The sequence below is a fragment of the Micromonospora sp. WMMA1947 genome (genome assembly GCF_027497355.1).
GTDB lineage: Bacteria > Actinomycetota > Actinomycetes > Mycobacteriales > Micromonosporaceae > Micromonospora.
Window position 1 is genome coordinate 2097854 of the sequence record NZ_CP114909.1, and the last position, 55771, is coordinate 2153624.

General features: G+C 72.2%; 54 protein-coding genes and 3 tRNA genes (2 of these 57 cut by a window edge). 29 read left to right on the forward strand and 28 right to left on the reverse strand.

Annotated features, from left to right (window positions below):
- From O7604_RS10145 to O7604_RS10155, 3 genes are all read right to left on the reverse strand, one after another.
- On the reverse strand, positions 1–716 hold the 5' portion of the coding sequence (locus O7604_RS10145; protein WP_269703473.1) for an iron-containing alcohol dehydrogenase family protein. 352 nt of this gene lie to the left of the window's left edge; only the first 716 of its 1068 coding nucleotides appear in the window; it begins with the start codon at positions 714–716; the stop codon falls past the left edge of the window.
- Positions 704–1435 (reverse strand): phosphocholine cytidylyltransferase family protein, encoded by a 732-nt coding sequence (locus tag O7604_RS10150; protein WP_269706965.1) that lies wholly within the window; start codon positions 1433–1435, stop codon positions 704–706. The genes O7604_RS10145 and O7604_RS10150 overlap by 13 nt, the downstream gene beginning before the upstream one ends.
- Positions 1436–1505: 70 nt before the next feature.
- Entirely contained in the window at positions 1506–1961 is a 456-nt protein-coding gene (locus O7604_RS10155) for an NUDIX domain-containing protein (RefSeq protein WP_269703476.1), read from the reverse strand.
- Between the two features lie 112 nt (positions 1962–2073).
- Here O7604_RS10155 and O7604_RS10160 point away from each other — a divergent pair, with 112 nt between their 5' ends.
- Positions 2074–2466 (forward strand): CBS domain-containing protein, encoded by a 393-nt coding sequence (locus O7604_RS10160; protein ID WP_269703478.1) that lies wholly within the window; start codon positions 2074–2076, stop codon positions 2464–2466.
- Positions 2467–2560: 94 nt separating this feature from the next.
- Here the strand turns inward: O7604_RS10160 and O7604_RS10165 are convergent, their stop codons facing one another.
- From O7604_RS10165 to O7604_RS10205, 9 genes are all read right to left on the reverse strand, one after another.
- The gene (locus O7604_RS10165) at positions 2561–5617 is read right to left on the reverse strand and encodes a malectin domain-containing carbohydrate-binding protein (protein ID WP_269703481.1); all 3057 of its coding nucleotides are present in this window, start codon (positions 5615–5617) and stop codon (positions 2561–2563) included.
- A gap of 218 nt (positions 5618–5835) precedes the next feature.
- Positions 5836–6879 (reverse strand): glycosyl hydrolase, encoded by a 1044-nt coding sequence (locus O7604_RS10170; protein WP_269703482.1) that lies wholly within the window; start codon positions 6877–6879, stop codon positions 5836–5838.
- Between the two features lie 141 nt (positions 6880–7020).
- On the reverse strand, positions 7021–7953 hold the full coding sequence (locus O7604_RS10175; protein WP_269703485.1) for a sulfotransferase: 933 nt from the start codon (positions 7951–7953) through the stop codon (positions 7021–7023).
- Between the two features lie 28 nt (positions 7954–7981).
- A complete protein-coding gene (locus tag O7604_RS10180) occupies positions 7982–9595 on the reverse strand; it encodes a polysaccharide biosynthesis C-terminal domain-containing protein (RefSeq protein ID WP_269703486.1) in 1614 nt (537 codons plus the stop codon).
- Complete coding sequence (locus O7604_RS10185; RefSeq protein WP_269703488.1) at positions 9562–10425, reverse strand: sulfotransferase domain-containing protein; 864 nt, start codon at positions 10423–10425, stop codon at positions 9562–9564. Before O7604_RS10185 ends, O7604_RS10180 begins: the two co-directional genes overlap by 34 nt.
- A gap of 16 nt (positions 10426–10441) precedes the next feature.
- A complete protein-coding gene (locus O7604_RS10190; protein ID WP_269703490.1) occupies positions 10442–11647 on the reverse strand; it encodes a hypothetical protein in 1206 nt (401 codons plus the stop codon).
- Positions 11647–13131 carry an O-antigen ligase family protein gene (locus tag O7604_RS10195; protein WP_269703492.1) on the reverse strand — a complete coding sequence of 495 codons (1485 nt, stop codon included), beginning with the start codon at positions 13129–13131 and terminating at the stop codon, positions 11647–11649. Before O7604_RS10195 ends, O7604_RS10190 begins: the two co-directional genes overlap by 1 nt.
- Entirely contained in the window at positions 13128–14135 is a 1008-nt protein-coding gene (locus O7604_RS10200; RefSeq protein WP_269703493.1) for a DUF3048 domain-containing protein, read from the reverse strand. The genes O7604_RS10195 and O7604_RS10200 overlap by 4 nt, the downstream gene beginning before the upstream one ends.
- On the reverse strand, positions 14132–15964 hold the full coding sequence (locus tag O7604_RS10205; RefSeq protein WP_269703494.1) for a Wzz/FepE/Etk N-terminal domain-containing protein: 1833 nt from the start codon (positions 15962–15964) through the stop codon (positions 14132–14134). The genes O7604_RS10200 and O7604_RS10205 overlap by 4 nt, the downstream gene beginning before the upstream one ends.
- Before the next feature lie 497 nt (positions 15965–16461).
- Here O7604_RS10205 and O7604_RS10210 point away from each other — a divergent pair, with 497 nt between their 5' ends.
- From O7604_RS10210 to O7604_RS10225, 4 genes are read left to right on the forward strand one after another with little or no spacing between them, the layout of a single operon-like run.
- A complete protein-coding gene (locus tag O7604_RS10210; protein WP_013289269.1) occupies positions 16462–16938 on the forward strand; it encodes a polysaccharide biosynthesis protein in 477 nt (158 codons plus the stop codon).
- The gene (locus tag O7604_RS10215; RefSeq protein ID WP_269703495.1) at positions 16938–17519 is read left to right on the forward strand and encodes a glycosyltransferase; all 582 of its coding nucleotides are present in this window, start codon (positions 16938–16940) and stop codon (positions 17517–17519) included. The genes O7604_RS10210 and O7604_RS10215 overlap by 1 nt, the downstream gene beginning before the upstream one ends.
- The gene (locus tag O7604_RS10220) at positions 17516–18517 is read left to right on the forward strand and encodes a sulfotransferase (RefSeq protein WP_269703496.1); all 1002 of its coding nucleotides are present in this window, start codon (positions 17516–17518) and stop codon (positions 18515–18517) included. The genes O7604_RS10215 and O7604_RS10220 overlap by 4 nt, the downstream gene beginning before the upstream one ends.
- The gene (locus O7604_RS10225) at positions 18514–19428 is read left to right on the forward strand and encodes a glycosyltransferase family 2 protein (RefSeq protein ID WP_013289266.1); all 915 of its coding nucleotides are present in this window, start codon (positions 18514–18516) and stop codon (positions 19426–19428) included. Before O7604_RS10220 ends, O7604_RS10225 begins: the two co-directional genes overlap by 4 nt.
- Positions 19429–19486: 58 nt before the next feature.
- Here O7604_RS10225 and O7604_RS10230 read toward each other — a convergent pair whose 3' ends face one another.
- A complete protein-coding gene (locus O7604_RS10230; protein ID WP_281579494.1) occupies positions 19487–20941 on the reverse strand; it encodes a hypothetical protein in 1455 nt (484 codons plus the stop codon).
- 101 nt (positions 20942–21042) lie between these two features.
- On the reverse strand, positions 21043–21921 hold the full coding sequence (locus tag O7604_RS10235) for a 3'(2'),5'-bisphosphate nucleotidase CysQ (protein WP_269703500.1): 879 nt from the start codon (positions 21919–21921) through the stop codon (positions 21043–21045).
- 199 nt (positions 21922–22120) lie between these two features.
- Between O7604_RS10235 and O7604_RS10240 the strand changes: the two genes are divergently transcribed.
- Both O7604_RS10240 and corA read left to right on the forward strand, forming a co-directional pair.
- A complete protein-coding gene (locus O7604_RS10240; RefSeq protein ID WP_269703502.1) occupies positions 22121–23215 on the forward strand; it encodes a PLP-dependent aminotransferase family protein in 1095 nt (364 codons plus the stop codon).
- 342 nt (positions 23216–23557) lie between these two features.
- Positions 23558–24706 (forward strand): magnesium/cobalt transporter CorA, encoded by a 1149-nt coding sequence (corA, locus tag O7604_RS10245; protein ID WP_269703503.1) that lies wholly within the window; start codon positions 23558–23560, stop codon positions 24704–24706.
- 91 nt (positions 24707–24797) lie between these two features.
- On the opposite strand, the gene O7604_RS10250 is transcribed toward corA, so the two are convergent.
- Positions 24798–25637: a hypothetical protein gene (locus tag O7604_RS10250; RefSeq protein ID WP_269703504.1), complete on the reverse strand. Its 840-nt coding sequence runs from the start codon at positions 25635–25637 to the stop codon at positions 24798–24800.
- Between the two features lie 84 nt (positions 25638–25721).
- On the opposite strand from O7604_RS10250, the gene O7604_RS10255 reads away from it, so the two are divergent.
- Together O7604_RS10255 and O7604_RS10260 are read left to right on the forward strand one after the other, a co-directional pair.
- On the forward strand, positions 25722–26252 hold the full coding sequence (locus tag O7604_RS10255) for a peptidylprolyl isomerase (protein ID WP_194800379.1): 531 nt from the start codon (positions 25722–25724) through the stop codon (positions 26250–26252).
- A 25-nt stretch (positions 26253–26277) separates the two neighbouring features.
- Positions 26278–27219, forward strand: coding sequence for a rhomboid family intramembrane serine protease (locus O7604_RS10260; protein ID WP_281579495.1), 942 nt, complete (start codon positions 26278–26280; stop codon positions 27217–27219).
- 6 nt (positions 27220–27225) lie between these two features.
- Here O7604_RS10260 and O7604_RS10265 read toward each other — a convergent pair whose 3' ends face one another.
- The gene (locus tag O7604_RS10265; protein ID WP_281579496.1) at positions 27226–27660 is read right to left on the reverse strand and encodes a PH domain-containing protein; all 435 of its coding nucleotides are present in this window, start codon (positions 27658–27660) and stop codon (positions 27226–27228) included.
- A 99-nt stretch (positions 27661–27759) separates the two neighbouring features.
- Between O7604_RS10265 and O7604_RS10270 the strand changes: the two genes are divergently transcribed.
- The 6 genes from O7604_RS10270 (at position 27760) to O7604_RS10295 (ending at position 33155) form a co-directional block, all read left to right on the forward strand.
- A complete protein-coding gene (locus O7604_RS10270) occupies positions 27760–28932 on the forward strand; it encodes an acetyl-CoA C-acyltransferase (protein ID WP_262013003.1) in 1173 nt (390 codons plus the stop codon).
- Between the two features lie 108 nt (positions 28933–29040).
- Positions 29041–29553, forward strand: a complete 513-nt coding sequence (locus tag O7604_RS10275) for a hypothetical protein (protein ID WP_013289256.1) — start codon at positions 29041–29043, stop codon at positions 29551–29553.
- Between the two features lie 68 nt (positions 29554–29621).
- A complete protein-coding gene (locus tag O7604_RS10280) occupies positions 29622–30305 on the forward strand; it encodes a response regulator transcription factor (RefSeq protein WP_281579497.1) in 684 nt (227 codons plus the stop codon).
- Entirely contained in the window at positions 30298–31719 is a 1422-nt protein-coding gene (locus O7604_RS10285; protein ID WP_281579498.1) for a HAMP domain-containing sensor histidine kinase, read from the forward strand. The genes O7604_RS10280 and O7604_RS10285 overlap by 8 nt, the downstream gene beginning before the upstream one ends.
- Positions 31720–31777: 58 nt before the next feature.
- Positions 31778–32365 carry a hypothetical protein gene (locus O7604_RS10290; RefSeq protein ID WP_269703508.1) on the forward strand — a complete coding sequence of 196 codons (588 nt, stop codon included), beginning with the start codon at positions 31778–31780 and terminating at the stop codon, positions 32363–32365.
- Between the two features lie 79 nt (positions 32366–32444).
- Complete coding sequence (locus O7604_RS10295; protein WP_135242490.1) at positions 32445–33155, forward strand: glycosyltransferase family 2 protein; 711 nt, start codon at positions 32445–32447, stop codon at positions 33153–33155.
- 70 nt (positions 33156–33225) lie between these two features.
- Here the strand turns inward: O7604_RS10295 and O7604_RS10300 are convergent, their stop codons facing one another.
- A complete protein-coding gene (locus O7604_RS10300; protein WP_269706967.1) occupies positions 33226–34101 on the reverse strand; it encodes a transketolase in 876 nt (291 codons plus the stop codon).
- A gap of 14 nt (positions 34102–34115) precedes the next feature.
- Entirely contained in the window at positions 34116–34799 is a 684-nt protein-coding gene (locus O7604_RS10305; protein ID WP_281579499.1) for a transketolase, read from the reverse strand.
- 46 nt (positions 34800–34845) lie between these two features.
- On the opposite strand from O7604_RS10305, the gene soxR reads away from it, so the two are divergent.
- Positions 34846–35298 carry a redox-sensitive transcriptional activator SoxR gene (gene soxR, locus O7604_RS10310; RefSeq protein ID WP_281579500.1) on the forward strand — a complete coding sequence of 151 codons (453 nt, stop codon included), beginning with the start codon at positions 34846–34848 and terminating at the stop codon, positions 35296–35298.
- Between the two features lie 3 nt (positions 35299–35301).
- Here the strand turns inward: soxR and O7604_RS10315 are convergent, their stop codons facing one another.
- Positions 35302–36276: an NAD(P)H-quinone oxidoreductase gene (locus tag O7604_RS10315; RefSeq protein ID WP_281579501.1), complete on the reverse strand. Its 975-nt coding sequence runs from the start codon at positions 36274–36276 to the stop codon at positions 35302–35304.
- A 232-nt stretch (positions 36277–36508) separates the two neighbouring features.
- Between O7604_RS10315 and O7604_RS10320 the strand changes: the two genes are divergently transcribed.
- The 3 genes from O7604_RS10320 (at position 36509) to O7604_RS10330 (ending at position 38138) form a co-directional block, all read left to right on the forward strand.
- A tRNA-Ser gene (locus O7604_RS10320) sits at positions 36509–36595 on the forward strand.
- Positions 36596–36868: 273 nt separating this feature from the next.
- Entirely contained in the window at positions 36869–37564 is a 696-nt protein-coding gene (locus O7604_RS10325) for a DNA alkylation repair protein (protein ID WP_281579502.1), read from the forward strand.
- Positions 37565–37604: 40 nt separating this feature from the next.
- Entirely contained in the window at positions 37605–38138 is a 534-nt protein-coding gene (locus tag O7604_RS10330; RefSeq protein WP_269703513.1) for a YbhB/YbcL family Raf kinase inhibitor-like protein, read from the forward strand.
- 33 nt (positions 38139–38171) lie between these two features.
- Here the strand turns inward: O7604_RS10330 and O7604_RS10335 are convergent, their stop codons facing one another.
- The gene (locus tag O7604_RS10335) at positions 38172–38882 is read right to left on the reverse strand and encodes a class I SAM-dependent methyltransferase (protein WP_194800391.1); all 711 of its coding nucleotides are present in this window, start codon (positions 38880–38882) and stop codon (positions 38172–38174) included.
- Between the two features lie 209 nt (positions 38883–39091).
- Here O7604_RS10335 and O7604_RS10340 point away from each other — a divergent pair, with 209 nt between their 5' ends.
- Positions 39092–40870: a hypothetical protein gene (locus O7604_RS10340; RefSeq protein WP_281579503.1), complete on the forward strand. Its 1779-nt coding sequence runs from the start codon at positions 39092–39094 to the stop codon at positions 40868–40870.
- Between the two features lie 4 nt (positions 40871–40874).
- Here the strand turns inward: O7604_RS10340 and O7604_RS10345 are convergent, their stop codons facing one another.
- Entirely contained in the window at positions 40875–41657 is a 783-nt protein-coding gene (locus tag O7604_RS10345) for a hypothetical protein (RefSeq protein WP_269706969.1), read from the reverse strand.
- A 321-nt stretch (positions 41658–41978) separates the two neighbouring features.
- Here O7604_RS10345 and O7604_RS10350 point away from each other — a divergent pair, with 321 nt between their 5' ends.
- Entirely contained in the window at positions 41979–43511 is a 1533-nt protein-coding gene (locus tag O7604_RS10350) for a peptide deformylase (RefSeq protein ID WP_281579504.1), read from the forward strand.
- A 68-nt stretch (positions 43512–43579) separates the two neighbouring features.
- Here the strand turns inward: O7604_RS10350 and O7604_RS10355 are convergent, their stop codons facing one another.
- Positions 43580–44701, reverse strand: a complete 1122-nt coding sequence (locus O7604_RS10355) for a globin domain-containing protein (protein WP_269703516.1) — start codon at positions 44699–44701, stop codon at positions 43580–43582.
- Between the two features lie 121 nt (positions 44702–44822).
- On the opposite strand from O7604_RS10355, the gene O7604_RS10360 reads away from it, so the two are divergent.
- Positions 44823–45596, forward strand: a complete 774-nt coding sequence (locus tag O7604_RS10360) for a CPBP family intramembrane glutamic endopeptidase (RefSeq protein ID WP_269703517.1) — start codon at positions 44823–44825, stop codon at positions 45594–45596.
- A 61-nt stretch (positions 45597–45657) separates the two neighbouring features.
- Here the strand turns inward: O7604_RS10360 and O7604_RS10365 are convergent, their stop codons facing one another.
- Positions 45658–46269 carry a hypothetical protein gene (locus O7604_RS10365; protein WP_269703518.1) on the reverse strand — a complete coding sequence of 204 codons (612 nt, stop codon included), beginning with the start codon at positions 46267–46269 and terminating at the stop codon, positions 45658–45660.
- Between the two features lie 989 nt (positions 46270–47258).
- On the opposite strand from O7604_RS10365, the gene O7604_RS10370 reads away from it, so the two are divergent.
- A tRNA-Ser gene (locus O7604_RS10370) sits at positions 47259–47349 on the forward strand.
- A 36-nt stretch (positions 47350–47385) separates the two neighbouring features.
- A tRNA-Arg gene (locus tag O7604_RS10375) sits at positions 47386–47458 on the forward strand.
- Between the two features lie 49 nt (positions 47459–47507).
- On the opposite strand, the gene O7604_RS10380 is transcribed toward O7604_RS10375, so the two are convergent.
- Both O7604_RS10380 and O7604_RS10385 read right to left on the reverse strand, forming a co-directional pair.
- On the reverse strand, positions 47508–48635 hold the full coding sequence (locus O7604_RS10380) for a Gfo/Idh/MocA family oxidoreductase (RefSeq protein ID WP_269703519.1): 1128 nt from the start codon (positions 48633–48635) through the stop codon (positions 47508–47510).
- 43 nt (positions 48636–48678) lie between these two features.
- The gene (locus O7604_RS10385; RefSeq protein ID WP_269703520.1) at positions 48679–49284 is read right to left on the reverse strand and encodes a TetR/AcrR family transcriptional regulator; all 606 of its coding nucleotides are present in this window, start codon (positions 49282–49284) and stop codon (positions 48679–48681) included.
- 165 nt (positions 49285–49449) lie between these two features.
- On the opposite strand from O7604_RS10385, the gene O7604_RS10390 reads away from it, so the two are divergent.
- From O7604_RS10390 to O7604_RS10405, 4 genes are all read left to right on the forward strand, one after another.
- Positions 49450–50421 (forward strand): aldo/keto reductase, encoded by a 972-nt coding sequence (locus tag O7604_RS10390; RefSeq protein ID WP_269703521.1) that lies wholly within the window; start codon positions 49450–49452, stop codon positions 50419–50421.
- A gap of 57 nt (positions 50422–50478) precedes the next feature.
- A complete protein-coding gene (locus O7604_RS10395) occupies positions 50479–50703 on the forward strand; it encodes a hypothetical protein (RefSeq protein ID WP_281579505.1) in 225 nt (74 codons plus the stop codon).
- Positions 50704–50926: 223 nt separating this feature from the next.
- Complete coding sequence (locus O7604_RS10400) at positions 50927–51928, forward strand: alpha/beta hydrolase (RefSeq protein ID WP_281579506.1); 1002 nt, start codon at positions 50927–50929, stop codon at positions 51926–51928.
- Positions 51929–52151: 223 nt separating this feature from the next.
- Positions 52152–53219, forward strand: a complete 1068-nt coding sequence (locus O7604_RS10405; RefSeq protein WP_269703524.1) for a polysaccharide deacetylase family protein — start codon at positions 52152–52154, stop codon at positions 53217–53219.
- A 144-nt stretch (positions 53220–53363) separates the two neighbouring features.
- On the opposite strand, the gene O7604_RS10410 is transcribed toward O7604_RS10405, so the two are convergent.
- Positions 53364–53774 carry a Rid family hydrolase gene (locus O7604_RS10410; protein ID WP_281579507.1) on the reverse strand — a complete coding sequence of 137 codons (411 nt, stop codon included), beginning with the start codon at positions 53772–53774 and terminating at the stop codon, positions 53364–53366.
- 78 nt (positions 53775–53852) lie between these two features.
- On the opposite strand from O7604_RS10410, the gene O7604_RS10415 reads away from it, so the two are divergent.
- On the forward strand, positions 53853–54230 hold the full coding sequence (locus O7604_RS10415; RefSeq protein ID WP_269703526.1) for a helix-turn-helix domain-containing protein: 378 nt from the start codon (positions 53853–53855) through the stop codon (positions 54228–54230).
- Positions 54231–54267: 37 nt separating this feature from the next.
- On the opposite strand, the gene O7604_RS10420 is transcribed toward O7604_RS10415, so the two are convergent.
- Together O7604_RS10420 and O7604_RS10425 are read right to left on the reverse strand one after the other, a co-directional pair.
- On the reverse strand, positions 54268–54969 hold the full coding sequence (locus O7604_RS10420) for an excalibur calcium-binding domain-containing protein (protein WP_281579508.1): 702 nt from the start codon (positions 54967–54969) through the stop codon (positions 54268–54270).
- A 188-nt stretch (positions 54970–55157) separates the two neighbouring features.
- Positions 55158–55771: the 3' portion of an EcsC family protein gene (locus O7604_RS10425; RefSeq protein ID WP_269703528.1), read on the reverse strand. Its footprint extends 130 nt past the window's final position; only the last 614 of its 744 coding nucleotides appear in the window; its start codon lies off the right edge, out of view — the gene reads right to left on this strand; it ends in the stop codon at positions 55158–55160.

The following is a 55771-nucleotide window of genomic DNA, read 5'->3' on the forward strand; positions in this document are numbered from 1 at the left end:
GTGCCCTCGATCGCCATCGCCAGGCCACTGGAGATCAGTGCCTCGGCCAGCACCGTCACGAACGCGTCGTCGCTCATGTCACCCGGATGGTTCAGCACCGCCTCCGCGCCGGCCCGGGCCAGCGAGGCGGCCAGCCCGTCGACGCGCTCGCCGCGTACCTGGCGGGCGAGATCCCAGTCCGCCAGGGCGCTGATGTTGCTCACCACGTCGCCGATGCCGGCCCGGTTGTGCCGTTCCGGCCCGGCCTCCACGAAGTCTAGATCCACGATCACCGCGATCGGGATATGCACGCCGTAGGAGCCCTTCAGGCCCTCGGTGATCAGGCTCGCCACCGGGGAGGCGATGCCGTCGTTCGCCAGCGCGGTCGCCACCGAGACCATCGGCAGACCGCGCCGGGTCGCGGCGTACTTGGCCACGTCGATGGTCTTGCCGCCGCCGATGCCGACGACCGCGTCGTACGACCGGGCGCGCAGCTTCGCCCCCAGGTCGTCGGCGGCGTCGAGCGTGCCCCCGGCCACCGTGAACACGTCGGCCGAGCGCAGCGACGGCCGGATCAGTTCGGCGATCCGTTCGCCCTGCCCCGGCCCGACCACCACGGCGACGTCGCCACCGGCGGAGATCCGCCCGTCGGAGAGGATCGACGCCAGGTCGGCCACCGCGCCCCGCCGCACGTCGATGTGCAGCGGGGTGAGGACGCTGCGGGCTAGTAGCGGCACGCGATCTCCCGCGCCCGGGCCAGATCGGCGTGGTTGTCGACCTCGACCCAGGACACGTCACCGATCGGGGCCGCCCGCACCTCGCCGCCGCGCTCGGCGAACTCCTGGTAGCCGTCCTCGTAGTAGAGGTTCGGGTCGCGTCGCCAGGTCGCCTCCAGGGCGTCCGCGAGCGGCACCGCCACCTGCGGCTCGATCAGCGTCGCGCCGATGTACTCGCCGTACGCCTCGCCCGGGTCCATCAGCTTGGTGATGCGGGTGAGCTGGCCGGCCGCGTCGAAGGTGGTCTTCATCTCCTCCTCGGCCAGCGGCTTGAGGGTGTCCACTGCGAGCAGGATGCCGGGGCCGCGCTCGGCCAGCAGCGTCTTCTCCACGCTCACCGGGTGCACGGTGTCGCCGTTGACGAGCAGCACGCCCCGGGAGAAGTGCTCCCGCGCCAGCCAGAGCGAGTACGCGTTGTTCCACTCCTCGGCCTTGTCGTTGTGGACCAGGGTGAGCGTGACGCCGTACTTCTCCTCCAGGGCGGTCTGGCGCTCCCGCACCGCGTCGGCCGCGTAGCCGACCACGATCACTACTTCGTTCAGCCCCACCTCGGCGAGGTTGCGCAGCGCGATGTCGAGGATGGTGGTCTCCCCGTCGACCGGCACCAGGGCCTTGGGCAGGGTGTCGGTGTACGGCCGCAGCCGGCGCCCCGCTCCCGCGGCGAGCACCATCCCGATCATGCCGACACGCTCCTCTTCTCGACCCGATTCCACCCGGCGAGGATATCGCCGGACGCGGACCCGCCGTGGTTCAGCCCGTCAGCCCGATCGAGCGCAGCGCGGCGAAGCCGTCCTCCGCGATCCGCCGGATCAGCCCGTCGTTGACGTCGCGGTGCTCGTCGAGCAGCGCGATCTCCGACTCGGCCAGCCAGCGGAACTCGGTGTGCTTGCCGGCCTCCAGCCGGGGGCGGCTGAGGTCGCCGTCCACCCGGACCAGGAAGTCGGTCTCGATCCGGGTCAGTCCGTCGTCGGCGGTGTAGCGGTATTCGCCGACCAGGCCGAGCACGTGCGACACGGCCCAGCCGGTCTCCTCGGTGACCTCCCGGCGCAGCGCGTCGTCGATCTCCTCGCCCGGTTCGAGGTGGCCGCCGACGATGTCCCAGCAGTTCGGGAAGAGGCGCCGATCGGGGGACCGGCGTTGGATGAAGATGCGGCCGTCGTCGTCGACGATCAGCGCGCCGGTGCAGCGGAGGGGCTCGGTGGGCACCCTCCGACAGTAGCCATCCGGGCCGTATCCGGCGATGCCCGTTCTTGTCCCGGTACGCATCGAGGGCCCACCATGTCCGTACTCAGTCGCCGTCCCACAGGGGTGATGTGTGATGCAGGTACGGGAAGCGATGTCCAACGAGGTACTCGTGGTCGGGCCGGAGCACACGCTCCGGCAGGCGGCCCGGATGATGTCGGCCCGCGGTGTCGGGTCGGCGGTCGTGATCGACCCGGACTCCGAGGGGGTCGGGATCATGACCGAACGAGATGTGCTGAAGGCGATCGGCGCCGGGCTCGACCCGGATGTCGAGCGCACCGGAGCACACCTGACCTGGGACGTCGTCTACGCCGGCCCGGACTGGACGGTCGAGGAGGCAGCCGCGGCGATGGCCCGGGGCGGGTTCCGTCACCTGGTCGTGCTCGACGGCCGGGAGGTGGCGGGAGTGATCTCGGTACGGGACCTGATGCGGGTCTGGGCGGGACAGCACGCGCCGACCCGTACCTGATGTTCTCCGGCGCGACCGGCGCCGGAGAAAGGGCGATGGCCCGGCCGATATCGGCCGGGCCATCGTCGTATCTGTTCTCGGTCGTGCCCGCCCGTCAGGGGCCGACGAAGACCGAGGTGCCGCGCCAGTCCACGTCATCGACGCCCGGACCGCTGCGCACCGTGGCGGAGCCGGTCGGCACGCCGTCCGACCACGCCATCGTGGACAGGTTGCCGGTGCTCCGGGAGACGACGTAGAGCGTGTCGGCGTCCAGGAACAGGCCGCCCGCGTCGGCGAAGGCGGTGGTGCCGGTGACCGTGTTGCGCTCGGCGCCGACGGTGCCGGTGTCCGGCGCGAAGCCGCGCCAGAACAGCGTGCTCTGACCGGCCAGCGAGTAGTAGATGCGTCCGCTCTTGTAGAACATCGCGGTCACGTTCGGCAGCTCCGCGGAGAAGTTGCCGGTCATGCCGGCGTACGTGGAGCCCTCCGGCGCGGAGCCGGTGACCACCAGGTCCCACTTCGCGTCGTGGTACGGGTCCAGCTTCTTCGGGGTGCCGAACTCGCTGCCGTCGAACGAGCGCTTGTAGAGGTCGCCGCCGACGCCGTAGAACAGGTCACCGCCGACCCAGAACGCGCCCTTGATGGTCGACCAGCCGGTGTTGTCGCCGTTCGGCACCGACATCGCGTTGCCGACCGAGGTCGCGCCGTCGTACGTCCGCTTGGTGATGCTGTCGACGGTGGTGGCCGGCGGCACCGGGGGCAGCTTGACGATCTCGATGCCCTGCACCAGCGGGTTCTCCAGGACGCGACCGAAGTCGATGTCGATGTTGCCGTCACTGGTGATCGGGAACGCCCGCATGGTGCCCCGGTTGGTGGCGCCGATCGCGGCGATCGGGTCGAAGTTGCTCAGCTTGACCACACCGTCGATCGACACGTTGAACTTGCGCTTGCCGGCGGTGGCGGTGCCGGACCAGCGGTTCGCCAGGTAGAGACGCACCTGCACCGGCGTCCCGGCCGGGACCGGGAAGTCCCACTGCATGTCCGGCGCGGGCGACTCGTCCCACCGCTCCGCGTTGAACAGCTCCACCGGCGTACCCGACGGCACCGTCCCGTCGAGCGTGGCGTTGGTGGTGTAGCTGGTCACCTGGTTGCCGGCGTTGTGGTAGGTGCTCGGCGCGGCGGCGGTGTCCGCGGCCCAGGCCGGGCCGCTCGGCGCGGCGAGCTGGTCGCCGCCCGCGTTGACCCGGTAGAGCACGTCCGAGGCGTCCGGGGTGGGCGCGGTCTTGACGATCTCGATGCCGTGCAGCAGCGGGTTCTGCAGCACCCGGCCGAAGTCGATGTCGACCACGCCGTCGCTGACCACCGAGATGGACTGCATGGTCCCGCGGTCGGTTCCGCCGGCGGTGGCGACCGGGTCGAAGTCGTTCAGCTTGAGCACGCCGTCGATGCTGACGTCGAACTTGCGGGCGCCCGGCTTGCTCGTGCCGGACCAGCGGTTGGCCATGTAGATCCGGACGTCGACCCGGGTGCCGGCCGCGACCGGGATGTCCCACTGCATGTCCGGGGCGGTCGACTCGTCCCACCGCTCGGTGTTGAACAGCGTGGCCGGCGTGCTCGCCGGCACGGTCGGGTCGAACGTCGCGTTCGTGGTGTAGCTGGTGACCTGGTTGCCGGTGTTGTGGTACGGGCTCGGCTCGGTGGCGCTGTCGGCGGCCCAGTCCGGTCCGCCGTCGGTCGCCGGGATGGCCGGACCACCGGCGTTGACCCGGTAGAGCACCTCGGTCTGCGCCGCGCGGCCGGCCTGGTAGACGTTACCCGGCAGGCCCTTCGTGCTGGTCGAGTGCGGCGTGCTGCCGCCGTCCAGCGGGAAGAAGGCGATGCGCTTGCGCTGGTAGTCGAAGTTGCCGATGTACTCCTGGTCGCTGCCGAGCCAGAGGCCCTCCTGGGTCACCAGCATCTCGGTGACGCCGTAGCCGCGCGGGTGGCGGCCCGGGTTCCAGGACAGCGGCAGGCCGCTCACCGGGTCGAGCGCGGCGATGCTGGCCCGCGGCACCGCGCCCGGTCCGGCCTTGTCGCGGGCGAGCGGGTTGTTCGACCAGCGGAAGTGGCCGCCGACGTAGATGGCCTTCTCGCTGATGCCGACGGAGAGGAAGGTGTCGCCGCCGCTGAAGTTCGTCCAGGTCGGCTTCTGGTCGGGGCCGGTGGCGGCGGTCTCCCAGCGGGCCGCGGAGTCGCAGAGCGTGCCCGGGTACGACGCGCCGGTGGTGACCACCACGAAGTACTTGCTGTCCGGGGAGAACTGGACGTCGCGCACCCACGAGTCGAACGCGGTGTACTTGCAGGCCGCGGAGTAGCCGTCGGTGTTCCAGTCGGAGACGGTCGCCGAGCTCTCGCCGAGGTTGATCCGCACGATCTGGTCGTGCACGACGCCGTCGGCCTTCTTGAAGTTGCCGATCACCACGAGGTGCTTGCCGTCCGGCGAGACGGTGAACTTCTCCACGCCGACACCGGCGGAGGCGCCGTTGTTGGTCGGGGTCCAGTTGTGGTTCTCGGTCAGCGACACGGTGAGGTAGTCGTCCACCGCGCCGGTGGTCGGGTTCAGCGAGGCCAGCCCGTTGCGGGTGGTCGTCGCGGTCACCGTGGTGAAGATGCCGCCGACCAGCAGGTGGCCGTCGATGAGCGCGATGTCGTTCACGGTGCCGTTGAACGCCGGGCCCTTGAACCCGTCGACGGGGGTGCCGTCGGCGACGTTCAGCAGGGCCAGCTTGCGGAAGTTCTTGTCACCGACCTTGTTGAACTTGCCGGCGACGTAGACCGTGCCGGGGGTCGGGCCGGCGATGATGGCGGTGACGTCGTTGTCCAGCACCGGCGCGAACGCGTTGTCGATCTTGCCGGTCGCCTTGTCGAAGGCGAGCAGACCGCGGCGGTCGACCGGGGTGGGTGAGGAACCCCGGTTCTGCGCGTTGGTGAACGAGCCGCCGACGATCACCTTGCTGCCGGCGTCGTGGATGGCCAGGACGTTGCCGTCGTTGATGTTCGGCGTCTTGTCCGAGGGCACCTCGCCGACCGTCGTGCTGTGGTCGGGCGCGGGCGCCGTGGCCGGCGCGGCGAGCGCCGGCACCGGTGTGAACAAGGTGGCGATGCCGAGCACGGCAGCGCCGAATGCGGACACCGAGCGGTGTCTCAGGATCGAGGAAGCCACAGGCTACTCCGGGGGGAAACGTCGGAGGCGCTGCGATCGTGGTCGGTGCCGACATGAGGCGGGGCGTCACTCGACCGACCGCAGACGTGAGAGCAATACCTTCTCGCATTCGGCCGTCGCCCGTCCACCCGGGTTCGGCCTTTTTGACCGAGGAAACGCCCCCGGTCACACGAAAAGACGAGCGACGATCACTCGTCGGACACGGAGGGTGTTGCTGAGGAAACGCTCAGGTCGGGCATCGGCGGCTGGAAGTACGGATCGGCCGCCATCTCCCGGAAGACCTGCTCGCTCTCCGGGTCGTTGCCGAACGTGCTGTCGTAGATCGGCTTCTCCGTCTGCCGGGCCGCGAAGTAGACCGCCGCCTTGATCTGCGGGTGCTTCTTCAGGTACGGCCCGACCTCGCGCATCCATTCGGCCCGCTGGCCCGGCCGCCCCTCCTGGGTCAGGCCGTACTCGCCGATGATGACCGGCCGCGGATGCTTCTTGGCGAACGCCATGAAGTGGTCCATCCGGTTGGAGAAGCTGTTCCACTCCGGACTGGGATAGACGTCCGCGCAGAGCCAGTCGACCTGGTCGTCGCCGGGATAGTAGGCGGCGGCCCGGCGCTGCGGCTCGGCGAACCCGTCGGCGTGCGGGCACCACACCCAGCCCGCGTTGGTCACGCCCATCTCGGTGAAGATGCCGCGCACGTGCTTCCAGGCGGCGACGTAGTCCTCCGGCGAGTGCATGCTCGCGGCCAGGTTCGGCCGGTCCATCTCCCACCGGTAGCGCAGCAGCACCGGGACGCCGAACTCCTTGATGTCCTTCGCGCGTTGCCGGATCAGCGAGTCGTAGACGCCGCTGACGGTGGACCGGGTGTCGGTGCCCTGCCACGAGATCATCTGGAGTTTGCCCCGGCCCTGGTACAACTTCTCGGTGGCGCTCGGGAACGGCTCGTTCCACTCGTGGAACATGTGCGCGATGGCGAGCTTGCCGCCGGCCGCCCGGTTGAAATCGTCGAACGCGGCGACCCGCCCGCTGGCGTTGTGGAACTGCGGCTTGACCCAGGTGCCGAGCCAGGCCCCCTTCTCCGGCGGCTCCGGCCCGAGCCCTGTCGTGCGGACCGGTGCGGTCCGCGGTGTCACAGTCGGTGGGGGCGGCGCGGCCTTCGTCGTCTCGCCGGACCCCTCGGAGCCGATGTCACAGGCCGCCACGGCCGGGGCCAGGAAGGCCAGGCCCAGCACGGCAGCCATCGTCAGTCGTAACCGTCGTACCACCGCAACCTCTCCCCAGGACGGTCGCCGGCCACGGTAGGGCCCTGACGGATCCGCGGGGGCGGAGAGGCACGCCGGGCCGGGCGGGCGACCCCTGGCACTCTACCTGTGACGCGGCCCTCAGGCGGGGTAGCCGAGTTGTGCCAGCAGCGGCCCCGCCTGAGCCATCACATCGGCCAGATCCTTTTCGGTCAGTCGCTGCCGCCAGCGTCCCACCGAGCCCGGCCGGGCCTTGGCGAAGCGGGCGTGCAGCGCCTCCCGTCCGGCCGGGTCGCGGACCTCCAGGAAGTCGGCCACGGTCTCGGCCGCCTCGGCCGGGCGGGTGACGACGTCCTCGTACCGCAGGTGCCGTACCCGCTCCGCGGGCAGCTCGGCGAGCTGGGTGAGCGCGCTGCTGGTGAACCGCCGCCACATCCAGGCCGACCGGCCCAGGTCGGAGACCTGGGTGAACTCCTCACGCCGCTCCGGCTCCACCCAGAACCGGGGCGCGGCGCCCCACGGCGTACCGCCCCGGCCGCTGCGGCCACTGCCGGTGGACGCGGCGTTCAGCCAGGGCTGCTCGGCGTGCGACACCGCCACGTCCCGCCCGTCCCGGTAGACGTGCAGGAAGACCGCGTCCGGGAAGACCTCGGTCAGGAACGGCACGATGAAGCAGTTCTCCGGGTCCTTCTCGGCGAAGCGCAGCCCGCCGTGCCCGGACGCGGCGAGCAGCGCGCCGTAGTAGCCGCGGAAGTAGCGGGCCGCCCGCTGCGGCGTCCAGCTTCCCTCGTAGACACAGCGGGCGACCGCCTTGGTCAGGCGCGGTTCGAAGTGGTACGACACGTCCGGCAGCGCGCCCACGCAACTGCCGAGGAACGTGGTGCCGGAGCGCGGGGCGCCCAGGATGAAGATCGGCCGCTCCACCTTCAGGGTGAGCCGGCGGCCGCCCCCCTCCACCGGCCGTTCCAGCTCGCGGCGTTCCTTGCGGTCCGCCAGCAGGCCGACCGCGGCGAGCTTCGCGGCCTTGACGGTGGACAGGCCGGAGTGCGGGGCGTGGGGGGAGTCGCTGGTCATCGAAGGTCCCATCGGTGCGCAGGATCGGTCAGGACTGGGCGGCCGGGTCCGCCCCGGCCCGGTTGCGGCCACGGCGCAGGGCACGCAGCGCGTCGAGGTTCAGCGTGCGCCGCCAGCGCCAGACACCCGCCGCGTACGCGGCCAGCCCGGCGAGGGCCACCAGCGCGAGCATCGGCGTACCGGCGCCGAGCACTGTCGCCGCGCCGAGCGGCAGGCCCAGCGTGACCACCGCGAGCGCCATCGCGGCCCGGGTGCCGGCACCGAACGGGTGCAGCCGCATCGACCACCAGAGCTGGGTCAGCGGCACCAGATTGGTGACCAGGATGGAGACGGTCCAGGCCAGCGCGGCGCCGAGGATGCCGTACCGCGGGATGAACACCAGGTTCCCGACCACGTTGAGCACGGTGCCGGTCATCGCGTTGTAGAACGTCCACGCGGTGCGCCCGGCCATGTTGAGCACCATGTCGACCATGCCGCACCCGGTGGCCAGCAGCATGGTCAGCGCCAGCAGCACCACTACCGCGCGGCCGTCGGCGTAGTCGCCTCCGAACAGCGCCAGCATCGGCGTGGCGAAGGCCGCGAAGATCAGGTACGCGGGCCAGGAGAGGATCACCAGCCAGCCGGTGGCGACCTGGTAGAGCTGACCCGCCTCGGCCCGGTCGTCACGGGCGAACGCGGCGGCCAGCCGGTGCTGCACCGAGCTGGACAGCGCGACGCTGGAGAGCTGACCCAGCGCCAGGAACCGGGTCGCCGCCGTGTAGATCGCCGCGTCCGCCGGCCCGCGCAACGCGCTGAGCAGCACGATGTCCAGCCGTTGCACCACGATCGCGGCCAGGCTGCTGATCGCGCGAGGGCCGGTGAACCGCCAGAACGGCCCGGCCAGCTCGCGCGCCGACACCGGCCGCGTCACCTGCCGACCGGCCCGGCCGACCAGCCGGCTCAGCCAGAGCAGTGCGACCGCCGCGGCGATCAGGTACGGCACCGCCCAGGCCAGCGGCAGCCCGACGGTGGCGGACAGGCCGAGCCAGGCGGCCACCGCCACGCCCAGGAACTGCACGAGTGTGCGACCGAGCCGCTCCACTGTCAGCAGTGGGCGCATCTGGCCGAAGCCGCGGCAGGCGGCGAGCGCGTAGTCGTTCAGCGCGGCCAGCGGCACGAACGCCAGCAGGATGCGCAGCGCGGTGACCGCCTCCGGCCCGGCCTCCGGCATGGTGGCCCGGGCCAGCGCCGGTGCGGCCAGCCAGCCGGCCAGCCCGAGCAGCGTGCCGACCACGAGCACCGGCAGCAACCCGACCAGGATCGTGCCCCGGATCTGGTCGCGGCGGTCGAGGGTGCGCTGGCGGCTGACGAAGTAGACGGTGCCGACGTCGGTGCCGAGCCGGGCCGCCGACGCCGCGATCATGAACGCGCTGGTAGCGGCGAAGAACATGCCCGCCTCGCGGACCGACCAGCCCCGGGCGATGACGATGTTCAGGCCGAACCCGGCCACCGCGGCCAGCCCGACCCCGACCAGGTTGGCGAAGCCCTGCCGGGCCGCGCCGCCCAGCCCCGCGCCCGGTCCGGGGGGCGGTGCGGTGAGCGTCGGGGTGCCGCCGGCGTCGGGCCGGGTCACCGCCGCCACGACGGCACGCGTCCCCACCACGTCGCCAGCCGCTCGTCGTACGGCGCGAAGTGGTCCTCCAGCCGGGCCCGCAGCTCCGCCGACATGGGCGAACGGGAGCGCGAGTTGTGCTTGCCGAACGCGATGTCGGCCCAGCGGGGCAGCTCGAGAAAGTCGCAGACCGCGTCGAAGGAGGGGCGCGGGTCGGCGAAGAAGTCGTCGCTGTCGATGACGTGCATGCGGTCCCGGCCGACGAGCGCCTCCAGGCGCTCCAGCTGCTCGATGTAGCGGCCCCGGGCCAGGTACGCGTTGTGCTGGAGGTGCTCGCTGGCGTACGACGCGGAGCTGATCATCCGCTCCCGCTCGCCGGCCGTACGCGACTCCTCCAGCGCGAGCGCCCGCTCGAAGTCCGCCTCGGTCTCGTAGCCGCGGGCCAGCTCGTGCGAGTGCGCGGAGTAGGCCCGCTCCACCGGGTCGCGCAGGAGCACCAGCAGCTTCACCGAGGGCAGGTCACGGGCGATGCGCTGCCCGGCCAGCGGGTGGAACATGTAGTACGGGCTGGACTCGCCGGTGATCCCGCGTACCCCGATCTGGGCCTTCACCGCCTCGGCCTTGCCGGTGGTGGGGAAGTGCCCGAGATACCAGCTCATCCCCCGGTGGTAGTCCATGTCGAAGTAGTGCACGCCCTTGTGGTACGCGGGCGGCAGCACACCGGGATGCTGCGAGAGCGTCTTGAACAGCGAGGTGGTGCCGCAGCGCTGCGCCCCCACGATCAGGAATCCCGGCACCATCCGCGAACCGGCGGTCAAGCGGCCGACCGTCCGGCTCACCGACTTCACCGCGCGGAGCGCCTGCTCCTTGGCCAGCGTCACGTCCCCACTCCTCAACTCAGCCGGCCCGGCGGGCCAGGTGTTCCTCAACCGCGGGCAGCAGCCAGGTGTCGACGTGCCCCAGCCGCGCACCCGCCTCCGCCTGCCGGTCACGCAGATAGCGCGCCGCCAGCTCCACCAGGTAGAGCACGGCGACCAGATCGGCGCCCCCACCGGTCTGGTCGAACGGCGCCAGGGTGGCCCCGGCGCCGGCGATCAGCGCGCGGGCCGCCTCGACGGGTTCCACCCCGTCGTGGCTCATCGCGCCCTGCACCGCCAGGTGCAGCGCGTCGTAGCCGGCCGGCACGTCGGCCTCGAACCGTTCCCAGTCCCAGACCAGCACCCGGCCGTCGGCGAGCACCGCGCTGTTGCCGCCGTTCCAGTCCCCGTGCCAGGCGCCGAACGCCACCATCGGGTCGGCGTCCGCGACGGACTTCAGCGCCGCACGCAGCCGTCCGGCCTCCGGCCGGGGCCCGAGCGCGTCCACCGCCGCGGTGAGCCGGGCGGCGTGCCCGCTGCCCGCCCAGGACTGCCGGCGTACGCCGAGACAGCCGGCGACCGCCACCATGGCCGCGCGTTCGGCGGCCTGGGCGGCGGCCGGGGTGGCCCGGGGCAGTCGTACCGGCAGCGCCTCCTGCACCAGCAGCGCGTGGCCGTGCCAGTCGCCGTGATGGCGTACCCCGGCCAGCACCACCGGCCCGAGCGGCACCTCGGCGAGGCGGCGCAGCGCGTCCGCCTCCGCGTGCACCAGCGCGCGGGTCAGCGGGTCGACGCCGAGCTTGGCGTACCCGAGGGCCCGGCCGTCCGGGGCGAGCAGTTGCAGCACCGGCTTGCGGTTCGCCCGGGCGGGCCCGATGTGCAGGCTGACCAGGGCCGGTTCGCCGAGCACCTCGGTCAGGTACGCGTCCAGCCCGCCGCCGTCGACCACCAGCCGGTCGCGGAACACCATCGGGCCCAGCCCGAGCCGGAACGCGGTGGACAGCCCCTGCCGGACCAGCTTGGCCTTGCGGCCGACCGCCTCGGTGGAGTGCCGGACCGCGCTCGCCGCCGCCCGGCCGGAGCCGGTCGGCACCAGCAGCCGGGGGCGGGACGCGGACGGCACCACCACCCAGCCGGCGCCGCCGCGGCGCAGGCCGGGCTCGGCCGGCGCGGGCCAGATCAGCCCGGCCAGTTCACCGAGGTACGCGGCACGGCCGTCGCCGTCCGGGGGTACGCGGAACACCATCAGCGGTCACCGGTCGTTTCCAGTCGGGCCCGTAGCCCGGCGATCGTGCCCTGGGGTGGCTCCGGCGCCAGCGACCGGCGGATCCGGTCGTTGCGGGCCAGCAGGGCGACTGTGATCAGGGCGTAGGCGAGTGTCGCTTCCATCGCACCGTAGGTGAACTGGAAGAAGAGCATGAGGATGAGCACGAGCGTGCCGGCGATCCCGATGGCGCTGTGGTCGCGCCGGTAGCGCCAGATGCAGTAGAGGAAGAACGCGTTGTAGCAGATGGCGCCGACCCAGCCCTGCCCGACGAGCAGCGCCCAGACCTGGCCGTTGCTGCCCAGCTCCCGGTTGCCGCACTGCTTGCAGTCCTCGGACTTGCCGATGGCGATGGACCGGTTGCTGCCGATCAGCGCCCGGTTGCCGCCGTACCCGAGGACCGGCGACTGGTTGGCCGCGGTGACCGCGCCCTGGGACAGGGTGGTCCGGATGTCGTCGCTGTGGCCGTTCTGGAGGCGTTCGTCGAAGGTGCGGCCGAGCGGTGTGGCGACGATCAGCACCCCGATCAGCCCGACCGCCAGGGCGAGCCCGCCGAGCACCACCATCCGGCCGCGCAGCGCGAGCCGCAGCGCGACGTACGCGGCGGCGATGCCGAGACCGATCCACAGGCCCCGGTTCAGCGAGTAGACGATCGGGAAGATCGCGGCCAGCGCGATCGCCACGCCAGCGGTACGGCGCAGCGGCTTGCCCAGCACGACCCAGCCGACGATCAGCCAGACCAGCAGGATCGCGGTGTTCTGACCCCACGAGTTCGTGTAGGTGAACGGCGCGGACGGGCGGGGCGAGCTGGCCTCCCCCTCGATCACCTGCTGCACCTGCGCGAACTTGATCTCCATGAGCGAGGTGACGTACGGGTGCCCGGCGATCGACTGGGGCAGGACGAAGCGCAGCGGCGCGACGAACTTGAGGTTCGGGAACAGCGAGCCGATCCAGCCGCCGAGCACCACGACCACGCCCATGAACCCGAACAGCCGGACCATCCGCCGCTGGGACAGCTCCCGCTCCCGCAGGTTGTAGACGTAGAGCATCGTCACGGTCATGGCGACGTAGTTGGCGAGCCGGATGCCCCAGCCGATGTACTTGCCGCTGCCGCCGGGCGGCAGCGTGTTCGGCGCGGTCAGGTCGAGGGTGAGCACCGACAGGAACACCCAGAGCAGCAGGACCATCCAGATCCCGAAGCCGGGTGGCACCCGGATCGGGCCCCGCTTGCGCATCTGCGCCACCATCGGCACCGCGAAGATGACGAAGACGAAACTCGACACGCCGAGCACCCACCACAGCGGGTACAGCAGGAAGACCGAGATCAGCGGCCATGCCGTCGGCAGCCGCCACGACCAGCTCTCCGGCCGCGCCGTCACCGGCCGGAGGCGGTTCCCGTCCGGCGGTGAGACCGCCCCGACCGGGACCGTCCCGCGCGCGGTGCGGGGCGGGGTGGCGGTGCTCATTTCACGGAGACCTTGGCGGTGGTCGGCGCGTAGATGACCCACGCGTTGCCGGGCTGGGGGTGCAGGAGGTCACCGCCGGTGTCGGCGAGCGTGCAGATCATGCCCAGGCCGGGCTTGCGCCACCGGCCCTTCGCGCTGTTCGGCCCGGACACCGCCAGCACCGCGCCCTCACCGAAGACGTTCGCCGAGGGAAGTGAGCGCGGGGACGGATTGCGGACGTCCAGCGTGCGGTATTCCATCGTCAGCACGATGACGGCGGCGGCGGTCACGGTGACCTTGCCGACCTTGGCCGCCCAGAGGGACTTCGCCTGGTCGTACCGCCAGACCATCGGCGGGCCGCCGGCGACGGTGACGGTGAGTTCGGTGGCGGGGGCGAGGTCGCGGGCGGCGAGCGCGTCGCCCTCGCCGGCGTGATCGATCGGCGGGGTGGGCGGCTGGCCGCCCTTCGGGGCCGCCTTGAGCAGCGCGGCCGTCGACGTGTAGTCGCCGGAGAAGACCTTGCTGTCGTCGTCGGGCGTGACGCCGTCGAGGTCGGAGTTCTCGAACTGGGTGAGGAAGCCGGGAGGGCCGCCGTCGTAGCCGACGAACGGGCGCAGCACCGCGAGCGACCGGATGTCGACCGGCCGGATCTCGGTGACCGGGCCGATCTTGGCGGCGTCCCTGGAGTGGAACACGGCGGTCAGGTGCAGCGTGTCGGACTCGGCGAACTCGGCGTAGACCAGATCGGCGGCCTCAAGGCCGGCCGGGGTGGTCGCCGGGCTCACCCGCAGCGGCACCGCGACCGCCTGGCGGGTCGCGGCGGCCGGGGTGCCGACCGGCGCGCCGGTCAGCGGGCCGGTCGGCAGGGTCGGCGAGGCACTGGCCCCGGACGGCGAGGCGGTGACGTCGCCCGGGTCCACCACCTGGATCTTGCCCGGCTTGGGCTCGGGCTCGCTGCACCCGGTACCGACGCCGAGGACGACGGCGGGGGCGATGGCGGCGCGGAGCATCTGCCGGCGGTTCACCCCAGGTCCTCGCCGGAGTCGAGGGCGTAGCTGCGGCCGTCGCCGTCACCCCGGGAGCGGTACGTGCCGCCGGTGCCGTTGAGCGGCACCGGCTTGCCCGGCACGCCCTGGTTGCCCGGGCTGGGCGGCGGGGTGGCCTTGCCGGGTGCCGGCTTGGCCGGGCCGGGCCGGGACGACTGCATGCGCGGCAGCACCATCGTCGACTCGGCGGACGGGCCGGGGCTCGGCCGCGGCTTGGGCCGGGCGGCCGGTGCCGGCGGGGTGCTCGACGCGCCCGACGTGCCCGAACCGCCCGAGGACGCCGGCCGGGCGGCGCCGGCCGCCGGTGCGGGCAGGCGCGGGGCCAGCACGGCACCGATCACCGGCGCGTTGACCTGCTCGAACTGCTGCAGGGCGGCGGTGATCTCGCCGCTACGGGTCTTGCCCGCCTCGGCCACCATGATCACGGCGTCGACGTACCGGCCCAGGGCCTGGGCCTCCACGGCGAACGTGGGCTGGGCGGTCTCGATGATCACGTGGTCGAAGCGCGCGGACAGCTCGTGCATGATCTCCAGCAGCCCGGCGACCGGCAGTTCGACCTCCGCGTCCAGGTCGCCCGGCACCAGCACCCGGAGCTGGCCCAGGCCCGGCACCGGCGCGAGCGCCTTGAGCGGGGGGACGTCGCGGCGCAGCACCGAGGCCAGGTTGTGCCGCCCCTCGGCCACGCCGGTGATGGTGCCCACCATCGAGTCGTGCTTGGTGGTGATCAGCGCGACCTGCTGGCCGGTGCGGGCGTACGCGGCGGCGAGGTTGGCGGCGACGAACCCGGCGGCGGTGCCGGCCGAGGCGTCGCAGAGCAGCAGCTGGCGGCCGCGTCCGCCCTGTGCCGGTTCGGGCACGGCGGACAGCAGCACGTTGCGCAGCCGGCCCAGCTCGCGGGACACCCGGTGGGTGGCCGGCAGGACGGCGAGCGAGGGCGTGCGGACCGGTAGCTCCAGCAGCAGCGGCACGCCGACCCGGTCGGAGATGTCACGGCCGCGCCGGATCCGGGTGTCGAGCCGGTCCAGCACCAGCGCCAGCACGATGCCGAGCAGCAGGCCCGCGCCCATGCCGCTGGCGAGGTTGAGCGTGCGGTTCGGCGAGCTGGGCCGCTCCGGCAGCCGGGCGTCGGAGATGATCTCGCCGGGGTCGGAGCCGGCCGACACCAGCGGGCTGAGCCGGTTGTTCAGGTTGGTGATCTGGCTGGTCAGGACGCTCCGCTCGGCCTCGGCCCGCTCCCGCTCGGGCGAGTTCGACGGGGACGCGGCGATCCGCCCGGCGACCGCGCTGAGCTCCTTCTGGAGGCCGGCGATCTGCTGCTTGAGCGCGTTGGTCTCGTTCTCCAGCGTCTTCTGCGCGGTGGCCTTGCGCAGGTCCAGGTACGCCTGGGCGAACGCGTGCGAACCGGACTGGGCGCCCTCGGCGCTGTTCGCCTCGTACGCCACCTGCAGGATCTGGCTGTTCGGCGGCACCTTGACGGTCACCGACTTGACGAGCTGGTCGGCCCCGGTGTCGACCTTCATCAGCGCCTTGGCACGCTCGGCCACCACCAGGGAACGGACCACCTGGGCCTCGGTGTCGAGGTTGACCTTGGCGTTCGGGTTGTTCTCCGCGCCCGAGCCGAGCGGGCGCACGAGCAGCGACGTGGTCGAGGTGTAGCGCGCCTCCTGGACCTGGCTCAGCGCCAGCCCACCGCCCAGCCCGAGGACCGCGGCGAGCAGCAGGATCCACCAGCGGCGGCGCAGCCAGCCCAGGTAGGCCATCAGGGCAAGACCGTCGGCGTCGCTCTCGGCCAAATGGGGTGAGGGCATCAGAGTCTGTCGCTCCCTTTCGACCGAGCCGGGCAGTCCACGGCACAGCTGGACCTGACCGTGGCCTTGAGTGTCCCCGATCCGAACGACGAGGGAAAGTCTGCTCACGTTCCGGTAAGCCTGCCCGGGTGTGGGCAGCCCGCGTAGAAATGGCCGATCGGCGCTGACCATTCGGCGGGTTTCCCGGTGTCGGGCCCGACCTGCCCCCGGATAAGCCGACGTCGCCGACGGCTCTCGTGCGGAGCGGTGACGGAATCCTGACACATCTCACTTTCTTCCGGTGTCCCGGCCCGGCCTTCCGGCGGTAACGGGCTGACCTGGACGGCGACCGGTCGGTGCATGTCCCAGTGACGGGAATCGAGAGGTGAGCCGACCGGCGCGTCAGGATCCGTCCAATGGCCCCTTCAGTTGCCCAGGGGCGCGCCAGTAGGTTGTCAGGACGCGTCCGAGGGGCTTTCACAAATCCGGACGCGTCATCCGCGTACGGGAGGAAATCTGTGGTGAGCGGGTCAACCGAGGACTCGGGGCAGGTCCTGCTGGTGGGGTCCAGTGGCGGGCACCTGGCCCAGCTCCTGGCCCTGGAACCGTGGTACCGGGATCGGCGCCGCGCGTGGGTCACGTTCGACACCCCGGACGCGCGCTCGCTGCTCGCCGGTGAAGACGTGGTCTGGGCGCACCACCCCACCACACGCAACGTCAAGAACCTGGTACGCAACGCGTTCCTCGCGCTCAAGGTGATCCGCCGGCGTCAGGTCGACGCGGTGGTCACCACCGGCGCCGGGGTCGCCCTGCCGTTCGTGGTGGCGGCCCGCATGCGCAAGATCCCGACGGTCTACATCGAGGTGTACGACCGGATCGACAGCGCGACGCTCACCGCCCGGCTCTGCCGCCCCTTCCTCTCCGCGATGCTCGTGCAGTGGGACGAGCAGCGCCGGATGTACCCGGAGGCCACCGTCGTGGGGAACCTCCTCTGATGGCGCACATTCCGCAGCAGCGGGACCGGCGTTCCGCGGCACCGTACGTGCTGGTCGTCGTCGGCACCGACGTGCACCGCTTCGACCGGCTGGTCGGCTGGCTGGAGCGCTGGCACGCGGCCCGGCCCGGGGTCCGGCTGGTCCTCCAGTACGGCCACAGCCGCACCCCGGCCCTGCCCGAGGCCACCCCGTTCCTCGGCCACGAGGAGCTCCAGCGGGCGATGGCGGAGGCGACACTCGTGGTCAGCCACGGCGGCCCGGCCACCATCACCGAGGCCCGGCGCAACGGCCACCTGCCGATCGTGGTGCCCCGCGACCCGTCGCACGACGAGCACGTCGACAACCACCAGCAGCTGTTCTCCCGTCGTCTGGGCGCGGCGGGCATGGTGCGGCTGTGCGAGTCCGAGGCCGAGCTGCTCGCCGCGCTCGACGAGGGCCTCGCCGACCCGAGCCGGTTCGTCCTGGCCGCCGACCCGGGCCGTCCGGACCCGCGCGCCGAGGCGGTCGCCCGCGTCGGCGCGGTGATCGACGAGCTGGTGGCCCGCCGGGTACGGCAACGAGCCGTCGGGCGTCGCGGATGAGCGCCCCGGATCCGGCGCCGCCGCGTGTCCTCTTCGTCGGCGGCCTCGGCCGCAGCGGTTCCACGCTGCTGGAGCTGCTGCTGGCGCAGAGCGCCGACGTGTGCGCCGTCGGCGAGGTGGTGCACCTGTGGGAGCGGGCGCTCGGCGCCGACGAGCGGTGCGGCTGCGGCGAGCGGTTCACCGCCTGCCCGTTCTGGCGGCAGGTCGGCGACCAGGCGTTCGGCGGCTGGGCCGCTGTCGACCGGGACGACGTGCTGGCACTCAAGGACCGCGTCGACCGGACCCGGCACATCCCCCGGCTCGCCAAGGAATCGCTCCCGCCGGAGCAGCTGGCCGACGTGCGCCGCTACGCCGACCTGTACACCCGGATCTACCGGGCCGCGCTGTCGGTGACCGGCGCCCGGGTGGTCGTGGACTCCAGCAAGCACGCCTCGCTCGCGTTCGCGCTGCGCTGGGCCGAAGGGCTCGACCTGCGGGTGCTGCACCTGGTCCGGGACAGCCGGGCGGTGGCGTACTCGTGGGGCAAGCAGGTGCGCCGCCCCGAGGTGGTCGACGGCGAGGACTTCATGCCGACCTTCTCGCCGTTCGAGGTGAGCAAGCTGTGGACCGCGCAGAACGCCGCGTTCCACCTGCTCGCGTCCCGGGCGAAGGTGCTGCGGCTGCGCTACGAGGACTTCACCGCCGACCCGGCCGGCACCGTACGCCGGGTGCGGGACTTCGCCGGCCTGCCGGACGACCCGGCGGCGCTGCGCATCCTGGCCGGTGCCGACGACACCGGCGCGGCCCCCGAGCCGGCCGCGCCGTTCCGTGCGCACAGCGTCGCCGGCAACCCGTTGCGGTTCAGCGGCGGGCCGTTGACGGTGCGCCGGGACGAGGCGTGGCGGGACCGCCTGCCGCGCCGCAGCCGTGCCGTGGTCAGCCTGGCCACGCTTCCCCTGCGGGTCCGCTACGGCTATCTGGGCCAGCGGGGATCCGACGAGTCCGTGGAGAGAGCATGAGTGGGCCGAGCATCTCGGTCGTCGTACCGACGCGGGACCGTCCGGAGCTGCTGCGTGCGGCGCTCGACGCGATCCTCAGCCAGGCGCACCCGGGCCTGATCGAGGCGATCGTGGTCTACGACCAGTCCGAGCCGGACCGGTCGCTGGAGACCGATCGGGGTGACCGCCGGATCCGGGTGATCACGAATACCCGTACCGCCGGACTGGCCGGCGCGCGCAACACCGGCATCGAGGCCGCCACCGGCGACTGGGTGGCGTTCTGCGACGACGACGACGAGTGGCTGCCCGGCAAGCTGGCCGCCCAGTTCGGGGCGCTCGACGCGCACCCGGACGGCGCGCTGGTGAGTTGCGGCATCCGGGTCAGCTACGACGACCGTACGGTGGACCGTTCGCTGGACCGGGCCCGGATCTCGCTGGAGGCGCTGCTGCGCGACCGGCTCACCGAGCTGCACCCGTCCACGTTCCTGATCCGCCGGGCTGCGCTGCTCGACGCGATCGGCCTGGTGGACGAGCAGATCCCGGGCAGCTACGCGGAGGACTACGAGTTCCTGCTCCGCGCCGCCCGGTACGCCCCGCTGGTGAACGTGGAGAGCCCGTACGTGCTGGTCCGCTGGCACAAGCGGTCCTACTTCGCGCAGCGCTGGGAGACCATCTCGACCGCGTTGCAGTGGCTGCTGCGCCGCTACCCGGAGTTCGCCACCGTGCCGCACGGCGAGGCGCGGGTCGCCGGGCAGATCGCGTTCGCGCAGGCCGCCATGGGCAACCGGCGGGACGCGGTGCGCTGGGCCCGGCGCACGCTGGCCCGCAACCCGAAGGAGCCGCGCGCGTACCTGGCGCTGGCGGTGGCGAGCCGTGCGGTGCAGGCCGACCGGGTGCTGCGGACGCTGCACAAGCGCGGCCGGGGCATCTGAGCCGTACGCGAAACGGGCGGGCGACCGAGGTCGCCCGCCCGTTGTCGTCGCGTCGCGATCAGGCCGTGCAGAAGGACTTCCACGCCTGGATGCTCGGCTGGTCGAGCAGCCGGAAGTCGCCCTGGTCGACCGTCTGGTTGTAGTACGCCACGAACTCCGGGCGCTGGCCGTTGAGGAAGCCGGTCATCGACCGGATCCAGGCCGCCCGGCCGCTGCCGGCGTCACCCGGCACCAGGTCGCTGCCGGTCTCCGCGACGCCCCACGGCTTGCCGAGCGCCTTCGACTTGCTGATCATGGGGCCGTAGATCTCCTGCGGCGAGGCGTACCGCTTCCACTTCTTGCCCCAGTTGTAGCAGTCCCAGCCGAGCGCCTCGATCACGTCGCCACCGGGGTAGAACGCGTCGAAGCTGCGCCCGGACTTCGGATCCAGCGTCCAGCACATCAGGATCAGCGTGTTGATGAGCTTGGGGTTGCCGGTCCGGTCGGCCAGGCCGGCGATCCGCTTCCACGCCGTCCGGTACGCCGCCGTGCTGAACGCGCCGCGCTCGACGTCGTCCTCCGGCTCGTGGAAGTACGACCAGTAGACGTTGTGCTCGCGCGGGATCGAGGAGAACCAGGAGGTCAGGCGGGAGTCGAACTTGCCGGTGTTGACCTCCTGCGGCGACGCCTTGAAGGACACCACGACGGTCCGGTCCACCACGTCGGCCCGGCTGCCGGACCAGGCCGGCGGCAGGCCGGGGAAGAAGATCCGGGCCATCCGCAGCTTGCCGAAGGTCCGGTCGGACCGGGCCAGCGCCTGACCGAACGTCTCCCCGTTCTGCACACCGATCGAGGCGCCGGGCAGCGTCAGTCGCGTACCGCTGAAGGCCGGCCCGGCGTCGGCGGAGGCCGACGGACGCGCCGAGGGCTTGCCGCCGAGACCCTGGTCGGCGGTCGGGGACGCGCCCGGGGTGGCGGGCGTGCCCGGGCCCATCGAGGTGGCCGGTCCGACCGAGCCGGGCGTCCCGCCGGCCTGCCGTTCCGCCGCGTCGGGTCGCAGCGTAGCCACCGCGACCCCGCTGCCGGCCACGGCCAGGACCAGTGCCGCCGCGAGGGCGACCCGCCAGCGACGACGGGAGCCTCCGGGCGACGGCGCGGGGGCGAGCGGCGGCGCGGGCGGGCGGCCGGGCCCACCGGTGGCCGGCCCGTGTGGAACGTCCACCGGGGGCGGTCCGGTCAGCGTGGCGGTCGCCGCGGTGCCGCCGTCGTGCTGCGGCGCCCAGCCGTTCGTGGCGCCGGGCGCGGCGTCCCAGCCGGCCGGGTCGTGCCCGGGCCCGTCGTGGTGACCGGCGTCGGGCCGTTCATGCTCGGGCCAGGGCAGGTCACCGCCGGCGCGGGCCGGTGCCGGTGGTGGCGCGCTCTCGGCCTCCGGCCAGGGCAGCGACGGGCCGCCACCCTGGCGCGGAATGTCCTGACCCGGCCACAGGCCGGTCGGCTGCCCGAAGGCATTGTGCGGCTCTCGGTCGGCCGGCATGACCCTCCCTGGCTGTCGGCGGCCCGTGGTCGGGGCTCAGATCGCCACGCATACCTGCCCGACGATAACCCTCATCCACCTGGCCGTACGTACCGTGACACTCAACCGAACGCCTGACCGTGGTTGTCGGTGACGGTCGAAGCGGGCATCTCGACCCCGGTCCGGGCGATCGCGTCGAGCAACTGGTCGGCCAGTTCCGGCCGGCAGACCAGCAGATCGGGCAGGCGCGGGTCGGCGCGGTTGTAGCGCAGCGGCGAACCGTCGATCCGGGACGCGTGCATGCCCGCACCCAGCGCCACGGCGACCGGGGCGGCGCTGTCCCACTCGTACTGACCGCCCGCGTGGACGTACGCGTCGACCTCGCCGGTCACCACCGCGCAGACCTTCACACCGGCCGAGCCCATCGGCACGGCGGTGGCGCCGAGCATCTCGACCAGCTCGCCCACGAACGCGGGCGGGCGGCTGCGGCTGACCGCGATCCGGATCGGCCCGTCCGACGCCTTCGGCTGCGGGCAGGTGGTGCCGAGCACGAGCGGCGTACCGTCCACGGTGGTCCGGGCGGGCATGCCGACCGCGCCGGCGACCAGGGCGCCGTCCGGGGCGGCGGAGCGCTGCCAGAGCGCCACGTGCACCGCCCAGTCGTCCCGCCCCTCCTCGGAGAACTCGCGGGTGCCGTCCAGCGGGTCGATGATCCAGACCCGGTCCGCCTCGTGCCGGGGTGCGCGCTCGCCGTCCGCCCACGCGCGGCGCGCGTCGGCCTCCTCCTCGGAGAGCACCGCGTCGGCCGGCCGCAGCCGGGACAGCGCCGCCGTCATCAGCTCGTGCGACGCGCGGTCGCCGGCGTCCTTGAGCGCCTTCGGGTCGGCGAAGCCCTGCCGGTCCCGCAGCGCGGTGAGCGCCTTGCCGGCCTCGGTCGCCAGCCACTGCGCGAACCGCTGGTCGTCGAGCCGTCCCGCCTCGTCCTCGGTCACGAGCCTCATCCCTTGTTCTCCCGGGTCTGCCGCGACCCGTCATCCTTCGGCGTCCGGTCGGACCGGCGCCAGCGTCCGTCGGATCGTAGACAGTCGGGAACTGCTGTCGGATCCCCCGGACGCACCCGGTGACCCGCCCGGCCGCCCGCATGTTGAACTTCGCGTGTATCGCGGTCGGACCCGCCGCGCCAGGCCCTAGGCTCTGCGCATGACCGCCGAGCAGCTGATCTCGTTCGCCCGTGGCGCGCCTTCGCTGGACATCGTCGATGTCGAAGGGCTCAAGGCCGCCGCTGTCCGCGCCTTCGACGCCGACCCCGCCGGGGTCACCGCGTACGGCACCTCCGTCGGCTACCCGCCCTTGCGGAAGTGGATCGCCGAGAAGCACGGTGTCGAGGCCGACCAGGTGCTGATCACCAACGGCTCGTTGCAGGCCGACGCGTTCCTCTTCGACCACCTGGTCCGCCGGGGCGACGCGGTGGTGGTCGAGCGTCCGACGTACGACCGCACGCTGCTCAACCTCAAGCAGATGGGCGGCGAGGTGCACGGCGTGACGGTCCAGCCGGACGGCCTGGACACCGCCGAGCTGCGCAAGCTGCTGGAGTCCGGGGTACGGCCGCGGCTCGCGCACGTGATCCCCAACTACCAGAACCCGGCCGGCGTGACGCTCTCCCTGGAGAAGCGCCGTGAGCTGCTGGACCTGGCCGCCGAGTACGACTTCACGATCTTCGAGGACGACCCGTACGCGGACATCCGGTTCCGCGGCGAGCCGCTGCCGTCGATGTTGTCGATGGACACCCGGGGCGTGGTGGTGCACGCCTCCAGCTTCACCAAGACGGTGTGCCCGGGCGTACGCGTCGGCTACCTGGTCGGCCCGGCCGAGCTGATCGCGGCGATCGCGAAGCGGGCCACGAACCTCTACATCTCGCCGGGCATGGTGGCGCAGGCGATCGTGCACCAGTTCTGCGTCTCCGGCGCGATCGACGAGTCGATCCGGACGGTCCGCTCGGCGCTCGGCGAGCGGTCGGCGGTGCTGGCCGAGTCGCTGCGCCGGCACATCCCGGAGGCCCGGTTCGTGGAGCCGGACGGCGGCTACTTCCTCTGGGTCGAGCTGCCGGAGGACGTCGAGGTCGACCGGCTCGCCCCGGCCGCCGCCGAGCGTGGCGTGGCGGTGGTGAAGGGCAGTGACTTCATGGTCGACGGCGGCCGGCACGCGCTGCGCCTGGCGTACTCGGCGGTGACGGCGGACCGGATCGACGAGGGTGTGCGGCGTCTCGCCGAGGCGATGGCCGCCGTACGCGGCTGATTTTCTGTCGGGTTTCTGACAAAAGGCCCCGCTGGCCGGTTCGGCACTCCCGCCGGGCCGGCCGGCACCCCACAATGCTGCGAGTGCCGCTCACCTTTGGCAGGTGACCTGCCCGCACGCCGGACGACCGGCCGGGCCGGCGGCACGCCCAGCATCACTCCCGCCCCCAAGGGGTGCCGGGTGGGCCGTGTCGCCCCTCACCCCCCTGACGCGGCCCGGCCCGCCCGGCGCCGCCGCGTGACACCCGTCGCAACCACCGGTTCCCCGCGCCCGCGCCCGCGCTGCGCTTCCCGCCGGTCGGCGTAACCTGCAAGCCGCAGCTCTAGGGAGAGGGGGCGAGAGATGACGGACCGGGTGGCACGCGACCGAACCGCCGGCACCGACGGCAGCCGGGCACTGCGCCCCCGCGCCTGGTCGGCCCCGGTACGCGCGATGTCCCGCATCCTCAACGCCGACGGTTCCCCGCGTACGGCCCAGCCGACCGGCCCGGAGCGCAGCGGCATCGTCGACTGCGGGCTGTACGTCGACGGCGAGCGCCGGCCCGGCCGCCCCCAGTACGCCGACGCGCTCGCCGCGGCCCGGCAGGAGCGGGACGGCTTCGTCTGGCTCGGCCTGCACGAGCCGGACCTGACCGAGATGACCGAGATCGCCGCCACCTTCGGCCTGCACGAACTCGCCGTGGAGGACGCGGTGAAGGCCCAGCAGCGCCCCAAGCTGGAGCACTTCGGCGAGATCGTCTTCCTGGTGCTGCGCACCGCCCGCTACTGCGAGCACACCGAGCTGACCGAGAACTCCGAGGTGGTGGAGACCGGCCAGGTGATGCTCTTCATCGGGCCGCACTTCGTGATCAGCGTGCGGCACGGCGACGCCTGCCGGCTGGCGCCGGTCCGCGCCGACCTGGAGGCGAAGCGGGACCTGCTGCGGCACGGCCCGTGGGCCGTCGCGTACGCGATCACCGACCGCGTGGTGGACCTCTACCTGGAGGTCGCCGACCGGCTGGAGGACGACCTCGACGTGCTGGAGGCGGACGTCTTCGACCGGCAGAGCAGCGGCCGGATCCAGCGGATCTACCAGATGAAGCGGGAACTGGTCGAGTTCAAGCGGGCGGTGGTGCCGTTGCAGCGCCCGCTGATGACGCTCACCGCGCAGGTCAACCGCGCGGTGCCGCAGGAGGTACGGCGCTACTTCCGCGACGTGCAGGACCACCTCAGCCGCACGGTCGAGCAGGTGAACTCCTACGACGACCTGCTCAACTCGATCCTCCAGGCCCGGCTGGCCCAGGTCACCGTCGACCAGAACAACGACATGCGCAAGATCGCCGCCTGGGCCGCGATCGGTGCGGTGTGGACGGCGATCGCCGGCATCTACGGCATGAACTTCGACAACATGCCCGAGCTGAAGTGGACGTACGGCTATCCGGGCGTCTGGGCGCTGATGCTCGCGGCGTCCTTCACGCTCTACCGTCTGTTCCGGCGCAACGGCTGGCTGTAGCCGCCGGGCCCGCGCCACGCCGCCCCGTACACGCGGAAGCGCCGGCCACGCGGGGTGTCCCGCGTGCCGGCGCTGATCCGACGGTACGAGGTCAGCGGCGACCGCCGGCCTTCGCGGCGTTCTTGCCGGCCTGCACGGCCTTGGTGATGTCGTCGGCCGGGCGGCCGGAGACGTCCCGGGCACCCTCGGCGACGGAGGGAACCTGGTCGTTCGGGTGGATCACCGGCTGGCTGCCGGAGGTGGCGGTCGACGCGCTGCTGCCCTTGGCCACCGCCGAGGAACCGGCGCCGGTCGGGCCGGCCTGGGTCACCTTCGCGCTCGCGTCCGGGGTCTCCACCACGATCGTGTCCACGTCCTCCCGCATCGGCTCCAGCTTGTCCCGACCGCTCGCGCCGAGCGTGCCCGTCGCGCCGAGCGTGCCGGTCGGGTCGTACTCGGCCCACTCCTGCTGCTCGCGGCGGCGGCGCATGGCCATCGCACCGGCCAGGCCGGCGACGGTGCCGGCCACCAGCAGGCCCGCGGTCATGCCCCGCGACCTGCGCTGCTTCTTCTTTCCGGGCTTCATGTTCTTCGCCTTCTTGGTCATCGCGGCCTGCTTCTTGGCCATCACCTTGCGGCCGTCCGACGCCTTGCCGGCGGCCTCGACCCGGGCGTTGCGCACGGCCAGCAGCACCGGCGCGAGCGCCGCGGCGGTCGACGCGAACCCGCTGGACGCGCGGTCCCGGACCAGGACCGCGGTCGGCGCGACGGCACCCCGGGCTGCCTGGACCCGCGGGCCGACAGTGGCGCCGGCACCCTTCGCCGCGTGCGTGGCGGCTTGCCTCAGGTGACCGATGCCCTGGTTCAGCTCGACCTTCGCGAGCTGGCCCTGGGTCTTTCGCCGCCCGATTCCAAACACGGTCCCACCTCCTGGGAGTTGTTCCTTCGTCATCCTCCACCTTCGAATGCCTCCGCATGGCCAGATCGGGCACATGGGAGGATCCGCAAGGAACTGAACTACGAGTGAGGAGTACCCGTGGCCGAGGCTGTCTACGCCACCTTGCACACCAACGCCGGCCCGATCCGGCTGGAGCTCTTCCCGAACCACGCGCCGAAGACCGTCCGCAACTTCGTGGAGCTGGCCGAGGGCACCCGGGAGTACATCGACCCGCGTACCGGTCAGCCGGGCAGCGGTCCGTACTACGACGGCACCGTCTCGCACCGCGTGATCAGCGGTTTCATGATTCAGATGGGCGACCCGACCGGCACCGGTCGCGGTGGCCCGGGCTACAAGTTCGCCGACGAGTTCCACCCGGAGCTGCGCTTCGACCGGCCGTACCTGCTGGCGATGGCGAACGCCGGGCCGGGCACCAACGGCTCGCAGTTCTTCATCACGGTGTCGCCCACGCCACACCTGAACAACCGGCACACCATCTTCGGCCAGGTGGCCGACGAGCAGTCCGCGAAGGTGGTCGACTCGATCGCCAACACCCCGACCGGTCCGAGCGACCGGCCGCTGCAGGACGTGGTGATCGAGCGGGTCGAGATCGAGCACAAGCAGTCCTGACCGGCACGCGGGTACCTTTGCTCGCATGACTGAGCGCTCCGGCCAGCCAGGCGACGCCACCGGGGGTCCGGTGCCGACCAATCCGGTCTGCTACCGGCACCCCGGTCGGGAGACGTACATCCGGTGCAGTCGGTGCGACCGGCCGATCTGCACCGAGTGCATGCGGGACGCCTCCGTCGGCCACCAGTGCCCGGAGTGCGTCGCCGAGGGCCGCCGCAGCGTGCGGCCGGCGCGTACCGCCTTCGGTGGCGGTGCCGCCGGCCGCCAGGGCAATGTCACGAAGGCGCTGATCGCGCTGAACGTGGCGATGATGCTGCTGTCCATCCTCTCGGCCCGCAGCGGAACCGCGGTGGCCGGCGGCGGCCTCGGCGGCCTGATGGGCAACGGGACCCCGCTCACCGAGTGGGGGGCGGTGCTGGGCCTGGCACGCTTCCCCGACGGGCACGTCGGCGGGGTGGCCGACGGCGAGTGGTACCGGCTGGTCACCGCCATGTTCCTGCACTACGGCGTGCTGCACCTGCTGCTGAACATGTGGGCGCTCTGGGTGCTCGGCCGGACGCTGGAGGCGGTGCTCGGGCCGCTGCGCTTCCTGGCGCTCTATCTGCTCGCCGGGCTGGGCGGCAACGTCGCGGCGTACGTGTTCACCGAGCCGAACCGCTTCACGGCCGGCGCCTCGACGGCGGTCTTCGGCCTGTTCGCCGCGATCTTCGTGATCATGCGGCGGCTCGGCCGGGACACCTCGGCCATCGTGCCCATTCTGGTGATCAACCTGATCTTCACGTTCACCGTGCCGAGCATCTCGGTGGCCGGGCACCTCGGCGGTCTCGTGGCCGGCGCGCTGGTGGCGCTGGTCCTGGCGTACGCGCCCCGGTCGCGGCGGACCGTGTTCCAGGTGGCGGGCTGCGCCGTCGTGCTGGTCGCGTTGATCGGCCTGACCCTGGTCCGGACCGCCGCCCTGCTCGGCTGACCGGCCTCAGCGTGCGGCGGGGCGGGCCTCGGTCAGCGCCGCGGCCACCTCGTCCAGCGGCGCGTCCAGGTCACGGCGGCCGAACAGGTGCAGCGACTCCCCCGCGTCGATCTCCAGCGTCTCGGCGGTGATCCCGCGCCGGGCACGCCGGTCCAGGCGGATCGCCTCCACCGCGTCCCACGGCAACCGGCGCCGCCCGGCGAATCCCCGCAGCACGGTCAACCCGTCCGGATCGACGGCGAGGCGGACCGGCGCGACCACGTCGCGCAGCGCCCAGGCGAGCAGACCGGCGGCGGCCAGCCCGGCGAGCGCCGGCCGGACCGGATCACCGCCGGCGAAGACCAGCCCCAGGGCCAGCAGCGCGAGCGCACCGAGCGCCTTGAGCACGGGCACCTCGCGCGGTACCCGCCACTGCCGGAGCGGCGGCGACTGTGGATCCATCCACCCAGCATGCCAGCCGTCCCGGCCGCACGCCGGGAGAGGACGGCCGGTCCGGGGAGCACGTAGTATCGGGGCAAGCGAGGTTACCGGGGAGTAGACATGAGTGACGCGGTCATCGTCGGCGCGGTACGGACTCCGGTCGGGCGGCGCAAGGGCAGCCTCGCCGGAGTGCACCCGGTCGACCTCTCGGCGCACGTGCTGCGCGCCCTCGCCGAGCGCACCGGCATCGACCCGGGCCAGGTCGACGACGTGGTGTGGGGCTGTGTGTCGCAGGTCGGCGAGCAGTCCTGGAACGTGGCCCGCAACGCCGTGCTCGCCGCCGGCTGGCCGGAGTCGGTCCCGGGCACCACGCTCGACCGCCAGTGCGGGTCGAGCCAGCAGGCGCTGCACTTCGCCGCCGCGACTGTTCTCTCCGGTCAGGCCGACCTGGTCGTCGCCGGTGGCGTCGAGTCGATGACCCGGGTGCCGATGGGTTCCAGCGTCGCCGGTGGCATGCCGTTCAGCGCGGCGATCCTGGAGCGCTACCGCGGCGTCGAGGGCGTCGCGGAGGACTCCCCGTTGCCGTTCAACCAGGGCGTCGGGGCCGAGCTGATCGCGCAGCGGTGGCGCTTCTCGCGTACCCAGCTCGACGAGTTCGCGCTGGCCAGCCACGAGAAGGCGGCAGCCGCGCAGGACGCGGGCGCGTTCGAGGCCGAGCTGGCCCCGGTGGCGCTCGCCGACGGCGGCAAGTTCTCCGCCGACGAGGGCATCCGCCGCGACACCTCGTTGGCCAAGCTGGGCGAGCTGCCCACCCCGTTCCGCGCCGACGGCGTGGTCACCGCCGGGTCCGCGTCGCAGATCTCCGACGGCGCCGCCGCGCTCGCGGTCACCACCGCCGAGTGGGCCAGCCGGCACGGCCTGCGCCCGCTGGCCCGGGTGCACACCGCGGTGGTCGCCGCCGACGACCCGGTCACCATGCTCACCGCGCCGATCCCGGCCACCGCGAAGGCGCTGCGCCGCGCGGGGCTGGGCATCGAGGAGATCGGGGTGTACGAGGTGAACGAGGCGTTCGCCCCGGTGCCGCTGGCCTGGCTGGCCGAGACCGAGGCGGACCCGGAGCGGCTCAACCCCCGGGGCGGGGCGATCGCGCTCGGTCACCCGCTCGGCGGTTCCGGCGCGCGGATCATGACGACGATGCTCCAGCACATGCGGGACAACGGCATCCGCTACGGCCTCCAGACCATGTGCGAGGGCGGCGGCATGGCCAACGCCACGATCGTCGAGCTGCTCTGACCCGACCGGTCGCCGGTGTCGCACCGCGGGTGCGACTTGCACGTGTGGAAGTTCCAGAAATCGGGCGTGACCCATATCACCCCTGGTCATCGGCTCGTTGGACCGGGCATGGACGTGTTCTCGCGAACGTTCCTTCCGGCCGCCGCCGAGACCGGCCTGGCGACCCAGACCGTCACCCGGCACATGCCGGTGTTCCGCCGGTGCGTCGGCTCCGGCGACGCGACCATCCTGGTCACCCGGTGCAGCCGCCCGGACGACCCGGTGGGCGGCGACTACCTGATGCTCCTCACCCACCGGCGGCTGGTGGTCACCCGGCAGACCCGGGTGCTGCACCGGCTGCGCCTGCACCTCAACACCGAACTGCGCGAGCTGAGCAACGTGACGTGGAGCCCCGACGCCCGCGCGCACAGCGTGGAGCTGGCGGCCACCGCGATCGACGGGGTACGCGAGCGTTTCGTCCTGCGTACCCACCACCCGAAGCAGGTGTGGCAGCTCGACGCACTGCTCAACCACGCCTTCCGCACCCGCCTGCGTACGCCGGCCGAGCGGGTGGTGGCGACCATCGGCGAGTCACCGGCGGGCGCCCGCCCGACGGTGCTCCGGCCCGCCCCGGCCCGCTGACCTTCTCCTTACCTGATCCGAACATTCCCTGACCGGCCCGCCGGTCGCCGGTCGGTCATCATGAGCCGGTGACCACCGCCGCCCCGCCCGGGCTCGTCCTCGTGGTGGAGGACGAGCCGGCCATCGCCGACCTGGTCCGGCTCTACCTGACCCGGGACGGGTTCGGCGTACACCTGGAACGGGACGGCGAGGCCGGGCTGGCCGCGGCGCGGCGCCTGCGCCCGGTGGCCTGCGTGCTCGACATCGCGCTGCCCGGCCTGGCCGGCACCGAGATCTGCCGCCGGCTGCGCGCGGACGGCGACTGGACGCCGGTCATCTTCCTCACCGCCCGCGACGACGAGGTGGACCGCGTCGTCGGTCTGGAGCTGGGCGCCGACGACTACGTGACCAAGCCGTTCAGCCCTCGCGAGCTGCTCGCCCGGCTGCGGGCGGTGCTGCGCCGCACCGCGGGCACGCCCGCCGAGCAGCCCCGCACGCTCGGCGCCGTCACACTCGACCCGGCCCGCCGGACGGTGACCGCCGCCGGTACGCCGGTGCAGCTCACCTCCACCGAGTTCGACCTGCTCGCCCACCTGATGGCGCGTCCCGGCCGGGTGTTCACCCGGGAGGAACTGCTTGCCGGCGTGTGGGGGTACGCGGCGCACGCCGGTACCCGGACCGTCGACGTGCACGTGGCACAGGTGCGGGCCAAACTCGGCCCGGACAGCGTGATCCGCACACACCGGGGCGTCGGGTACGCCGCCGATGCCTGAGCCGCCCGCCGTGCCGCCGCCCACGGTGCCGATGCCGCGCCGCCCCGGGCGGACCCTCACCGCCCGCGCCGTGCTCGCCACCTGCGCGGTGGCGCTGGTGTCGGTGCTCGTCACCGCGCTCGTCGCGGTGCCCCTGGCGGTACGCGGCGCGGAGCGCCGGGACCGGGAGGCGCTGGCCGCCCAGGCCCGGCTCGCCGCCGACGTGCTCCGGGTGCGGGCGGTACGCCAGCGCGACGGTGCCGGAGACCGGCTCATCCGGCAGCTGCGTCAGCAGCAGATCGACGTGTACGTGATCCGGGACGGACGGGCCGACCGGCCGGGCCTGCCCGGACCGCTGGTGACGCGGGTCGCCCGCGGCGAGAACGTCTCCGGGCGGCGGCTGGTCGACGGGGAACGCCGGCTGGTCGAGGCGCGGGCGCTGCCCGGCGGGGACGGCGTGGTGCTGACCCGTGCCCGCAGCGCCGCGCCCTGGCGGGAGGTGCTGCGCGGACTCTGGCTGCCGCTGCTCGCCGGACTCGCCGCCGGTGCCGCCGCCGGACTGCTGCTCGCCCGCCGGCTGGCCCGGCCGATCCGTACCGCCGCCACCGCCGCGGCGCGGCTGCGCGTCGGGGACCGGGCGGTCCGGGTGCCGGTCGAGCCGCCCGACGAGGTGGCCGACCTGGCGCACGCGCTGAACGGCCTGGCCGCCGCGCTCGCCACGAGCGAGGGGCGGCAGCGCGAGTTCCTGCTCTCCGTCTCGCACGAGTTGCGGACCCCGCTCACCGCCATCCGTGGCTACGCCGAGGCGCTGGCCGACGGGGTGATCGAGGTCGATGCGGTGCCGGCGACCGGCCGGACCGTGCTCGCCGAGGCCGAACACCTGGACCGGCTGGTCCGCGACCTGCTGGCGCTGGCCCGGCTGGAGGCGGTCGACTTCCCGCTGGAACCGGTGCCGGTCGACCTGACCGGGCTCGCCGCCGACGCGGAGCGTGCCTGGTCCGGCCGGTGTGCGGCGCTCGGGGTGCCGTTCCGGCTGGAGACGCCGGGGGTTCCGGTGCTGGCGTACACCGACCCGGGCCGGATCCGGCAGGTCGTGGACGGGCTGCTGGAGAACGCGCTGCGGGTCGTACCCCCGGGGGCGCCGGTGGTGCTCGCGGTCCGGGCCGACGGCCCGGCGGGCGGCGGCGTGCTGGAGGTCCGGGACGGCGGACCCGGCTTCACCGACGACGACCTGCGGGTGGCGTTCGAGCGCGGCGCGCTGCACGAGCGGTACCGGGGGGTGCGCAAGGTGGGCAGCGGGCTCGGCCTGGCGCTCGCCGCCGGGCTGGTCCGCCGGCTCGGCGGGGACATCGCCGCCGGGCACGCCCCGGAGGGCGGGGCCGCGTTCACCGTCCGGGTGCCGCCGGATCCTGACCGGGCTCGAACATCGGCTTGACCGTCTCCTCGCATCGGTGCGGAACGCTCGGGTCGTCACCGCGAGGAGAGGACCACTGATGGCACGTCAGCGAATCGTCACCGGCGCCACCGCACTGCTCGCCGCCGCGGCGCTCGGGCTGGCCGGGTGCGGCGCGACCCGGCCCGGACCGGCACCGGACGACGCGGTCGAGGTCAGCGCCGCTTTGGGTGCGGACGGCCAGGCGCTCGCCGCGCTCGGCCTGGACGCCGGCGAACTGGACGTGGACCCGGTCGCCGCGCCGGCGCCCTCCGGCACCCCGCAGGCCGGGCCGGACGGCAAGGGCGAGCGGGCGAAGAAGGGCCACGAGCGGCACCGGGCCCGGGTGTTGCTGCGGCGCAACACGCTGCACGGCGAGGCGGTGGTGAAGACCAGGGACGGCGGTACGAAGACGGTCGCGGTCCAGCGCGGCGAGGTGACAGCGATCGACGACAGGTCGATGACCGTCAAGTCCACCGACGGTTTCACGGTGACGTGGACGTTCGGCGAGAAACTGCGGGTGGTCGAGCGCCGGACCACGATCCGATCGAGCGACATCAAGATCGGTACGACGGTCGGGGTGGCCGGTGCCAAGGAGGGCGACCGGAGCGTGGCCCGGCTCGTGGTCGTACCACTTCGTCAGGAATAGGGTGCCCGGGCTGTCGTGACCTGAGCAATGTGCCAGGCTACGCTATGCCCCGACCTGCCATCGCCTCCGTGGAGATTCCGTGAAGCTCTCGATCCTCATGCCGGTCTACAACGAGGAAGAACGTATCGCGGATGCCCTCAAGCAGGCATTGGCGGTGGACTACCCCTGCGAGATCGAGCTCGTCGTCGTGGACGACGGCAGCCGGGACGGCACCGGCGAGGTTCTCGGCCGCGTGGACGACGCCCGCCTGCGGGTGATCACCCACCAGCGCAACGCCGGCAAGGGCGCGGCCATCAAGACCGCCGTCGACAGCGCCGAGGGTGAGTACATGGTCATCCTCGATGCCGACCTGGAGTACGACCCGCAGGACATCCCGCGCCTGCTGGAGCCGGTGCTCGACGGCCGGGCGACCGTTGTCTACGGCAACCGGACCTTCGGCAGCCACAGCTCGTACAGCTTCTGGTACGTGATGGGCAACAAGGGCGTCACGCTCGCCGCGAACGTGCTCTACAACTCCTACATCGGCGACCTGGAGACCTGCTTCAAGCTGATGCCGCTGGAGCTGTACCGCTCGCTGCAGGTCCGCTCCCGTGGCTTCGGGATGGAGGCCGAGGTCACCGGCAAGCTGCTGCGCCGCCGCATCCGCCCGTACGAGGTGCCGATCAGCTACCGCGCGCGGGGCCGCGAGGAGGGCAAGAAGATCACCTGGAAGGACGGCGTCGAGGCGATCTGGATCCTGGCCCGCGAGCGCGCCCGCCGCCGCCCGGCCGGTCCCGCCGCCGCGCACTGAGCCCGCATCGACGGAACCCCGCGAGCCCGGCACGAGCCGAGGTCGCGGGGTTCCGTCGTGTCCGGACCGCTCAGCCGAGGAACGCGTCGACCGAGCGGCGCAGCCCGGCGGCGTCCAAGCCGTGCCAGCGTTCGTGGTCGTCGGCGGTGCCGTAGCGGCGCAGGTCCTTGCGGCCCACCCCGAGCGCCAGCAGCCGGTGCGGCCGGTCGGCCAGCGCCTCCGACACCACCCGGGTCGAGGTGCCCGCCAGGTACGGCTCGACCAGAACCACCTCGGTCGCGGCGAGCGCCCGCAGCCCGGCCGTGTCGAACGGCCGCGGCCGATGGGTGTACGCCACCGTGACCGGCCGGTCGGCGACCGCGGCCACCGCCGCGTCCAGCACCGGACCGACCGCCACCAGCAGCGGCGCGCCCGGCCCGGCGTCCCGGACCACGTGCAGGTCACCCGCCTGCGGGTACGCCCGCGCGTTGGCCTGGATCGACAACCGCAGGTACGCCGAGTCCTGCCCGCACACCACGTCGCGCAGCAGCGGCCGGACCTCGTCCGGGTGCCCCGGCACGTGCACCGTCCAGCCGTCCAGCGTGTCCAGCAAGGCCACGTCCGCCGGGCCGAGGTGGGTGCGTCCCGCCTCCGCCCGGTCGTACGAGCCGCCGATGCCGACGAGCACCGCGCCGACGCCCTGGTGGTCGAGGTCCAGTTTGATCTGCTCGTACGCCCGCTCGACCAGGAACGGGGCGTAGCTGTGCACGATCGGCCGCTGCCCGGTCAGCGCCAGCCCACCGGCGACCCCGACCATCAACTGTTCCCGGATGCCCACGTTGACGACCCGGTCCGGGTACCGGGCGGCGGCTGGCTCGAACGCGGCGGCGGAGATGTCGGCGAGCACGACAGTCGTCCGTGGATCGGCGAGCACCTCCTCGGTGCTGGTGACGAACGCGTCCCGCATGGTGCTGCTCATGCTCACTCCCCGTCCGTGACGACCGCGACGACGACGTGCGGCCGGTGATCGTCGTGCCCGGTGAGGGCGGTGTGCAGGGCGTCGTGGTCGCGCCCGTCGACGGTTGCGGCGCTCCACCCGTTCACCGTGAACCGGCTCGCCGCGCCACCCGGCCAGCCGTACGTGGCCGAGCGGTTGTCCAGCACGATCGCGGTCAGGTTGCCCAGCCCGGTCGCGCCCGCGTACGCGATCGCCTCGTGGTTGGAGCCCTCGTCGAGTTCGGCGTCGCCGAGCAGCACGTACACCCGGGGTTCGGTGCGGCCCTGGGCCCGCAGGCCGAGCGCGGTGCCCACGCCCAGCCCGAGCCCGTGGCCGAGCGAACCGGAACCGATCTCGACGCCCGGCACCAGCGTGCGGTCCGGGTGGTCGCCGAGCCGGCTCGCCGGGCCGCCCTGGTCGTCCAGCCACTCGGGCGGTACGAAGCCGCGGGCGGCGAGCAGCGCGTAGTACCCGGCGACCGCATGGCCCTTGGAGAGCAGGAAGCGGTCCCGGTCCGGGTCGGACACGGTGGCCGGGGTGATCCGGAGCACCCGGTCGTAGAGCACCTGGAGCACGTCGAGCGTCGAGTACACGTTGGCGCCGAACTCGCGGCCGGCGCGCACCCGGTCCAGGAGCGTGCCCAGATCAGTGGCAGTGGTCGTCGTCATACCGATAGCCTCGGACTTGAAGCGAACTTCAACTCAAGGCCGTGTGATGCACGAAGCAACACTGACCATCGGGCAGCTCGCCGACCGCAGCGGCGTCGCGCCCTCGGCGCTGCGCTACTACGAGCGGCTCGGCCTGATCCACGCCGCCCGCACCGGCGGCAACCAGCGCCGCTACGCCCGCACCGAGCTGCGCCGGGTCGCGTTCATCCGGATCTCCCAGCAGGTGGGTGTCTCGCTGGAGGAGATCCGGGCGGCGCTGGACTCGCTGCCGTCGGGGCGTACCCCCACCCCCGACGACTGGGCCGCGCTGTCCCGCGCCTGGCGGGACCGGCTGGACGAGCGGATCCGGCTGCTCGGCAAGCTCCGCGACGACCTGGACGGCTGCATCGGCTGCGGCTGCCTGTCGTTGCAGCGCTGCACGCTCTACAACCCCGGCGATTCGCTCGCCGCCGAGGGCCCCGGCCCGCGCCTCATGCTCCCGCCTTCCGGCCAGGGCTGACCCTCACCGGACCAGCAGCACCTTGCCCAGGTGGTCGTTCGTCTCCACCAGGCGGTGCGCGGCGGCGGCGTCGGCCATGTCCACCCGGGCGTGCACCACGGGCCGGACCCGGCCCGCCTCCACCAGCGGCCACACCTGCTCCCGTACGCCCCGGGCGATCGCCGCCTTCTGCTCGACCGGGCGGGACCGCAACGCGGTCGCGTGCACCGCCGCCCGCTTCGCCAGCAGCATCCCCAGGTCCAGCTCCCCCTTGCGGCCGCCCTGCATGCCGATCACCACGAGCCGCCCGCCGGTCGCCAGCGCCGCCACGTTCCGGGGCAGGTAGGACGCGCCCATGATGTCCAGGATCACGTCCGCGCCCCGGCCGTCGGTGACCCGGCGTACCTCGTCGACGAAGTCCTGCTCGCGGTAGTCGATCGTGTGGGCGGCGCCCAGCTCACGCAGCCGCTCGTGCTTCGCCGAACGGGCGGTCACCACCACCGTCGCGCCCAGCGCCACGCCCAGCTGGATCGCAAACGTGCCGATCCCGCTGCCGCCGCCGTGCACCAGCAGCGTGTCGCCCTCGGCCAGCCGGGCCAGGTCCACCACGTTCGACCAGACCGTGCAGGCCACCTCCGGCAGCGCCGCCGCGTCGACCAGATCCACCCCGGCCGGCACCGGCAGCAACTGCCCGGCCGGCACCGCGACCTGCTCGGCGTAGCCGCCGCCGGCGAGCAGCGCGCACACCTCCTGGCCCACCGACCAGCCGGTCACGCCGGGACCGAGCGCACGCACTGTCCCCGAACACTCCAGACCGGGGTACGCGGACGCGCCCGGCGGCGGTGGGTAGTGCCCCTGCCGCTGCAACAGGTCGGCCCGGTTCACCGCGCTGGCACGCACCTCCACGACCACCTCACCGGGGCCGGGCTCCGGGTCCGGCACGTGGGTCCAGACGAGCGCCTCGGGTCCGCCGGGTTCGGTGATCGTGATCGCGCGCATGACTCAGTCTTACCCGATCTGCCCGTCGCCGCGCAGGTGCACCGCACGGGCGGCCGCCGCGCCGGCCCCGTCGGCCACTGTGGACCTGCCGGTGGCATGATTCCGCTGATCAGCACCACTGCCGGGCTCTCCCACACGTACCCGTTCCCGCAACGGAGGTGGGACGGCGGCTTGCCCGGTACGGCGTTCGTGGCAGACTGGTCCCGGTCGCGCACCCCTCGGGGGCGTGCCGGGAGGGTTCGCCTAGTGGCCGATGGCGCTGGTCTTGAAAACCGGTAAGGCAGCGATGTCTTCGTGGGTTCGAATCCCACACCCTCCGCCCACTCCCACCTCGCCGTCGGTCGGCCGCGCGTGCGGACGCATCGGCGTGTCGCCCCGGAAGTAACCATCGCCTCTGCGGCTTATGCCTCTGGGTCATAAATATGACCGAGAGTCATAAGCGTCTTGGGTGCATTCTTCTTCCGGCGACCGGCGACCGGCGACCGGCGACCGGCGACCGGCGACCGGCGACCGGCGACCGGCGACCGGCGACCGGCGACCGGCGACCCGGGCGGTCGTAGGCTGCGGGGTGCGGCGACGGCGGGAGGGCCTGGTGGCGGAGACGGCGACGGTGGCCGAGGTGACGGCCGAGCTGTCCGCGCTCGACGATCCGAAGATCCGCGCGGTCAACGAGCGGCACGGCGACGACCACGGGGTCAACCTGGGCAAGCTGCGGGCGATCGCGAAGCGGCTGAAGACGCAGCAGGACCTCGCGCGCGAGCTGTGGGCGACCGGGGACAGCGCGGCACGCCTGCTGGCGCTGCTGATCTGCCGGCCGAAGGCGTACGGGCGGGACGAGCTGGACGCGATGCTGCGCGAGGCGCGTACGCCGAAGGTGCACGACTGGCTCGTGAACTACGTGGTGAAGAAGAGCCCGTACGCGGAACCGCTACGACTGGCCTGGTCGGCCGACCGGGATCCGGTGGTGGCGAGCGCCGGCTGGGCGCTGACCACCGAGCGGGTGGCGCGGAAGCCGGACGGGCTGGACCTGGCCGGTCTGCTCGACGTGATCGAGGCCGAGATGGCCGGTGCGCCGGAGCGCCTCCAGTGGGCGATGAACCACTGCCTGGCGCAGATCGGGATCGAGTACGCCGCGTACCGGGACCGCGCGATCGGCATCGGCATCGGCGAGCGGCTCGAGGTGCTCAAGGACTACCCGACGCCGCCTGGTTGCACGTCGCCGTACGCGCCGGTCTGGATCAACGAGATGGTGCGCCGACAGCACGGCGGCGCGGACAACGGGGTATGAAGGGGCGCAGGACATTCGCGTACCCGGAAGGACCGTTTCGATGACCCTGGAACGACCGATCGCCCCGGACCCGTACGAGCTGCTGCCGACGGTGCCGTCGTTCGACCTGACCAGCGACGACGTGCACAACGGCGAGCCGATGGACGCGCGGTACGCGCACGGCAGCACCGGCGGCGAGAACGTCTCACCGCAGCTGTCCTGGTCGGGCTTCCCGGCCGAGACCAAGAGCTTCGTGGTCACCTGCTTCGACCCGGACGCTCCGACCGGCAGCGGCTTCTGGCACTGGGTGCTGGTGAACCTGCCCGCGTCCGTCACCGAGCTGCCCAGCGGCGTGCGGGAGGCCGACCTCGGCGGCGCGTTCAGCGTCCGCAACGACTACGGCGACACCGGTTACGGCGGCGCGGCGCCGCCGGCCGGGGACCGCCCGCACCGGTACGTGTTCGCGGTGCACGCGGTGGACGTGGACCGCCTCGACATCCCGGCCGGGGCGAGCCCGGCCTTCGTCGGCTTCAACCTGGCGTTCCACACCCTGGCCCGGGCGGTCATCCGCCCCACGTACCAGATCAAGGAGTGACGGGCGGCCGGGGGCCGTCGCGGCCCCCGGCCCTCAGGCCGGTACGCGGGCGACGGCGAAGACGGACTGGCCGAACGGGGGCCGGACGCGCTGCTCGGCGGCCTTGGTGACGGGCAGTACGAGCGTGTCGTACACCTTGACCATCGGGCCCTCCTTCGGCATCAGCCGGAAGACCTTGGTGGCCATGAAGTAGCCGATCAGGCCGAGCGCGTTGGCGTAGTGGATCCGCTCGACGGTGAGGCCGGCCTCGGTCATCGCCGCGGCGAGCGTCTTCTTCGTGTAGCGGCGGACGTGACCGGTGGCGATGTCGGCGGGGCTCATGGCGAACTGGAACGCCGGCACGATGATGACCACGGCGCCGCCGGGGCGGACCAGGTCGCGCATGCTGCGCAGCGCGCCCACGTGGTCGTCGATGTGCTCGAGCACGTTGTAGGACACGGCCGCGCTGTAGTCGCCGCGTTCGTGGTGCGGGAGGAGCATCTGCCGGACCTCGACGCCCGGGTGGTCGGACAGCCGTTCCTTGAGCTGGATCAGCCGGTCCGGGTCGGCCTCGGTGGCGGTGATCCGGGGTGCGTACGCCGCCCACGCGGAGGCGTAGTCGCCCAGGCCGCTGCCGATCTCGATCGGGTTGTCACCGAGGTAGGGCACCGCCAGCTCGACGAACCACTGCCGGTGGTTGACCGCTGTCGCGAGGCCTTCGAGCACCTCGGACTGGACGCGCTGATCCCCAGTGATTTCTGCCATGCGTCGATTCCTCACGATATGACTGACCCGCGCCTGGACCGTCAGAGTCAACCATCTGGATGACTGAGGGGGAAATCGGGGGACGGATAGGGGGCCGAATTGTGATGCGGAGGGGTGCCTGATCGGCGGTCGGCGAACTCGGCACATAGTACGTGAGTCTGCGGAACATTGCACCTGCCGGTCATTCCCGGACTACGCTCTGAAATGTCATGACTACTCCGGAATCAGCGGCGGACCCGACGAAAGCAGGGCAGGGCAGGCGGATCGACGCGCTCGCCGTGCTCAGCTTCGTGCTGCTCGCGTTCTGGGTGACCGCTCGCCTCTGGGTCGATCCGCGCAACGGCATTCGGGACAATCGGACAGATCAGGCGCAATTCGAATGGATGATGGCGCATGGTGCGCGTGTCGTCACTGATTTCGCCTATCCGTTCACCTCGGACCGGATGAATGTGCCGGATGTCGTCAATCTCATGGCTAATACGTCCGTATTATCCGTTTCACTGCCGCTGACCCCGATCACGCTCTGGGCGGGTCCGCGCTGGTCCTTTCTGATTTTCCTCACTCTCGGGCTCGCCGCCACGGGCGTGTCCTGGTATTTCCTGCTCTCCCGAGTTGTCGTGAAGTCCCGTGGCCCGGCCTGGCTCGGTGCCGCCTTCTGCGCGTTCGCGCCTGCGATGATCTCGCACGCCAACTCGCACCCCAACATCGTCAGCCAGTTCGTGGTGCCGCTGATCATCTGGCGGACGCTGCGCCTGGCCGAGCCCGGCCGGTGGCTGCGCAACGGCGTCCTGCTCGCCCTGGTGATCGTCTGGCAGGCGTTCCTCAACCTGGAGATCCTGCTGATGACCGCCATCGGGCTCGGCGTGGTGGTCCTCGCGCTGGCGCTCGGCCGTCCCGCGCTGCGCTCGGCGGCCCGCCCGTTCGCCGCCGGACTGGCGGTGGCCGCGGTGGTCGCCGGGGCGCTGCTCGCGTACCCGCTCTGGGTCCAGTTCTTCGGCCCCGGCGCGTACAGCGGGCTCTCCACGCTGATCCGCGGCTACTCCACCGACCTCGCCGCGTACGTGGCCTGGTCGCGGGAGTCGGTAGCGGGCGACGCCCGGGGCAGCGAACCGCTCGTCAAGAACGCCACCGAGGAGAACGCGTTCTTCGGCTGGCCGCTGGTGATCCTGGTGATCGCGCTGGTCTGGTGGATGCGCCGCAACGCCGTGGTGCTCGGGCTGGCGGCGGTCGGGCTCGTGTTCGCGCTCTTCTCGCTCGGCCGGGAGATCCGCTACGACGGGCAGGACACCGGCATCCCCGGCCCCTGGGCCGCGCTGGAGAACCTGCCGGTTCTGCACTCGGTGGTGCCCACCCGCTGGTCGCTCGCGCTCACCCCGATCATCGGCGTGCTGCTCGCGTTCGGCGCCGAGCGGGTCCGGCGGCTGGCCGTACGGCACCCGGACGCGCGCGACCAGATCCGGTTCGCCACCGTCACCGTGCTCGCCATGGCGCTGCTGCCGATCCTGCCCACCCCGCTGCCGGCCAAGCGCCTCGACCCGACCCCGGCGTTCGTCACCTCCGGCGCCTGGCGTCCCTACGGCGCCGACGGGCGGAGCATCGTCACGCTGCCGCTGCCCGACACCACGTACGCGGTCCCGCTGCGCTGGTCCGCCGAGACCCGGCTGGACATGCCGCTGGCCCGCGGCTACTTCCTCTATCCGGACACCCGCCCCGGCGGGGACCGGATCGCCCTGTTCACCGCGCCGCCGCGCCCGACGAGCACGTTCTTCGAGACGGTACGGCGCACCGACGCGGTTCCGCCGATCACGCCGCAGGACCGGGTGGCCGCCGTGGACGACCTGCGCTACTGGCGGGCCGGCGCGGTGATCCTCGATCCCCGGCTGCCGCAGGCCGAGGCGCTGCGCCGGGCGATGACCGAGCTGAGCGGGATCACGCCGAGGCGTACCGGCGGGGTGTGGTTGTGGGACGTCCGGCCGCTGGCCGACTGAGCGGTCAGCCCTGGCGGACGCAGCAGCCCTGGCACACCTTGGGCCGGGGCAGCGTGAACGCCAGGCAGCAGGTGCGTCGCTGCACCGTCGGCTCGCCGCCCGGGCCGGGCACCAGCTCGACCAGGTCGCTGAGGTCGAGCGCGTCCAGCACCGCGCCGACGGCCGCGGTGGACGAGCCGGGCAGCGCGTCCGACGCCCGCAGGATGCCGTGCGCGATGCCGGAGGCCACCGAGCCGAGCAGCGTACGGGTGCCGATCCGGACCTCGCCCTGGATGGCGCCGATCAGCGGCGCGAAGTGGGCGTCGAGCAGGGACGCGCGCAGCGCGCCGAGCAGCGCCGCCTCGTCCGGGACCACCAGGACGCCCGGAGCGCCGGCGAGCGCCAGCGGGTCGCTCGGCAGTACCGCCACCGGGGTGGAGGCGCGCAGCCCCAGCGTGAGGAGCTGGTGGTGGTCCTCGAAGTGCACGAGCACGTCGGCCGGGCCGAGCAGCGGCACCCGGCGGGCGGACGCCCAGCCGAGCACCGCTGGGAGCGCGGTCCAGTAGCTGTAGGACTTCCAGGCCAGCGCGGCGCAGGCGTGCGGGGTGCCGCCCCAGCGGCGGCCGGCGGCGGTCAGGAACTCGGACAGCAGCGTGCCGTCGATCAGGCGGGTGGCGGGGGACCAGCGATCCAGCTCGTCGTGGACCAGCAGGCCGGGCGCGAGGCCGGGCAGGTCGTCGGTGCCGAACATGGCGCGCAGGGTCGCGGTCACCGGGGCAAGCGGGGTGGCGGCGTCGCGCCCCGGCATCACCGCAGTCACCTGGCCGTCCCCTGTCCTGTCGCCCTGCGGTCGGCGCCTGTCGTCGACCAAAGCTAAGGCTAGCCTAACCACCCTCCCGGCGGGAGGGGAAGAGATGCCGCGGCATCGCGGGGAGGCCCCCGTCACTGGCGCGCCGTCGCGTACTACCCGGCCCGGAAGACGGAAAACGCCGCCGGAGAACCGGCGGCGGACGGCGTAAGGATCGGCGTACGTCGCTGAAAAGTCAAGGTGAATGTCGAATACGAGGCAGTTTCCGTACACGTTCGGCCACTCAACGTGAAAATGGTCTTCCCGCGTACGAGGAAGCTGATGACGACCTCACCGATCGAGCGTGCCGCGGACTCGTTCGCGGCCGAACTCGCCCGGCACCGGACCGGCCGAGGGCTGTCCAAGAAGCAACTCGCCACCATGATGGGCTTCGACCCGTCCTACGTCAGCCACGTCGAAGGGCGCCGGCACCGGCCCACCGAGGACTTCGCCCGCCGGGCCGAGGCCGTCCTGGAGGCCAGCGGCGCGATCTGGCAGCGCTTCCGGGAGTACGACGAGCTGCGGCACGGCCGCACCGGCACGGCGCACCGCGACCCACCCGTCCCCGGCCAGTGGCTGCCTCCGGGGACCGGCCTGGTGGTGGAACGGGAGGTGGCCACGCTCACCCACACCGGTGACAGCTACCACTGCGCGATCCGGCGGGAGCTGTACAACGCCGGCACCGAACCGGTCACCCGCTACCTGGTCCGGGTCGCCGTCGACCGCTACCCCAACGACCCGGGCCGCTCCAACCGGCACCACCGGGAACACCCGCTCACCTTCGCCGAGCTGCAACTCACCGCGTACCGGGACGACGGGAACGGACGCGAGCCGATGCACTGGCGGGCCAAGCACGACCGGGACGCGTTCAAGGAGATCTGGCTGCTGTTCGAGAACGACGAGGGACGCTTCCCGCTCTACCCCGGCGACCGGGTCACCATCGAGTACGCGTACCGCGTCGGCCGGGACAAGTGGGGTCCCTGGTTCCAGCGGGCCGTACGCCTGCCCACCCGGCACCTGGCGGTGCGGCTCGACCTGCCTGCGGACCTCGACCCCAAGGTGTGGGGTGCGGAGACCTCGCTGTCGGCGGAGGAGGGCCCGCTGCGTACCCCGATCCAGCGTGCGGTGGACGGCGGCCGGGTGGTCTTCGACTGGGGGACCGACGACCCGCCGCTGAACGCCCGCTACCGGATGCAGTGGCGGTTCCGCAGTCCCGAGCCGGACGCCGAACCGGACAGCGCGCCCACCGGCGGCGCCCGGGTGCGGGCCAGCGACCGGATGCGGGCCGTCGGCATCGTGCAGCGCGGCGACGACCTGCTGCGGCAGCGGGCCCGCCAGTTCGACCTGCCGGCCGACGAACCGCACGCCCGGCAGGTGATGGACCGGCTCGCCGCGATGCTGGTCCGCCTGGACGAGCTGCACCCGTTCAGCAAGGGCGTCGGCCTCGCCGCGCCCCAGCTCGGCATCGGCTGGTCGGCGGCGCTCGTGCGCCCGGCCGACCGGGCGGCCGACCCGGTGGTGCTGCTCAACCCCCGGGTGGTGGACGCCGCCGCCGAGACCGACGAGCAGTACGAGGGCTGCCTCTCCTTCTTCGACCACCGCGGCCTGGTGCCCCGGCCGCTGCGGATCGACGTGGAACACGCCCTGTGGGACGGCAGCCGGGTGATCACGTCCTTCGAGTACGCGATGGCGCGGCTGGTCGCGCACGAGATCGACCACCTCGAGGGGCGGCTGTACGTCGACCGGATGGCACCCGGCGTGCCGCTGGTACCGGTGGAGGAGTACCGCGAGACCGGCACCCCCTGGCGTTACTGAGAAACGGGGGGCCGGGTCGCGTGCCCCAGGGGGCAGGGGCACGCGACCCGGCTCGGGGGGAGCAAGGTTCAGAGGTTGCCGAACGTGTCGTACCGGATGTGGTCCGGCGGGACGTCGTCGGCGGCGAGCGCCCGCAGGGTGGATCGCACCATCGCGGCCGATCCGGAGACGTAGCAGTCGTGCGTGGTCCACGGGCCGTACCGGGTGACCACCTCGGAGACGTCACCGAGTTCGCCGCCGAAATCCGGGTCCTCGCTGCACGCGGGTGTCACCGACAACCACGGGTGGGTCGCGACGAGGTCCTCCAGGCCGGGCAGCCCGTACAGCTCGTCGGGGCGGCGCGCGCCGTAGAAGACGTGCACCCAGCGGGTGCGGTTGACCCGGGTCAGCTCCTCCACCAGCGCCTTGATCGGGGCCAGGCCGACGCCGCCGGCCACGCAGAGGACGTCCCGGGTGGACTCCGGGTCCAATGTCATCGAGCCCATCGGCGCGGCCACCCGCAGCAGGTCACCCGGCTTGGTGCGGCGCACCAACGCGCCGGACACCCAACCGGCGGCGCCCGGCGGCGTCCGCACGTGGAACTCCAGCACGTTCTCCTCGTTCGGCGCGTTCGCCACCGAGTACGTCCGCCACACCCGCGGGTGGTAGCGGGGTGCCTCCACGCTGACGTACTGCCCCGCCCGCCACGGCAGCGGGTGCTGGAGCGCGCGGACGGTCAGCACGGCCGTGTCCGGGCCGTGCCGCTCGTGGGTGAGCACCTCGGCGTGCCAGTACGGCGGGTTGCCGTCGGCCTCCGCGCCGGCCAGCATCCGCGCGCTGATGCTCGCGTACGCCTCCCGCCACGCCTGGTCGTACTCCAGGTTCCAGCCGTCCCCGGCGGTGCTGCGCAGCGCGTCGAGCAGCGCGACGCCCATCGTCGCGTAGTGCTCGGCCGTCACGTGGTACTTGCGGTGGTCCCGGCCCAGCGCGCGCAGGTACTCGTCGAAGCTCTCCGGGTCGCCCACCGTCTGGGTGGCGGTGACGATGGCCTCCAGGATGCGGTCCCCCTGGCCGTTCATCTGCACCGGGAAGAGCTTGCGCAGCTCCGGGTCGAGGAGGAACAGCCGGGCGTAGAAGTGACCGCTGAGCCGCTCCCGGTGCTCCTCGACCAGGGCCCAGCTCTCCTTCAGCAGCCGCGCGAAGTTCTCCACAGGGGCACGCTCCTTCTCCGTACGGGCGGATCGGCAGCCATAGAATGTCCACGGAGCGTGTGTGCCGGTCGCACAGACTGTGCGATCGTCGGGCCGGACGCCGAAGTGATTTCATGGTCCGGTGACGGTTGACGAGCTGGCCCGCCCGGTCTCCCGCCGGATGCTGGGCACCGAGACGCTGCTCGTGCTCGGTCTGTCCCTCGGCCAGTCGGCCGTGTACGCGCTGGTGTCGCTGATCGCCAAGCTGACCGCGACCGGTGGCCTGTCGAAACAGACCGCCGCCCTGAACACCTCGGTGTCGGCCCGGCCGTACCTCGACCTCACGTACCAACTGCTCGGGATCGTCTTCGCGTTGCTGCCGGTGCTGCTCGCCGTACACCTGTTGGCGCGTGACCCCGGCGACCCGGCGCGGACGCTCGGCGTCGACTTCCGGCGGCCCGGCTCCGACCTGGCCCGAGGCGCGGGCCTGACCGCGCTCATCGGCCTGCCCGGGCTGGCGCTGTTCTGGGTGGCGGCGCAGCTCGGCCTCAACGCCACGCTGGTTCCGGCCGCGCTGCCGGACCTCTGGTGGACGGTGCCGGTGCTGATCCTCGCCGCCGTGCAGAACGCCGTGCTGGAGGAGGTGATCGTGGTCGGCTACCTGATCACCCGGCTGCGGCAGCTCAACTGGCGGATCGGTGCCGTGCTCGCCACGAGCGCCCTGCTGCGCGGCTCCTACCACCTCTACCAGGGCTTCGGCGCCTTCGTCGGCAACGCCGTGATGGGCGTGATCTTCGGGCTGTTCTACCTGCGCACCCGCCGGGTCGCCCCGCTGATCGTCGCGCACACGCTGCTCGACATCTTCGCGTTCGTCGGCTACGCGATGCTGCCGAAGTCCTGGTTCGACTGGCTCTAGGTCGTCGCCTCCTCGCCGTGGTGCGCCGGTCGGGGCGCGGTGGGCTCGGTGCCGGTGCGGGTCAGGCGCGGCGTGGCCGGTACCGGGCGACCGCCCGCGCGGCCAGCCGCTCGGCCGTCGCCGTACCGCCGGTCGCGGCCGCCAGCGCCGCCGCGCCCGGCAGCAACCGCGCGGCCAACCGCAGCCCGAGCCAGCCGCCCGCCTGCGCCGCCACCGGCGTGGCCAGCCGCCAGGCCGCCTCCGCCACCCGCCCCCACGGCCCGTCCGCCGGCGCGTCGGCAGCACGGGCCGCCGCCAGCGCCGCCCGAGCGGTGCCGTCGTCCGGGTGCACCAGCGTGAGCACCAGCAGTTCGGCCGCCCGATCCGGATGCGCCGGATCCCGCCCGTATGCCGCCGCCAGATGCAGCACCAGGTTCGCCTGCGTCCACAGCACTGCCGCCAGCTCCGCGACCGGTGCGAACATCCCGGCCCCGGCGGCCAGCGCCCCACCCGTACCGGCCATCCGCACGAACCGCCGGGTCGCCAGCCGGGCCACCCCGTCGGCGTCCGCCTCCGGGTAGGCCCGCCGAACCTGCTCCACCCAGGCCGAGGCCCGCGGCCCGAGCGCGTCGACCGCAGCCAGGGCCAGCAGCTCCGGCGCGAACCCGGGGTGGTCGCGCAGCTGCGGCCCCACCGTCCGCCAGCCCGTTTCCGGGGTACGCGCGACGTCGAGTTGTGCGGGTGCCCGCGCGACGACGACCGCAGTCGTTGGCGGGCTCGCCTCTGCCGTCGGCGGGGCGGCTTTCGTCGGCCGGCGGGTCCGGCCCGGCGAAGGTGCGGTGGCGGGACGCTCCGCCGTGACCGGCTCGGTGCCGTCGGGCTGCCGTTCGGCAAGAGCGGGCTCTGTCGCGCTGATCGCCGTCTCCTGCCTCGGAGGCGACGCCTTCCGAGTGGCCTTCTTGACCGCCGGCGCAGCCTTCTTCGCAACTGGGGCGGCTTTCTTCGCGACCGGGGCGGCCTTCTTGGCGGCGGGAGCGCGGCGCGTCCGTTTCGGCGTCTCCTCCCCGGCCGGTGGTGACGTCGACTCGGCCGGAGGCTCGGCAGCCCTTCGCTGCTCCGCTGTGACGGGCCTCTCCTCGGCCGGGAGCGTGCTCTCCCCGGCGCTCGGCGGCGGCTCTGCGGCAGTCGTACCCGAAGGAGTGGCGGAAGTCCCCGAGGTGGCCTGCTCTGACGGCGGCGTACCCGGGCCGCCGGTGGAAGCCTGCGGGGTGGCGCGCTCGCCGGGCGTACCCGGATCGGCGGGTGAAGGGTCGGCGGCCGGACGCGGGCGCGGCGCCGGCGGTGCGTCGGCGGTCGGCGCCGGCGGCTGGAAGACGACAGTGGGCGCCGCCCGGCGCGGACGCCTGGGCGTCGGTGTGTCGCTCGTCGCGGCGCTTGCAGCGGGGTCCGGGACCTGTGGAGGGCTGAACGTCGGTCGTGGGGAGCGACTCCGCCGGGCCTTGGGGGCGGGCTCGCGACGGGGCGGATCGCTCGGCGGCTGCTCCTGCATATCGATGGAGCGTAGCCGTGGGAGTGATCCCGCACACGACGAAAACGCGGTGGGGGCGGCCGGTCCGATAGTCGCTTTGCCCCCGGCGGGTGCGGACCTGTATCCTCGGGCGCGGTGACCTCGTGGGTCACCAGGGAGACTTCGCCTAGTCTGGTCTATGGCGCCGCACTGCTAATGCGGTTGGGGTCTTAAAGCCCCTCCCGGGTTCGAATCCCGGAGTCTCCGCGCGAAAGCCGGTTGTGTAGACTGGCCGAGCACCAGGCGCCCGTAGCTCAACGGATAGAGCATCTGACTACGGATCAGAAGGTTAGGGGTTCGAGTCCCTTCGGGCGCACAGACAGCCCCCTAGCAGGCCCAACGGCCGCTAGGGGGCTTCTTGCTGTCTAGCCGTTCCTGTGAAGACCTCCTCGTTCCGCGAGTTGTACGCGTCGTCCCTCGGCGGACGATCGGATGATCGCGTCCAGGAGTCGGTGACGTGTGACGGCGTGGGCGAAACCCGGAGCGGTCGTGGTGCCGTTGACGAGATCGTTCCGGATCGCCGCGTATGTGTGCGCCAGGTTGTGGATCGGTGTTCCGGCCAGGTGGGGGTAGTCGTCGTGGCCATCGGGCAGTGTCAACGGCGACAGTGGGGCGCGGCCTCGTGCGCCGCGCACCGTAACGGGCCCGAGGTGGGGATATCCGCTTGCGGAGGTGATTTCGAGAGTTCCCTCGGTGCCGTCGATGAGCAGCGAGAACCAAGGTCCGGACAGGGTTGCTCCACGGTGGTGGGCGGAGAGGATCGCTCCGTCGGGTAGCCGGCCGGACACGGCGATCTGGTCCTCGGCGGTCATCGGGACCGTCTGTCCGGTGCGGCCGAGCGCAACGATCGGGTGCCGGGTGGCCGTCGAGGCGACCACGTCCTGCAGCTCGCCGACGACCATCGACACAGTGTCGATGGCGTTTCCGAACGCAATCGTGAGCATCGTGGCGCCGAGCGTGCGATCGAGGGTGTATCGCATGCGCTCGGAGACCGGGTTGCCCCACTCGACCGAAGAGGCCAGCACCGTCGCGGACAGCACGTTCCCGACGTACCCGTCGGCGACGAGGCCGGCCAGCCAGCGGAAGGTGGGCGAGGAGCGCCCATGAAGCCCGATGAAGGTACGCGTGTCGCGGGCGGCGCCTTCCATCTCCTCGGCTTCGGCCAGGTCGACGGCGAAGGGCCATTCGCTGAGCACCGGCACTCCCGTCCGTAGGGCGGGCAACACCAGCTCGCGGTGGTGGGGCACCTTGACCGCGACGACCACAAGGTCGACGTTCTCGTCCTTCACGAGTTGGTCGACCGAGGCGTAGCCGGGCACCCCGAACGCGGCGCCGGCAGCAGCGGCCGACGCGGGGGAACTCGTCGCCAGGGCGGTGAGTTCCATGCCGTCGACTGCCGACAACGCGGGCAGGTGGGCCCCGGCCGCCCATCCGCCGGACGTGCTGAGCCCTACGATCCCCACGCCGAGCGGGCGTCTCCCGGGTTTTCCCATCACGTTTCGTCGCCCTTTCGCGTGCTTGCGCCGTGCGGGGTGGTCACGTCGGCCAGGCGAGCAGTGCCGTGTCGACGATCTCGTCGAGCGTGTCGGGTCCGAGGCCGTTCGCGGCCTGGACGGCGATGCCGAATCCCGTCGTCATGACGTATCGGGCGAGGCGTCCCGGGTCGGCGTGGCGTGGGAGGTCGCCCTCCTCGACGGCGCGCCGGAAGCGCGCTTCGAGCTGGTCGCCGGCGTCGACGCGCCAGGTGACCAGCACGTCGTGCGCGGGGCGGCTCTGTTCGCTCAGCGCCAGCGCACCCTGCACGGACAGGCACCCCGCGGGGCGGCCGGGCGACGTCGTCGTGCGGACGGCTCCCCGCAGGAATGTCTCGGCCACCGCGCGGGCGGTGGGCTCCCGCAGGGCGCGGGTCACGTAGGAGGCCGGCCCTTCGGCGTAGCGCTGCACAGCCTTGCGGAAGAGCTGCTCCTTGTTGCCGAAGGCGGCGTACATGCTCGACTTGGTGATCCCCATCGCGCTGGTCAGGTCCGTGAGGCTGGTGCCGTCGTACCCCCGCGCCCAGAACACCTGCATGGCCCGCTCCAGTGCCTCGTCGATGTCGAACTCCCGGGGGCGGCCGAGGGCGGTGCTCTGGGATCCACTCATGACGGCATCCTCCTCGATTCGGGGTCGGCAGGGTCGACGGACCGCCATGCCACCTGTTCCTCTCCTCGCAGCCGACTTTACTCCCGGTCGGTCCAGATGTGCTAGCGTTCTGTACCGACCGGAACTTAAAGCGGTCGGGCCTACTACAGGAAGAGGAACACCACGATGAGAACCGTCTCGCTCGGCGGACTGGAGACCTCCCGCATCGGTCTGGGCGCCATGGGCATGTCGGCCTTCTACACCGGGGCCGGCCAGCGCGACGACCAGTCCATCCGCACCATCCGGCGGGCCCTTGACCTCGGCGTCACGCACATCGACACCGCCGAGGCGTACGGCCCTTACGCCAACGAGGAGCTGGTCGGCCGCGCCATCAAGGGACGCCGGGACGAGGTGGTGCTCGCGACCAAGTTCGGTCACCTCTCGTACACCGGCCGCCCGGGCAACGACAGCAGCCCGGCCAACGTCCGGCTCGCAGTGGAGGGATCGCTGCGCCGCCTCGGCACCGACCACCTGGACCTCTACTACCAGCACCGGGGCGATGGAGTCACGCCGATCGAGGAGACCGTCGACGCGCTGGCGGAGCTGGTGGCCGAGGGCAAGATCCGCCACATCGGACTGTCGGAGGCCGGGGCCGCGACGATCCGGCGGGCGCATGCCGTTCACCCGATCGCCGTGGTGCAGTCCGAGTACTCGCTGTGGGTCCGCGACCCCGAGGCCGAGGTGCTGCCGGTCCTGCGCGAGCTGGGCGTGGGTTTCGTCCCGTACGCCCCGCTGGGCCGCGGGTTCCTCACCGGGGGCATCCGCACCCTGGACGACCTCGACGCCGACGACTGGCGCCGTACCAACCCCCGCTTCGCCGGCGGCAACCTCGAACGCAACATGCGCATCGTCGATGAGGTCCGCGCCGTCGCCGCCGAGGCCGGGGCCACGCCCGCGCAGGTCGCCCTCGCGTGGCTGCTCGCCCAGGGCGACGACATCGCCCCCATCCCCGGCACCACACGCATCGACCGGCTCGAGGAAAACGCCGCCGCCGACCGCATCACCCTCACCGAGAACCAGATCACCCGACTGCGGAACCTGACACCGGCCACCGGCGACCGCTACGACCAGGCCAACATGGCCGCCCTCAACCACTGAGCCGGTCGCCACCCCGGTCGTCCCCGAAAGGTGGCGCACAGCCTTGAAGGGCATCACATGACCACCCGTCACATGGCATCGAACGATGTCTCGACCGCCGGCGGCCTGGCGTCCTGGGCCGGCGTCGGCTCTCTGAGTCTCGGCATCTTCGCGTTCATCATTGCCGAGTTCCTGCCCGCAAGCCTGCTTCCGGAGATCGCCGACGGCCTGAACGTGTCCACCGGCGCGGCCGGGCAGGCGCCATCGCAGTCATTGCCGGCGGCCTCCTGCTCACCTCGCTGAGCCGCCCGAGCCACTAGCCAGTCCTGGCCCACATCCCGCCACGACGACCGCACGGTACTTCTTCCGCCGGTAGACCCGGGCGCAATGACGTACCGACCGATTCATCTGTCAGTTACGCCCGTGCACCAGGGCCGTCCGCTGGACGCGATTTCGCCGTGCAGCCGGATCGACAGCGATCGGCACAAGGCCGACCACGCTTGAGGAGAGAACCATGAGAACAAGAATGACGGTCCTGATCAGGACTGCCGTCGCCGCCATCGCTGGAATCGCCGTTCTGACCGGGCCCGGACCGGTCCCATCGAACGCCGGCGTGAACCTGCGGCCGGAGTCGGCCGTCGCGCAAGGCGTCACCGCCGGGCTGCCCTACCGGCCGCCGGACGGCTTCCAGTCGAAGTACGCGCAGGTGAACGACTTCCGGATGCACTACCTCCGCGGCGGCAGCGGCTCGCCGGTGGTGCTGCTGCACGGCTTCCCGCAGACCTCCGCCGAGTGGGAGCCGCAGCTCGAGGCACTCGCCAAGGACCACACCGTGATCGCGGTCGACCTGCGCGGGACCGGTGACTCATCCGTCCCGCAGAAGGGCTACGACACGGCCCAATTGGCCGACGACGTGCACAAGCTGCTCACCCGGCTCAACCTCAACAAGGGCGTCCAGATCGTCGCCCACGACATCGGCGCATGGATCGCCTACCCGTACGCCGCAATGTGGCCCGACGAGGTCAGCCGAATGGTGGTGATGGAAGGGCCCATCCCCGACCGGTCCCTCTACACATTCCCGGCCTTCCCCGCGGAGGGGGCCCTGTCGACGTGGCACCTCGGGTTCTTCCAGAAGGACTTCGCTCAGGACCTGGTCCGTGGACACGAGCGCGACCTGGTCAAGGGGTTCGTCGAGCAGTACCTGGCAGTGGACGGGGCTTTTGACGACCGCGACTACGAGTTCTACGCCCGGTACCTCCGCGAGCCCGGCCGGTTCAAGGCGTGGATGAACATGTACCAAGCCCTCCACACGGACATCGCCCAGAACGAGAAGTTCCGGAAGGCGGGGCTGCTCCAGATGCCCGTCCTGGCCGTCGGAGGCGAAGAAGCCCTCAGCAGCGCCGTGGGTGATCAGTGGCAGGGCTACGCAGCCGAGGTCGAGACCCAGGTCATGGCTGACACCGGTCACTGGCTCACCGAGGAACGACCGCAGGATCTCACCAGGATGCTCCTGAAGTTCCTGCACTGACGACGGGCAACACGGACACCCCAGAACCGCCAGGGCGTGCGCGGTCCTCGGACCGGCACGCCCTGGCGCTCGACGCGCCCGGGCGCATAGTTCCGGAAAACTTCCGGAAAATCATTGACGTGCTCGAAACGCCGCTGCAATACTCCGAGCGCCGGCAACATCAATCTCTGTCGATTGACGCCATGCGTCGTCAGGTGTTACCCGTCCCGAGGAGGACCTGCGCATGTACGCCAGCATCGGCGGCTTCCGCCGCCCGTCCGCCCCCCGAACATCGCGTCTCACCGTCCGGTTGGCCGCGCTCGCCTCCGCCGTGGCGCTCAGCGCCGTCGGTCTCGCGGTCGCCGCCACTCCGTCCAACGCCGCCGTCTGCAACGGGTACGTCGGCCTCACCTTCGACGACGGGCCGACCGGCAGCACCAGCGCACTGCTGTCCGTGCTGCGCGCGAACGGCGTACGGGCGACCATGTTCAACGTCGGCCAGAACGTGCAGAGCAACCCGTCCGCCGCGCGGGCCCAGGTCGACGCGGGCATGTGGGTGGCCAACCACAGTTGGAACCACGCGCACATGACCTCGATGAGCCAGAGCCAGATGCAGTCGGACCTCTCCCAGACCAACTCGGCGATCCAGTCGGCGACCGGCGTCCGGCCGCAGTTGTTCCGCCCGCCCTACGGGGAGACCAACTCGACTCTCCAGTCGGTCGCCTCGTCGCTGGGCCTGCGCCAGGTGATCTGGGACGTCGACTCCCAGGACTGGAACGGCGCCAGCGTCAGCCAGATCGTCTCCAACGCCAGCCGCCTCCAGGCCGGCCAGGTGATCCTGATGCACGACGGCATCCAGAACACCCGCGACGCGATTCCGCAGATCATGGCCAACCTGAGCAGCCGTAACCTCTGCCCGGGCATGATCTCGCCGAGCACCGGCCGGGCGGTGGCCCCGGACGGCACTCCGCCGCCGACCACTCCGGCGCCGACCGGCACGCCGACCACTCCGCCGCCGACCACTCCGCCTCCCAGCGGCACGTGCACAGCGACGGCGACGACCCCCAACGTCTGGGGTGACCGGTACAACACCTCGGTGACGGTGCAGGGGGCCAGCAACTGGACCGTGGTCGTGGCTCTGACCCCGCCGCAGCGGGTCTCCACCACCTGGAACGGCTCCCCCAGTTGGGACAGCACCGGTTACGTGATGACGATGCGGTCCAACGGCAGCGGCAACACCTTCGGCTTCACCACGATGATGAACGGCAATAGTGGCGCCAGACCTCAGATCCGTTCCTGCACCGCGGGCTGATCCCGGTGGCCCGCCCCCGCCGACGAAGACGGCTGAGGTGAGCGTGGTCGACCAGGTGCCCCTACGGCGAACTCCAGCTGACCCTGGACCGTAGGGGCACCCCGGCGGAGGCTGATCGATTGTCTTCCCGGAGCAAGAAGGCGCTCAGTGCGCGATCGCAGTTGCCTCCAACTCCACCAGTACGTCGGGCTCGAAGAGGCGGTCGACCCCGATCAGCGACGCCGGCGGAAGCGGCTGCGGCAGCCCGAGCTCCTCGGCGACCGCCTCGATCCCGGCCATGAACGGCCCGATCTTTTCGGGCGTCCAGTCGGTGACGTAGAAGGTCAACCGGACCACGTCAGCGAACGAGGCGTCGGCGCCGGCGAGGGCGCGGCCGGTGTTGCGCAGCACCTGCGCGACCTGTCCGGCCAGGTCCCCGGGTGCGACGGGCGAGCCGTCGTCCAGTCGGGCGACCTGGCCGCTGACGTGGATGTGGCGCGACCCGGTGGCCACGGCGACGTGGTGGTACGGCGTGTGCGGCTGAAGACCGGCTGGGCTGAAAAGGGTGACGGACATCGGTGCTCCTCCACTGGGCAACTGAGGTTTACCATTGATACCTAGTTGACGGAGGACACTTCAAGGAGACCTGGTTTCATGAGCGATACCGCCACCCCCGGTGCCGGGGAGCTGCGCATCGACACGCCGCACCGCGAGCTGCTCGACCAGGTGCTGGACAAGTGGTCGCTGAGCGTCCTCAACGAGCTGTGCGAGCGTCCGTGCCGCTTCAACGAGCTGCGCCGCGCGATCCCGGCGGTGACCCAGAAGTCGTTGACGGCGACGCTGCGGCGACTCGAACGCAACGGCATCGTGGAACGCCACGTCGTGGCGACGCGACCGGTCGCGGTCGAATATCGGATCACGCCGCTGGGCAAGACGCTCCGTGCACCGATCGACGTTCTCCTCGACTGGGCCGACGCTCACATGTCCCAGATCGAGCACGCCCGCCGGGCATTCGACGCCGAGCTGGACTGACTGCCGGGGCGGCAGCGGTCCGCCCCGGCGCCACGTGTCACTCGCAGACCATGCCGTCGTTGTCCCGGTCGATGTACCAGTAATACTCCGGATCCTTGCCCTGCTTGTACGGGCCGTACCCGTTGGCGTTCGCCTCCTTGCAGGTGCTGAAGCGCGGGTCGTTGCCGCCACCGCCCGAACTGCCGCCACCGCCCGAACTGCCGCTACCGCCCGTGCTGCCGCCTCCGGAGCTGCCGTTGCCGCCATCCGGCTCGCATGCCTCGCCGTCGAGGTCGCGATCCAGCCCGGTCCGGTACCCCGGCTCGCCGCGCAGCAGCGGCGCCTTGCCGGCTGCGCGTACGGCATCGCAGTTCTTGTAGTAGACGGCGGGCTTCGTGGTCTTGCGCGGGCTCGGCTTCGCCGCGGGCTTCGCGGTGGTCGGCGCGGCAGTGGTGGGTGAGGGTGATGGCTCCGGCGACACCGCGCCGGCCTCGGCGGTGGGGGCCGTAGTGGTCGGCGCCGCGACTGTCGGAACCTCCTGGGCGACCGCCTTCTCCGGCGATCCGCTCGGCTCGGAAGCGGTGCACCCGGTCATGCCGGTGCCCAGCAGCGCGCCGCAGCAGGCGAGGCCGAGGAACGCCTTGATCGCAGCCGACCGGCGGCCCCACCACAGTCGTGTCGGTGGCGCGAACGGGATGCCGGGCCTATCGGGCAGCGGCGCCTGTTCGCGCCGCGGATTCTGGGGAGGGAGTTCGGTCACAGCGGGCAGTGTGGAGCGACGTGTCCGCACGGGAGTGTCGTTGAGCCGACAGACCGGCCCTTACCGGCGCGATGAGTGACGAAGCGGTCGGTGCCGGCCGGAGCATCGGCATCGACGCCGCGGATGATCGGATCCGGTGCCTCGCCGAACGGCCGACGGCGAGGCACCGCGAGCGGGATACCCGCCGGTCAGGGGGTGAGCGGCGTGAACAGCTTGTTGGCGGACCGGCCGACCGCGCCGGTGAGCGTCGCGTCGATACCGCCGCCGACGACCCCGCCGACCAGCGGTACGGCCTTCGCCAGCGTGATCAACGCCCGCTTCGTGCCGTACTTGGCGAGCAGCATGAACCCGAGCTTCTGGTTGATCTTCCGGATCAGATCGATGGAGACCTTCCGGATCGCCTGCTCGGTCAGCTTGACGCCGATCTGGGCCCCGAGCGTGCTGAGCGTCGACTGGATGTTCGAGCCCACCGCGACCAGCGGGATCATCGCCTGCGTGTGCGGGTCGTCGAGGTCGTAGCCCCGCAGGTAGGCGATCGCTCCCGCCAGGCGGACGTTGATGACGAGCGCCCCCGCGACGTTCGCCGGCAGCGTGATCGGCAGGGTGAGGAAGCCACCCAGGCCGGTGACGAACCCGGCCGACCCGGCGGCCATGACGGATTCCTTGATGAGTCGTCCGATCACCTTGTCGACGTCCTCGGCGGGGGTGCCGCCGCGATTGCCGAGCAGCGAACTGTCGTACCTGTCGCCCTGCACCGCCCGCAGCCGGGACTCGGCCCAGGCCGCCGAGCCGGTGACCGGGC

What these genes read in the sequence shown, in the direction of transcription:
- O7604_RS10220 (WP_269703496.1), top strand. Translation starts at nt 17,516, where the DNA reads ATGAGCGCCCCGGATCCGGCGCCGCCGCGTGTCCTCTTCGTCGGCGGC.
- O7604_RS10305 (WP_281579499.1), bottom strand. Translation starts at nt 34,799, where the DNA reads ATGACGACGACCACTGCCACTGATCTGGGCACGCTCCTGGACCGGGTG.
- O7604_RS10345 (WP_269706969.1), bottom strand. Translation starts at nt 41,657, where the DNA reads ATGCCGGGGCGCGACGCCGCCACCCCGCTTGCCCCGGTGACCGCGACC.
- O7604_RS10265 (WP_281579496.1), bottom strand. Translation starts at nt 27,660, where the DNA reads ATGGATCCACAGTCGCCGCCGCTCCGGCAGTGGCGGGTACCGCGCGAG.
- O7604_RS10405 (WP_269703524.1), top strand. Translation starts at nt 52,152, where the DNA reads ATGTACGCCAGCATCGGCGGCTTCCGCCGCCCGTCCGCCCCCCGAACA.
- O7604_RS10250 (WP_269703504.1), bottom strand. Translation starts at nt 25,637, where the DNA reads ATGACGAAGGAACAACTCCCAGGAGGTGGGACCGTGTTTGGAATCGGG.
- O7604_RS10315 (WP_281579501.1), bottom strand. Translation starts at nt 36,276, where the DNA reads ATGCGCGCGATCACGATCACCGAACCCGGCGGACCCGAGGCGCTCGTC.
- O7604_RS10330 (WP_269703513.1), top strand. Translation starts at nt 37,605, where the DNA reads ATGACCCTGGAACGACCGATCGCCCCGGACCCGTACGAGCTGCTGCCG.
- soxR (WP_281579500.1), top strand. Translation starts at nt 34,846, where the DNA reads ATGCACGAAGCAACACTGACCATCGGGCAGCTCGCCGACCGCAGCGGC.
- O7604_RS10390 (WP_269703521.1), top strand. Translation starts at nt 49,450, where the DNA reads ATGAGAACCGTCTCGCTCGGCGGACTGGAGACCTCCCGCATCGGTCTG.
- O7604_RS10235 (WP_269703500.1), bottom strand. Translation starts at nt 21,921, where the DNA reads ATGAGGCTCGTGACCGAGGACGAGGCGGGACGGCTCGACGACCAGCGG.
- O7604_RS10350 (WP_281579504.1), top strand. Translation starts at nt 41,979, where the DNA reads ATGACGACCTCACCGATCGAGCGTGCCGCGGACTCGTTCGCGGCCGAA.
- O7604_RS10395 (WP_281579505.1), top strand. Translation starts at nt 50,479, where the DNA reads ATGACCACCCGTCACATGGCATCGAACGATGTCTCGACCGCCGGCGGC.
- O7604_RS10170 (WP_269703482.1), bottom strand. Translation starts at nt 6,879, where the DNA reads ATGGCTGCCGTGCTGGGCCTGGCCTTCCTGGCCCCGGCCGTGGCGGCC.
- O7604_RS10175 (WP_269703485.1), bottom strand. Translation starts at nt 7,953, where the DNA reads ATGACCAGCGACTCCCCCCACGCCCCGCACTCCGGCCTGTCCACCGTC.
- O7604_RS10380 (WP_269703519.1), bottom strand. Translation starts at nt 48,635, where the DNA reads ATGGGAAAACCCGGGAGACGCCCGCTCGGCGTGGGGATCGTAGGGCTC.
- O7604_RS10190 (WP_269703490.1), bottom strand. Translation starts at nt 11,647, where the DNA reads ATGGTGTTCCGCGTACCCCCGGACGGCGACGGCCGTGCCGCGTACCTC.
- O7604_RS10400 (WP_281579506.1), top strand. Translation starts at nt 50,927, where the DNA reads ATGACGGTCCTGATCAGGACTGCCGTCGCCGCCATCGCTGGAATCGCC.
- O7604_RS10260 (WP_281579495.1), top strand. Translation starts at nt 26,278, where the DNA reads ATGACTGAGCGCTCCGGCCAGCCAGGCGACGCCACCGGGGGTCCGGTG.
- O7604_RS10150 (WP_269706965.1), bottom strand. Translation starts at nt 1,435, where the DNA reads ATGATCGGGATGGTGCTCGCCGCGGGAGCGGGGCGCCGGCTGCGGCCG.
- O7604_RS10230 (WP_281579494.1), bottom strand. Translation starts at nt 20,941, where the DNA reads ATGCCGGCCGACCGAGAGCCGCACAATGCCTTCGGGCAGCCGACCGGC.
- O7604_RS10385 (WP_269703520.1), bottom strand. Translation starts at nt 49,284, where the DNA reads ATGAGTGGATCCCAGAGCACCGCCCTCGGCCGCCCCCGGGAGTTCGAC.
- O7604_RS10195 (WP_269703492.1), bottom strand. Translation starts at nt 13,131, where the DNA reads ATGAGCACCGCCACCCCGCCCCGCACCGCGCGCGGGACGGTCCCGGTC.
- O7604_RS10300 (WP_269706967.1), bottom strand. Translation starts at nt 34,101, where the DNA reads ATGCGGGACGCGTTCGTCACCAGCACCGAGGAGGTGCTCGCCGATCCA.
- O7604_RS10415 (WP_269703526.1), top strand. Translation starts at nt 53,853, where the DNA reads ATGAGCGATACCGCCACCCCCGGTGCCGGGGAGCTGCGCATCGACACG.
- O7604_RS10205 (WP_269703494.1), bottom strand. Translation starts at nt 15,964, where the DNA reads ATGCCCTCACCCCATTTGGCCGAGAGCGACGCCGACGGTCTTGCCCTG.
- O7604_RS10270 (WP_262013003.1), top strand. Translation starts at nt 27,760, where the DNA reads ATGAGTGACGCGGTCATCGTCGGCGCGGTACGGACTCCGGTCGGGCGG.
- corA (WP_269703503.1), top strand. Translation starts at nt 23,558, where the DNA reads ATGACGGACCGGGTGGCACGCGACCGAACCGCCGGCACCGACGGCAGC.
- O7604_RS10275 (WP_013289256.1), top strand. Translation starts at nt 29,041, where the DNA reads ATGGACGTGTTCTCGCGAACGTTCCTTCCGGCCGCCGCCGAGACCGGC.
- O7604_RS10335 (WP_194800391.1), bottom strand. Translation starts at nt 38,882, where the DNA reads ATGGCAGAAATCACTGGGGATCAGCGCGTCCAGTCCGAGGTGCTCGAA.
- O7604_RS10410 (WP_281579507.1), bottom strand. Translation starts at nt 53,774, where the DNA reads ATGTCCGTCACCCTTTTCAGCCCAGCCGGTCTTCAGCCGCACACGCCG.
- O7604_RS10290 (WP_269703508.1), top strand. Translation starts at nt 31,778, where the DNA reads ATGGCACGTCAGCGAATCGTCACCGGCGCCACCGCACTGCTCGCCGCC.
- O7604_RS10240 (WP_269703502.1), top strand. Translation starts at nt 22,121, where the DNA reads ATGACCGCCGAGCAGCTGATCTCGTTCGCCCGTGGCGCGCCTTCGCTG.
- O7604_RS10160 (WP_269703478.1), top strand. Translation starts at nt 2,074, where the DNA reads ATGCAGGTACGGGAAGCGATGTCCAACGAGGTACTCGTGGTCGGGCCG.
- O7604_RS10215 (WP_269703495.1), top strand. Translation starts at nt 16,938, where the DNA reads ATGGCGCACATTCCGCAGCAGCGGGACCGGCGTTCCGCGGCACCGTAC.
- O7604_RS10225 (WP_013289266.1), top strand. Translation starts at nt 18,514, where the DNA reads ATGAGTGGGCCGAGCATCTCGGTCGTCGTACCGACGCGGGACCGTCCG.
- O7604_RS10285 (WP_281579498.1), top strand. Translation starts at nt 30,298, where the DNA reads ATGCCTGAGCCGCCCGCCGTGCCGCCGCCCACGGTGCCGATGCCGCGC.
- O7604_RS10340 (WP_281579503.1), top strand. Translation starts at nt 39,092, where the DNA reads ATGACTACTCCGGAATCAGCGGCGGACCCGACGAAAGCAGGGCAGGGC.